Source organism: Pseudomonas sp. GT1P32 (genome assembly GCF_054897805.1).
The window spans coordinates 1-56,233 of sequence record NZ_CM142704.1 but is presented as its reverse complement, the minus strand read 5'-3'; the positions used below and the strand labels follow the sequence as shown (position 1 = coordinate 56,233).

The 56,233-nt window shown below is 57.7% G+C and carries 55 protein-coding genes and 3 pseudogenes (1 of these 58 cut by a window edge); 24 read left to right on the top strand and 34 right to left on the bottom strand.

Annotated elements, in window-relative coordinates; translation table 11 throughout:
* The 4 genes from ACYZUC_RS00290 to ACYZUC_RS00275 all read right to left on the bottom strand — a co-directional run.
* A protein-coding gene (locus tag ACYZUC_RS00290) for an OprD family porin (protein WP_461992603.1) crosses the window boundary here: on the bottom strand, positions 1-311 show its 5' end (the start). It extends 1,015 nt beyond the left edge of the window; 311 of the gene's 1,326 nt are visible here — the first part of the coding sequence; the start codon lies at positions 309-311; the stop codon falls past the left edge of the window.
* A gap of 143 nt (positions 312-454) precedes the next feature.
* Positions 455-1,804 (bottom strand): GntT/GntP/DsdX family permease, encoded by a 1,350-nt coding sequence (locus tag ACYZUC_RS00285; protein ID WP_461989327.1) that lies wholly within the window; start codon positions 1,802-1,804, stop codon positions 455-457.
* A 259-nt stretch (positions 1,805-2,063) separates the two neighbouring features.
* Complete coding sequence (locus ACYZUC_RS00280; protein ID WP_461992601.1) at positions 2,064-2,309, bottom strand: hypothetical protein; 246 nt, start codon at positions 2,307-2,309, stop codon at positions 2,064-2,066.
* A gap of 121 nt (positions 2,310-2,430) precedes the next feature.
* On the bottom strand, positions 2,431-2,907 hold the full coding sequence (locus ACYZUC_RS00275) for a hypothetical protein (RefSeq protein ID WP_461992599.1): 477 nt from the start codon (positions 2,905-2,907) through the stop codon (positions 2,431-2,433).
* Positions 2,908-3,188: 281 nt separating this feature from the next.
* Here ACYZUC_RS00275 and ACYZUC_RS00270 point away from each other — a divergent pair, with 281 nt between their 5' ends.
* Positions 3,189-3,947: a hypothetical protein gene (locus ACYZUC_RS00270; RefSeq protein WP_461992597.1), complete on the top strand. Its 759-nt coding sequence runs from the start codon at positions 3,189-3,191 to the stop codon at positions 3,945-3,947.
* A gap of 9 nt (positions 3,948-3,956) precedes the next feature.
* Here the strand turns inward: ACYZUC_RS00270 and ACYZUC_RS00265 are convergent, their stop codons facing one another.
* The 3 genes from ACYZUC_RS00265 to ACYZUC_RS00255 all read right to left on the bottom strand — a co-directional run bounded on the left by ACYZUC_RS00265 (position 3,957) and on the right by ACYZUC_RS00255 (position 7,098).
* Positions 3,957-5,006, bottom strand: coding sequence for an NAD(P)H-dependent flavin oxidoreductase (locus ACYZUC_RS00265; protein ID WP_461992596.1), 1,050 nt, complete (start codon positions 5,004-5,006; stop codon positions 3,957-3,959).
* Positions 5,007-5,069: 63 nt separating this feature from the next.
* Positions 5,070-5,459, bottom strand: a complete 390-nt coding sequence (locus ACYZUC_RS00260) for a tautomerase family protein (RefSeq protein ID WP_461992594.1) — start codon at positions 5,457-5,459, stop codon at positions 5,070-5,072.
* Between the two features lie 121 nt (positions 5,460-5,580).
* The gene (locus ACYZUC_RS00255; RefSeq protein ID WP_008029395.1) at positions 5,581-7,098 is read right to left on the bottom strand and encodes a CoA-acylating methylmalonate-semialdehyde dehydrogenase; all 1,518 of its coding nucleotides are present in this window, start codon (positions 7,096-7,098) and stop codon (positions 5,581-5,583) included.
* Positions 7,099-7,628: 530 nt separating this feature from the next.
* Here ACYZUC_RS00255 and ACYZUC_RS00250 point away from each other — a divergent pair.
* Positions 7,629-7,988 carry a DUF6124 family protein gene (locus tag ACYZUC_RS00250; RefSeq protein ID WP_461992592.1) on the top strand — a complete coding sequence of 120 codons (360 nt, stop codon included), beginning with the start codon at positions 7,629-7,631 and terminating at the stop codon, positions 7,986-7,988.
* A gap of 151 nt (positions 7,989-8,139) precedes the next feature.
* Here ACYZUC_RS00250 and ACYZUC_RS00245 read toward each other — a convergent pair whose 3' ends face one another.
* Positions 8,140-8,811: an MOSC domain-containing protein gene (locus ACYZUC_RS00245; protein ID WP_461992590.1), complete on the bottom strand. Its 672-nt coding sequence runs from the start codon at positions 8,809-8,811 to the stop codon at positions 8,140-8,142.
* Between the two features lie 114 nt (positions 8,812-8,925).
* Between ACYZUC_RS00245 and ACYZUC_RS00240 the strand changes: the two genes are divergently transcribed.
* Entirely contained in the window at positions 8,926-9,810 is an 885-nt protein-coding gene (locus tag ACYZUC_RS00240) for a LysR family transcriptional regulator (protein ID WP_461992588.1), read from the top strand.
* A 145-nt stretch (positions 9,811-9,955) separates the two neighbouring features.
* Here ACYZUC_RS00240 and ACYZUC_RS00235 read toward each other — a convergent pair whose 3' ends face one another.
* The 4 genes from ACYZUC_RS00235 to ACYZUC_RS00220 form a co-directional block, all read right to left on the bottom strand.
* Entirely contained in the window at positions 9,956-10,885 is a 930-nt protein-coding gene (locus tag ACYZUC_RS00235; RefSeq protein ID WP_461992587.1) for an NAD(P)H-dependent flavin oxidoreductase, read from the bottom strand.
* A 3-nt stretch (positions 10,886-10,888) separates the two neighbouring features.
* Complete coding sequence (locus ACYZUC_RS00230) at positions 10,889-11,443, bottom strand: cytochrome b (protein WP_461992586.1); 555 nt, start codon at positions 11,441-11,443, stop codon at positions 10,889-10,891.
* Between the two features lie 82 nt (positions 11,444-11,525).
* Positions 11,526-13,199, bottom strand: a complete 1,674-nt coding sequence (locus ACYZUC_RS00225; protein ID WP_461992584.1) for a cation acetate symporter — start codon at positions 13,197-13,199, stop codon at positions 11,526-11,528.
* On the bottom strand, positions 13,196-13,510 hold the full coding sequence (locus ACYZUC_RS00220; protein ID WP_223449227.1) for a DUF485 domain-containing protein: 315 nt from the start codon (positions 13,508-13,510) through the stop codon (positions 13,196-13,198). Before ACYZUC_RS00220 ends, ACYZUC_RS00225 begins: the two co-directional genes overlap by 4 nt.
* Before the next feature lie 271 nt (positions 13,511-13,781).
* Between ACYZUC_RS00220 and ACYZUC_RS00215 the strand changes: the two genes are divergently transcribed.
* Positions 13,782-14,693 (top strand): LysR family transcriptional regulator, encoded by a 912-nt coding sequence (locus ACYZUC_RS00215; protein ID WP_461992582.1) that lies wholly within the window; start codon positions 13,782-13,784, stop codon positions 14,691-14,693.
* Here the strand turns inward: ACYZUC_RS00215 and ACYZUC_RS00210 are convergent.
* The 3 genes and pseudogenes from ACYZUC_RS00210 to ACYZUC_RS00200 form a co-directional block, all read right to left on the bottom strand.
* Positions 14,610-15,857, bottom strand: a complete 1,248-nt coding sequence (locus ACYZUC_RS00210; RefSeq protein ID WP_461992580.1) for an MFS transporter — start codon at positions 15,855-15,857, stop codon at positions 14,610-14,612. The two genes, ACYZUC_RS00215 and ACYZUC_RS00210, sit on opposite strands and share 84 nt — an antisense overlap.
* A gap of 43 nt (positions 15,858-15,900) precedes the next feature.
* Positions 15,901-16,077: pseudogene (locus ACYZUC_RS00205) on the bottom strand (YbfB/YjiJ family MFS transporter); the annotation flags it as partial.
* Positions 16,078-16,212: 135 nt separating this feature from the next.
* Positions 16,213-16,542, bottom strand: coding sequence for a DHCW motif cupin fold protein (locus ACYZUC_RS00200; RefSeq protein ID WP_192229011.1), 330 nt, complete (start codon positions 16,540-16,542; stop codon positions 16,213-16,215).
* Between the two features lie 191 nt (positions 16,543-16,733).
* Between ACYZUC_RS00200 and ACYZUC_RS00195 the strand changes: the two genes are divergently transcribed.
* A complete protein-coding gene (locus ACYZUC_RS00195) occupies positions 16,734-17,048 on the top strand; it encodes an NIPSNAP family protein (RefSeq protein WP_461992578.1) in 315 nt (104 codons plus the stop codon).
* A gap of 40 nt (positions 17,049-17,088) precedes the next feature.
* Here ACYZUC_RS00195 and ACYZUC_RS00190 read toward each other — a convergent pair whose 3' ends face one another.
* Entirely contained in the window at positions 17,089-18,207 is a 1,119-nt protein-coding gene (locus ACYZUC_RS00190; RefSeq protein WP_461992576.1) for a glycosyltransferase 61 family protein, read from the bottom strand.
* Between the two features lie 71 nt (positions 18,208-18,278).
* On the bottom strand, positions 18,279-19,433 hold the full coding sequence (locus ACYZUC_RS00185; RefSeq protein ID WP_461992574.1) for a hypothetical protein: 1,155 nt from the start codon (positions 19,431-19,433) through the stop codon (positions 18,279-18,281).
* A gap of 346 nt (positions 19,434-19,779) precedes the next feature.
* On the opposite strand from ACYZUC_RS00185, the gene ACYZUC_RS00180 reads away from it, so the two are divergent.
* Both ACYZUC_RS00180 and ACYZUC_RS00175 read left to right on the top strand, forming a co-directional pair.
* On the top strand, positions 19,780-20,079 hold the full coding sequence (locus ACYZUC_RS00180; RefSeq protein ID WP_461992572.1) for a hypothetical protein: 300 nt from the start codon (positions 19,780-19,782) through the stop codon (positions 20,077-20,079).
* A 77-nt stretch (positions 20,080-20,156) separates the two neighbouring features.
* Entirely contained in the window at positions 20,157-20,828 is a 672-nt protein-coding gene (locus ACYZUC_RS00175) for a class I SAM-dependent methyltransferase (RefSeq protein ID WP_461992570.1), read from the top strand.
* Positions 20,829-21,009: 181 nt separating this feature from the next.
* Here the strand turns inward: ACYZUC_RS00175 and ACYZUC_RS00170 are convergent, their stop codons facing one another.
* Genes ACYZUC_RS00170 through ACYZUC_RS00155 form a run of 4 tightly spaced genes read right to left on the bottom strand, consistent with a single transcriptional unit; the run spans position 21,010 to position 24,797 of the window.
* Positions 21,010-22,620 carry an AAA family ATPase gene (locus ACYZUC_RS00170; protein ID WP_461992568.1) on the bottom strand — a complete coding sequence of 537 codons (1,611 nt, stop codon included), beginning with the start codon at positions 22,618-22,620 and terminating at the stop codon, positions 21,010-21,012.
* Between the two features lie 27 nt (positions 22,621-22,647).
* Positions 22,648-23,169: a 4Fe-4S single cluster domain-containing protein gene (locus ACYZUC_RS00165; protein ID WP_461992566.1), complete on the bottom strand. Its 522-nt coding sequence runs from the start codon at positions 23,167-23,169 to the stop codon at positions 22,648-22,650.
* On the bottom strand, positions 23,170-23,802 hold the full coding sequence (locus ACYZUC_RS00160; protein ID WP_461992564.1) for a DUF2997 domain-containing protein: 633 nt from the start codon (positions 23,800-23,802) through the stop codon (positions 23,170-23,172).
* A gap of 2 nt (positions 23,803-23,804) precedes the next feature.
* Positions 23,805-24,797: a hypothetical protein gene (locus ACYZUC_RS00155; RefSeq protein ID WP_461992562.1), complete on the bottom strand. Its 993-nt coding sequence runs from the start codon at positions 24,795-24,797 to the stop codon at positions 23,805-23,807.
* 971 nt (positions 24,798-25,768) lie between these two features.
* Here ACYZUC_RS00155 and ACYZUC_RS00150 point away from each other — a divergent pair.
* Entirely contained in the window at positions 25,769-26,902 is a 1,134-nt protein-coding gene (locus tag ACYZUC_RS00150; RefSeq protein WP_461992560.1) for an alanine--glyoxylate aminotransferase family protein, read from the top strand.
* Between the two features lie 149 nt (positions 26,903-27,051).
* On the opposite strand, the gene ACYZUC_RS00145 is transcribed toward ACYZUC_RS00150, so the two are convergent.
* Entirely contained in the window at positions 27,052-27,606 is a 555-nt protein-coding gene (locus ACYZUC_RS00145; RefSeq protein ID WP_461992558.1) for a TetR/AcrR family transcriptional regulator, read from the bottom strand.
* A 126-nt stretch (positions 27,607-27,732) separates the two neighbouring features.
* Between ACYZUC_RS00145 and ACYZUC_RS00140 the strand changes: the two genes are divergently transcribed.
* Both ACYZUC_RS00140 and ACYZUC_RS00135 read left to right on the top strand, forming a co-directional pair.
* Positions 27,733-28,383, top strand: a complete 651-nt coding sequence (locus ACYZUC_RS00140) for a DJ-1/PfpI family protein (protein WP_461992556.1) — start codon at positions 27,733-27,735, stop codon at positions 28,381-28,383.
* Between the two features lie 23 nt (positions 28,384-28,406).
* On the top strand, positions 28,407-28,943 hold the full coding sequence (locus tag ACYZUC_RS00135; RefSeq protein WP_461992554.1) for a DUF2867 domain-containing protein: 537 nt from the start codon (positions 28,407-28,409) through the stop codon (positions 28,941-28,943).
* A 104-nt stretch (positions 28,944-29,047) separates the two neighbouring features.
* Here the strand turns inward: ACYZUC_RS00135 and ACYZUC_RS00130 are convergent.
* Positions 29,048-29,456 (bottom strand): annotated as a pseudogene (locus ACYZUC_RS00130) (EamA family transporter); the annotation flags it as partial.
* A gap of 307 nt (positions 29,457-29,763) precedes the next feature.
* Between ACYZUC_RS00130 and ACYZUC_RS00125 the strand changes: the two are divergent.
* The 9 genes from ACYZUC_RS00125 to ACYZUC_RS00085 all read left to right on the top strand — a co-directional run bounded on the left by ACYZUC_RS00125 (position 29,764) and on the right by ACYZUC_RS00085 (position 40,333).
* Complete coding sequence (locus ACYZUC_RS00125; RefSeq protein WP_461992552.1) at positions 29,764-31,500, top strand: serine/threonine protein kinase; 1,737 nt, start codon at positions 29,764-29,766, stop codon at positions 31,498-31,500.
* Entirely contained in the window at positions 31,497-32,333 is an 837-nt protein-coding gene (locus tag ACYZUC_RS00120; protein ID WP_461992550.1) for a hypothetical protein, read from the top strand. The genes ACYZUC_RS00125 and ACYZUC_RS00120 overlap by 4 nt, the downstream gene beginning before the upstream one ends.
* Before the next feature lie 4 nt (positions 32,334-32,337).
* Positions 32,338-33,258 (top strand): hypothetical protein, encoded by a 921-nt coding sequence (locus tag ACYZUC_RS00115; protein ID WP_461992548.1) that lies wholly within the window; start codon positions 32,338-32,340, stop codon positions 33,256-33,258.
* Complete coding sequence (locus tag ACYZUC_RS00110; protein ID WP_461992546.1) at positions 33,258-34,178, top strand: hypothetical protein; 921 nt, start codon at positions 33,258-33,260, stop codon at positions 34,176-34,178. Before ACYZUC_RS00115 ends, ACYZUC_RS00110 begins: the two co-directional genes overlap by 1 nt.
* A 12-nt stretch (positions 34,179-34,190) precedes the next feature.
* Positions 34,191-35,087, top strand: a complete 897-nt coding sequence (locus tag ACYZUC_RS00105) for a hypothetical protein (RefSeq protein WP_461992544.1) — start codon at positions 34,191-34,193, stop codon at positions 35,085-35,087.
* 9 nt (positions 35,088-35,096) lie between these two features.
* On the top strand, positions 35,097-36,533 hold the full coding sequence (locus ACYZUC_RS00100; RefSeq protein ID WP_461992542.1) for a PP2C family protein-serine/threonine phosphatase: 1,437 nt from the start codon (positions 35,097-35,099) through the stop codon (positions 36,531-36,533).
* 59 nt (positions 36,534-36,592) lie between these two features.
* The gene (locus ACYZUC_RS00095) at positions 36,593-38,101 is read left to right on the top strand and encodes a hypothetical protein (protein WP_461992540.1); all 1,509 of its coding nucleotides are present in this window, start codon (positions 36,593-36,595) and stop codon (positions 38,099-38,101) included.
* Positions 38,098-39,345 carry a hypothetical protein gene (locus ACYZUC_RS00090; protein WP_461992538.1) on the top strand — a complete coding sequence of 416 codons (1,248 nt, stop codon included), beginning with the start codon at positions 38,098-38,100 and terminating at the stop codon, positions 39,343-39,345. Before ACYZUC_RS00095 ends, ACYZUC_RS00090 begins: the two co-directional genes overlap by 4 nt.
* 181 nt (positions 39,346-39,526) lie before the next feature.
* Positions 39,527-40,333, top strand: a complete 807-nt coding sequence (locus ACYZUC_RS00085; RefSeq protein ID WP_461992536.1) for a lytic transglycosylase domain-containing protein — start codon at positions 39,527-39,529, stop codon at positions 40,331-40,333.
* A gap of 284 nt (positions 40,334-40,617) precedes the next feature.
* On the opposite strand, the gene ACYZUC_RS00080 is transcribed toward ACYZUC_RS00085, so the two are convergent.
* Positions 40,618-41,448 carry an alpha/beta fold hydrolase gene (locus ACYZUC_RS00080; protein ID WP_461992534.1) on the bottom strand — a complete coding sequence of 277 codons (831 nt, stop codon included), beginning with the start codon at positions 41,446-41,448 and terminating at the stop codon, positions 40,618-40,620.
* Between the two features lie 231 nt (positions 41,449-41,679).
* Between ACYZUC_RS00080 and ACYZUC_RS00075 the strand changes: the two genes are divergently transcribed.
* Positions 41,680-42,129, top strand: a complete 450-nt coding sequence (locus ACYZUC_RS00075) for a MerR family transcriptional regulator (protein ID WP_461996788.1) — start codon at positions 41,680-41,682, stop codon at positions 42,127-42,129.
* Positions 42,130-42,182: 53 nt separating this feature from the next.
* On the opposite strand, the pseudogene ACYZUC_RS00070 reads toward ACYZUC_RS00075, so the two are convergent.
* From ACYZUC_RS00070 to ACYZUC_RS00060, 3 genes and pseudogenes are all read right to left on the bottom strand, one after another.
* Positions 42,183-42,403, bottom strand: a pseudogene (locus ACYZUC_RS00070) (acetoacetate decarboxylase (ADC)); the annotation flags it as partial.
* Positions 42,404-42,464: 61 nt separating this feature from the next.
* Entirely contained in the window at positions 42,465-43,229 is a 765-nt protein-coding gene (locus tag ACYZUC_RS00065) for a tetratricopeptide repeat protein (protein ID WP_461992532.1), read from the bottom strand.
* Between the two features lie 719 nt (positions 43,230-43,948).
* Entirely contained in the window at positions 43,949-46,771 is a 2,823-nt protein-coding gene (locus ACYZUC_RS00060; RefSeq protein ID WP_461992530.1) for an amino acid adenylation domain-containing protein, read from the bottom strand.
* Positions 46,772-46,906: 135 nt separating this feature from the next.
* On the opposite strand from ACYZUC_RS00060, the gene ACYZUC_RS00055 reads away from it, so the two are divergent.
* The gene (locus ACYZUC_RS00055; RefSeq protein ID WP_461992528.1) at positions 46,907-48,343 is read left to right on the top strand and encodes a M15 family metallopeptidase; all 1,437 of its coding nucleotides are present in this window, start codon (positions 46,907-46,909) and stop codon (positions 48,341-48,343) included.
* Between the two features lie 4 nt (positions 48,344-48,347).
* Here ACYZUC_RS00055 and ACYZUC_RS00050 read toward each other — a convergent pair whose 3' ends face one another.
* From ACYZUC_RS00050 to ACYZUC_RS00040, 3 genes are read right to left on the bottom strand one after another with little or no spacing between them, the layout of a single operon-like run.
* On the bottom strand, positions 48,348-48,806 hold the full coding sequence (locus ACYZUC_RS00050) for a GNAT family N-acetyltransferase (RefSeq protein WP_461992526.1): 459 nt from the start codon (positions 48,804-48,806) through the stop codon (positions 48,348-48,350).
* Between the two features lie 20 nt (positions 48,807-48,826).
* Positions 48,827-49,201 carry a nuclear transport factor 2 family protein gene (locus ACYZUC_RS00045; RefSeq protein WP_461992524.1) on the bottom strand — a complete coding sequence of 125 codons (375 nt, stop codon included), beginning with the start codon at positions 49,199-49,201 and terminating at the stop codon, positions 48,827-48,829.
* Positions 49,191-50,261, bottom strand: coding sequence for a sterol desaturase family protein (locus ACYZUC_RS00040; protein WP_461992522.1), 1,071 nt, complete (start codon positions 50,259-50,261; stop codon positions 49,191-49,193). Before ACYZUC_RS00040 ends, ACYZUC_RS00045 begins: the two co-directional genes overlap by 11 nt.
* A 176-nt stretch (positions 50,262-50,437) precedes the next feature.
* Between ACYZUC_RS00040 and ACYZUC_RS00035 the strand changes: the two genes are divergently transcribed.
* Positions 50,438-50,752, top strand: coding sequence for a DUF3630 family protein (locus tag ACYZUC_RS00035; protein WP_461992520.1), 315 nt, complete (start codon positions 50,438-50,440; stop codon positions 50,750-50,752).
* 408 nt (positions 50,753-51,160) lie between these two features.
* Here the strand turns inward: ACYZUC_RS00035 and ACYZUC_RS00030 are convergent, their stop codons facing one another.
* Positions 51,161-51,694 carry a cysteine hydrolase family protein gene (locus ACYZUC_RS00030; RefSeq protein WP_461992518.1) on the bottom strand — a complete coding sequence of 178 codons (534 nt, stop codon included), beginning with the start codon at positions 51,692-51,694 and terminating at the stop codon, positions 51,161-51,163.
* Positions 51,695-51,763: 69 nt separating this feature from the next.
* On the bottom strand, positions 51,764-53,491 hold the full coding sequence (ggt, locus tag ACYZUC_RS00025; RefSeq protein WP_461992516.1) for a gamma-glutamyltransferase: 1,728 nt from the start codon (positions 53,489-53,491) through the stop codon (positions 51,764-51,766).
* A 149-nt stretch (positions 53,492-53,640) separates the two neighbouring features.
* Between ggt and ACYZUC_RS00020 the strand changes: the two genes are divergently transcribed.
* A complete protein-coding gene (locus ACYZUC_RS00020; protein ID WP_461992514.1) occupies positions 53,641-54,153 on the top strand; it encodes a methylated-DNA--[protein]-cysteine S-methyltransferase in 513 nt (170 codons plus the stop codon).
* Between the two features lie 337 nt (positions 54,154-54,490).
* Here the strand turns inward: ACYZUC_RS00020 and ACYZUC_RS00015 are convergent, their stop codons facing one another.
* Together ACYZUC_RS00015 and ACYZUC_RS00010 are read right to left on the bottom strand one after the other, a co-directional pair.
* Complete coding sequence (locus tag ACYZUC_RS00015) at positions 54,491-55,084, bottom strand: NUDIX domain-containing protein (RefSeq protein WP_461992512.1); 594 nt, start codon at positions 55,082-55,084, stop codon at positions 54,491-54,493.
* 50 nt (positions 55,085-55,134) lie between these two features.
* On the bottom strand, positions 55,135-55,572 hold the full coding sequence (locus ACYZUC_RS00010; RefSeq protein WP_461992510.1) for a hemerythrin domain-containing protein: 438 nt from the start codon (positions 55,570-55,572) through the stop codon (positions 55,135-55,137).
* 146 nt (positions 55,573-55,718) lie between these two features.
* On the opposite strand from ACYZUC_RS00010, the gene ACYZUC_RS00005 reads away from it, so the two are divergent.
* On the top strand, positions 55,719-56,138 hold the full coding sequence (locus ACYZUC_RS00005) for a GNAT family N-acetyltransferase (protein WP_461992508.1): 420 nt from the start codon (positions 55,719-55,721) through the stop codon (positions 56,136-56,138).
* The last annotated feature ends 95 nt before the right edge of the window (positions 56,139-56,233 follow it).

The following is a 56,233-nucleotide window of genomic DNA, read 5'->3' as shown; positions in this document are numbered from 1 at the left end:
ATGCCGCTGCCCACGTGGCGACCTGCGCCGCTGTCCAGCGTCACACCGAGCAACGCTTGTGCATCCAGCCCGAACCCTACCGTGCCCTGGGTAAAACCGGACTCATAACGCAGCACAAAACCCTGCGCGGCCTCCTCGGTTTTCGACGGGGCCGCCGTGCCATCGCGGTTATCGCTGTTGAAATACAAAGTGCGCATCGACAGCGTGGCTTTGCTGTCTTCCAGAAAACCGTGCGCGGCAGAATCGGCTGCCTGTGCGCACATCGAACCGGTGGCCAGCAAAAGTGCGGTGGGGATTGCTCGCTTGAACATACGGTGCTCCTGGGTCATTTTTTTATGTTTTTTTTGAGTTTTTGCCGACCGCTGTCCGCCACGGGCACTCAACCGCGGCGCGCACAATGGCCGCGCTCGATGAGTGACCATGAGCCTTGAGGAAAGCGATCGGAGTGTTCGAGCTAGATCAGGTAAGAAAGACCCACGGTCAGCGCGAAGGCGACCAGCGAAATAATGGTCTCCAGCACGGTCCAGGTCTTGAACGTCTGGGCAACGGTCATGTTGAAGTATTCCTTGATCAACCAGAAGCCGCCGTCGTTGACGTGGGAAAAGATAACCGACCCGGCGCCGGTCGCCAGCACCAGCAACTCTGGGTGCGGATAACCCAGACCAATGGCCACCGGCGCGACGATGCCCGAGGCGGTGGTCATGGCCACGGTGGCGGAGCCGGTGGCGATGCGCATCAACGCGGCGAACAGCCAGCCCATCAGCAGCGGCGACAAGTGAAATTCGTGGGCCAGGCTGACGATCTGGTCGGTGACCCCGGCGTCCACCAGAATCCGGTTCAAGCCGCCGCCGGCGCCCACCAGCAAGGTGATGCTGGCGGTCGGCGCCAGGCATTCGTTGGTGAACTTGAGGATCGATTCGCGGTTGAAGCCCTGGGCGAGACCGAGGGTCCAAAAGCTCAGCAGGGTCGCCAGCAGCAGCGCGATCACCGAGTTGCCGATGAACAGCAAAAACTGGTTGAAACCGCTGCCCGGCGTGGAAATCAGGTTGGCCCAGCCGCCGATCAGCATCAACAGCACCGGCAACAGAATGGTCGCCATGGTGATGCCGAAACCCGGCAGGCTGTCGCGCGGTTCGCGGTCGAGGAACTGCCGTTCCAGCGGGTTTTCCGCCGGCAGTTGAATGCGCGGCACGATGAACTTGGCGTACAGCGGGCCGGCAATGATCGCCGTCGGAATGCCGATCAGAATCGCGTACATCAACGTCTGCCCCACCGACGCCTGATACACCTGCACTGCCAGCATCGCCGCCGGGTGCGGCGGCACCAGCGCATGCACCACCGACAGCCCGGCGACCATCGGCAAACCGACCATCAGAATCGACACGCCGACCCGGCGCGCCACAGTAAAGGCGATCGGCACCAGCAACACGAAACCGACTTCGAAGAACAGCGGCAGCCCGACCAGAAACGCGATGCACACCATCGCCCAATGCGCGTTCTTCTCGCCGAAACGGTCGATCAAGGTCCGCGCCACCTGCTCGGCGCCGCCGGACTCGGCCATCATCTTGCCGAGCATCGTGCCCAGCGCCACCACCAGCGCAATGTGCCCCAGGGTCTTGCCGACACCGGCCTCGTAGGCGCCAACCACGCCAGACGGCGGCATGCCGGCGAGCAATGCCAGGCCGATGGAGACCAGGGTGATGACGATGAAGGGATTAAGTCGATAACGGGCGATCAAAACGATCAGCGCGATGATGGCGATGGCGGCATACACCAGCAGCCAATAGCCGAAGGACAGGGTCATGCGGTACTCCTCGAAAGGGTCACGTCGAATGGGTTGTGAAACTCATAAAACATTTCGAGAGGTGATTTTCAAACGAGGCGAAAGTAATTTTCGTAGAGGGATAAGGGTTGTCGTGCAGAGGCATGGGGGGTCGTGTTTTTTGAAACTGGGCCAGGCGGATTTTCATCGCGCCTGGCCTGTTTGTGTGCGGTTTTGAGGCAGGAAATGTGTGAGTCGGGTGAACTTGGCCGGGGTCGCTCAAACACATTCAGAAGGTGTATTAAATGCACAACTTCTTATAGACCGCGATGGTCCCTGCGTGGCGGACGAATACCAATCCGTAATACTCAAGATCTGCGCGAACGGACTTGCCGAAGCTTTTGCGAGTCTGATCTTCCAGAGGCTCCCAGAGCGTTTCACCAATAATTTCACTTATTTTTCGCTCCTCACCTGGCGACAGCTTTGCCGCATTGGCCTTGAGCGCTTCAGATGCCTTATCCCGAGCCAAAGTTTGCATAGCGTTCATTTTTTGCTTCCCTGAAATATTGATGTTCAAACGCTAAGGCGAAGGCATTTCTTGCCGTTCGCAATCAGCGCTTTGATTAAAATGGTGGGTACCGATGTCCTGACCGTTCAAGCCTGCGAAATCATCGCACCACTATTTCCAGCCGGTGGCCATCGGTGCCGGCTTCCATCTTGATCAAGGTGCAAACGAGCGAATCGGGGAAGCCGAGGCGTGCCTGCAGCGCCTCTTGAATAACCTTCTCCAACTGCGCGGGGCTGCACAGACGCAGACTGTCAGCCACGCTGGCACTCGGAAGAATCGCCGTTTCGTTTTTTGTGTCGGTCACTTGCAGGCGTTGCTCGCAATAGCTCATGAGCTTTTCACAATGTTTCTTGCTGCCGTAGCCGTTGTTCCGCCAGCGATCAAGACCGGCCACGGAAACCCCCGCGATATCAGCAATCTTGCGCAGCGACAGACCGCAGTCTTCTTTCAAGGACTCAACGAGATCCCCCATCCCCAGCACGACGTCACCAATAGTGTTTTTCCCTGGAAAGCGGCGATTGAATTCCCCCTGGGAAACGACTTCGAGCGAGCTGTAGGTGTCTATTAGTTTGCTCATGAAATCAATCCTTGCTGTGTGTGTTTTCGCAAGATACAGAACCAACTAATAGGCGTCAACACCTACAGCAAGCAACAAGTAGTATTTGTTTCCAGGCCGTTGGTGGGAGATCGTCACTGCACATCAGGCGATACCACGCTTTACCTGCCACACCGTTACTGGATAATGGCAACCTGCCATAACTGGCGATCTTCCCTCGGCCTCCCGCGGTTTTCTTTTGCAACAGCCCGACATTTGCCTTCAAGCACGGACGGCTACACGACAAGGAGTTGGCAGCATTGATGCCAAATCAAGATTCCCTTACAGCACCTACCCGCACCCAGAAAATCGCCTCAATGATCACCCGTGGCATGGCAGGCCTCGGTGTCTTGCTGGGTGCCATGTGGGCGTTGATCACTTATGCCGTGCCGGATCCCAGCGTGTTCGGCTTCAGTTTCATCAGTTGGAAAAATGTGGTGTTGCTGGTCAGCACCTTCCTTTTCCTGGGGGTGGTTTCCATCGGTTGGCAGATCCGTAACCTCACGCCGATGCTCAGGGGTGCGCTGCAGTTCTTGATGGTGGCGGGCCTGTCTTTCGGCTTTTTCATTTTGGGCACCGAGTACGCCAAGCCCTCGTTCGAATTCGCCAAACTGCAATCCAAGGTCGTCGAAAACGAAGGCAGTAATCTGCTCGGCAAACGCATGGAAGTGCTGGATAACGTGCGCATTGAATTGGAAGGTTGCGAAAACATCGGTCGCTTGCCGACCTGCACCTTTGAACTGACCAACCTGAACGTCGACCGCAGCTTCCGCTTCAACGATGACACGGTGCTGTTCGACGAATCTGGCGGTCCGCTCAAAGGCCAATCGGCCCGGGTGGGCCAGGTCGAGGACAACATCTGGCTGCAGTTTCAGCTGATCCGCAACGTACCGACCCGGGTCACGCTGACTTTCCAGCAGAGCAACAGCAAGTTGAGTAAAACGCCGGCGATCAAGCTCGCGTTTCGTGACGGAAACAATGACCCGCTGATGCTCAAGTTCAGTGAGGTTGCACTGCACTAAACGTCTGGCTCAGTCGTTCATTTCCGCAGCGAGCACATTTACCAGCACAGCGGCCGGCATCTCACGAATCAGGGGCGCCCCCTGCCCCGCCCACTGCACGGCAAATTCCGTGTTTGCCTGGGCGGTAGCCGCGGCGTTGAGCGCTTTGTTGGCGTCATAGGCACGCGGATAGTCTGGCAGCGCCATGCCAGCCGCCTCGAGGTCGGTGAAGTTGCGGTTGACCATGCCTCGGGCAGGACGCCCGGAAATGACGCTGGTGACGGCAGTCTGGTGCGCGCGCGGCCCCTTCAAGGCCTCACGATAGGCGCTGTTGGCGGAGGATTCCGGGCAGAGGATAAACGCCGTTCCCAACTGCGCGGCACTGGCGCCCAACTGCATGACCGCCTTGATCCCCGCGCCGTCCATGATGCCGCCCGCCGCGATCACCGGTAGTTGGCAAGCAGTCGCCAGCACACGCACCAACGCAAACGTCCCCATCTGCGTATCCTGTTTTGGATCGAATACCCCGCGATGCCCCCCGGCTTCGTAACCTTGTGCGACCAGCGCATGCACGCCGGCGTGTTCCGCGCTCTGCGCTTCGGCCAGGTTGGTCACGGAACACAACAGGATGATGCCGGCGGCTTTGAGCGCATCGATTGTCGGTTGTGGCGGCAGCCCGAAATGGAAGCTGACCACCGCCGGCCGTTCTTCCAGCAGCATCTGCAGCATGTCCAGGTCTTCGACGAATGAGGTATAGATCTCACGCAGCGCTGTCGGTGCAGCGGCCCCAAACTGCGCAAAGAACGGCGCCAGAAATGTCAGCCACTGCGTCTCGCGAGCGCTGTCGTGGACAGCTGGCTGGTGGCAAAAAACATTCACATTGAACGGCTTGTCCGTCAGCGCGGCCGTCTCGCGGATCATGTTCCGCGCCTGCTCGACGTTGCTCGCCCCGATGCCAATCGCACCGAGGCCGCCGGCGTTGGACACTGCTGCCGCCAGTTGGGGCGTGGAAATGCCTGCCATCGGCGATTGAAGGACGGGCAGTCGAATGTTCAAAAGGGACAGCAGCGGAGTGGACATGGCATCACCTGAAAGAGAGTTGCACAGAGGTAAAAACGGACCCTTTGGCCCACGCGGCAAACCCTAAAGTTCACCGGTCAGAAATTGCGCCCTTCCACGGCCGAAGGACCAGTCCGCATCGGCGTTCTCCACCAGCGAAACAATCAGGTCATCGGGTGACAGGCCACACTCGGCTTGCAGCCTCTCGGCCAGCAAGCGATAGAACGCAGTTTTCTGCGTCTGTAAACGCGGTCGCGAAATCACCGTCAGCAACACCACGTTGGCCGAACGTGTGTAACCCAACCCCGTGTCGTGCAGCACCAACTCACCCGGACGATGTTGCGTGACGCATTGGTAGCGATCACTGGCGGGCACTTCAAAGGCCTCGACCATCGCCTGGTGGGTCACGTCCAGAAGGGTCTTGAGTTGTTGGTCATTGCGCCCCTGGATGATGTCGAACTTGAGCAGCGGCATAGCGGTTCACCTGTACGGAAAAAACCGGGAGCGAGCGTTCGCTCCCCCTGGGAAAAACGATGCCGTGCAAGCCCGCGCCAACACGTCATCCACCCCAAACCTGTGGAGCAGAAAGCGGTGCTTACTTGGAGGTCGGCATGGCAAATTCCGCGCCCTTGGCGATGCTGTTCGGCCAGCGCTGCATGATCGACTTTTGCTTGGTGTAGAAGCGCACGCCCTCTTCGCCGTAGGCGTGTGTGTCACCGAACAGCGAGCGCTTCCAGCCACCAAATCCGTGCCACGCCATCGGCACCGGAATCGGCACGTTGATGCCGACCATCCCCACCTGAATGCGGCTGGCGAATTCACGTGCGATGTGACCGTCGCGGGTATAGCAAGCGGTGCCGTTGCCGAACTCGTGTGAGTTGACCAGATCGACCGCCTCGGCGAAGTCCTTCACGCGCATGCACGCCAACACCGGACCGAAGATTTCCTCTTTGTAGATTTTCATCTCGGGGGTGACATGGTCGAACACCGTGCCGCCGAGCCAGAACCCTTCGGCGCAATTCGCGCCAGCCTGGGCGCCGTCAAAACCACGGCCGTCGACCAGCAGCTCTGCGCCCTCCTCAATGCCTTGTTCGATGTAGCCGGTGATGCGTTGCAGTGCGACTTGCGACACGATCGGGCCCATCTCGGCGGCCAGGTTCATGCCTTCGAGGACTTTGAGCGTGCGGGTGCGCTCCACCAGTTTCGGCATCACTTTATCGGCGACATCGCCGACAAACACCGCCACCGAGATCGCCATGCAGCGCTCGCCGGCAGAGCCGAACGCCGCGCCGATCAGCGCGTCGACCACCTGATCGATGTCGGCATCGGGCATCACCACCATATGGTTCTTCGCGCCGCCCAACGCCTGGACACGCTTGCCGTGGCGGGCTCCGGTCTCGTAGATGTAATTGGCAATCGGCGTCGATCCGACAAAGCTCACGGCTTTGACGTCCGGGTGATCGATCAGCGCATCCACGGCTTCTTTATCGCCCTGCACCACATTGAACACGCCATCCGGCAGCCCGGCTTCCTTGAACAATTCGGCGATCAGCAGCGAAGGCGACGGGTCGATCGGGCTCGGCTTGAGCACGAAGGTGTTGCCGCAGGCGATGGCCACCGGGAACATCCACATCGGTACCATCACCGGGAAGTTGAACGGGGTGATGCCGGCCACCACGCCCAGCGGCTGGCGCATGGTCCAGTTGTCGATGTTGGTGGAGACCTGTTCGGTGTAGTCACCCTTGAGCAGTTGCGGAATGCCGCAGGCGAACTCGACGACCTCGATGCCGCGCGTCACTTCGCCCTGGGCGTCGGTGAAAACTTTGCCGTGCTCGGCGGTGATCATGCGCGCCAGTGTGTCGCGGTGTTCATTGAGCAACGCCAGGAACTTGAACAGGATGCGGGCGCGACGCAGCGGCGGCAGCGCCGACCAGGCGGGAAACGCGGCCGCTGCCGACTTCACTGCCGCGTCGACTTCAGCGGCATTGGCGAGGGCCACTTTGCCGATGACGGAGCCAATGGCAGGGTTGGTGACGTTCTGCGTTCGGCCGGAAGTACCGTGCGTCACGCGGCCGTGAATGTAGTGTGCGATGTCTGCTGGCTGGTTGCTCATGGCGGGTGTCCCCTGGTGGTGGATAAGAGCCATCTCTTGTTGTTGTCGGGAGAGCGCCAGGCGGCCGGTGGCGCGCCTGCCAGGGTCAAAGTAGGCCAGCCAAAGGATCATGTAAAATGATGATTAATGATCTTATGGATCATAAATGGTGAAGGTGTTTTAGGAGTTAAACAGCGCTGGTGAATGCTTGTTTAAGCGCGCTCGTGGTTACGAGATGAAAGCTACAAAACCTTGCGCCGTTGCCTACGGGTACGCCAGAATCCGCCGGCTTGTGCGCTTTGGGGGTGCCCGGTAACTTGATTCGTGCCACTGCTCATCAGTGGTCGGGTTTAGTCGCTCGGGGGTGATTCAAAGCGTATTGGCATCCAGACAGTCAGGTCATTTCATGCCTGAACTTTATGGTAGCTGTGCGCAGGGCGCCTTCGGGTGCGCCGGTTTTGAGTCTCCCCCGGTCGACTAACCTGCGTACAGCTGCCACCCCTTGTTTAGTCGCAAGTCGGTGATGGCTCCACGTTTTTGGAGACAGCATCATGATCAAACCTTCACCCAATCCGCCAAACACCGATCCAGCCTCCCCGTACGAACCCGATTCAAACAAACTCAACGAGGCCGCCGAGCGTGCCCTCGACTACCACTTCCCGTCGACTGCCGACATCAAAGCCACGCCGCGCACACCCAGCACTTTGTTTACCGTGGACCCAGAGCTCACCACCGAAACCCTGATGGTTTATCTGGTCGAGACGCTGGCCTCGGTCGATGTGATGGTCCACCACTTGGTGGACCTTCTGGACGGTGGGTCGCGCAATGCCCTGCTCGGCATTTCCAACAGCATCATGCTGGCGGAGATCACGGCGAACCGGGTGCTGGATCAGATTGATCCGCGAGACTAAACACCGCTAAGCGGGTGATCCATTGTAGGAGCGAGCCTGCTCGCGAAGAGCGTTAACGATAACGCGTGAAGCCTGGAAATACGCGGTGTCTATGGGCTCTTCGCGAGCAGGCTCGCTCCTACAAAAAGCCGTACAAGTGCGTGTACAACTATCAATCCTGAAGCGCTTTCTGCAGCCACTTCGCCCGCTCCGACAGGCGCCGCTTCCAGTCTTCGGCCAACCCACGGCTTGCCGCCAGCGCCAGCAGGTCGTCGATCACCGGCCGGTGCGACAACTGCACCTGCCAGAATTCATCGATGGAAAAACGCTCCGTTTGCCTTTCCAGCAGCTCGATCCTGTCGCCCGCTTCAATGAAGCCCGGTTGAAGCACCCGGTAATACCATCCGGTGATTCGCTCCTTGGCGACATGCATCGACATACGCTCGGCGTCGAAACGATGATTGATTTTCCAGCACGGGCTGCGCGGTTGAGAGACCTGCAACACCGCACTGCCCATCTGGAATACATCGCCGATGTGCACGTTGCGCTCAGAGAGTTCGAACGCAGAAATGTTCTCCCCCAGGCTGCCCGGAAGCAGCTCATGGGCGCAGTGCGCAAAGGCCTGCGCCAGGTGCTGATAATTTTCGGCCGCATAGTGATGAACAGCCTTTTCCGGGCCGCCGTGAACCCTGGTGTCGCCATGCTGGTCACCGACAATCCCGTGAAGCTCGACGCGAACGGGGCCTGAACGGCGCTGTTTGAAGATGCCCGTACGCTGCCCTTCGGGCTTCAAGACCCCCAGGCCGCCGGCGAAGACGTGATCAATTTTCGAAGTCAGTGTCATGGGTCGATCCGCATCTTTTACCGGGTTTCGGCCACTTTACTAACCACCGACAATGACCGTAAAGTGATCGTTAAATATGTCCATAATCACTTTTTATGATGGATGGTGACGATCATGGAAATGCGCCAACTGAAGATTTTCTGCGCGGTTGCCGAACTCGGCAGCTTCACCGCAGCCGCCGTCAACGTGAATACGGTGCAGTCCAACGTCACCATGCGGGTGAAGGAGCTGGAAGCCGAACTGAATCGGGAGCTGTTCATCCGCAAGAAATCCGGGGTGGTGCTCACGTCGGCGGGCGAGACCTTCCTCGGTTATGCGCGGCGCATCCTGCAGCTCACAGAAGAGAGCCGCAGCGCGTTGACGGACACCGGTGTTCCGACCGGCCTGCTGCGGCTGGGCTCGATGGAAACCACGGCGGCCATTCGCTTGCCGCAGGTGCTGACGAAGTACCGCGAGCAATACCCCGAGGTACAACTGTCGCTGCTGACCGGCACGACGGTCGAGCTGATCAAGGCGATTGAAGCCCATCGACTCGACGGCGCGTTTGTCGGCGGATTTCACCAGAACCCGGCGTTGGCGCAGGAAGAGGTTTTTCAGGAGGAACTGGTGCTGGTCAGTAGCAGCCACTTCGAGACACTGCCCGCGCTGATCGAGAAAATCCCCCAGCAAACCGTGCTGGTCTTCCGCACCGGATGCTTCTATCGCTCCACCCTGGAAAACTGGTTCTACCAAGTCGGGCTGGTGCCCAACCAGATCATGGAACTGGGCACCCTCGACGGCATCCTCTCATGTGTCGCGGCGGGCATGGGCGTGACCTTGCTGCCCAAGGCCATCGCAGAGAATTGCAGCGTGCGGCATGCGATTCGCTGCCACACGCTACCGGCCGAATTCGCCAACGTCTCGACCGTGTTCATCCGCCGAAACGACTCGATGATCACCTCGGCGATGAGCGCGTTCATCGGTCTGGCGCAGGAGCAGATTGCCCGGCCGGCGGCGTAAAACACACAGCTCGACACTGTAGTTGCGAGCGGTGCGGCGTTCCGATTTGCCCGCGTAAGCGTCAGGGCATTCAATATTGAAATTGAATGCACTACCGCCTTCGCGAGCAAGCTTCGCTCCTACAGGTTAAACGAGGAGAGGCTTACTACAAGCCAAGGGCAAGCTCGGCCACACGCTCGGCAGCGGGGACGACGCTGTGGATTTTGCCAACGCCCTGCCCCGCGTACAGCGAAAGCTTCTTGGCCATGCGCGGTTTGTCGATTGCGCGAGCGCCACCGCCGATGAAGCGCAGCAGGTTCCACTTGTCACGATTGGGAATCACCCGGTGCGGCGTGCCGTAGGTCCAGCCGAACGAATAGCCGGTCCGGTACTCGGTGTCATCCGTCGTCGCCTCGACAATTTTTTGCTTGTAGAGCGGGTGCGCATTCGACTCGTCGGTGGCAATAAACGCGGTGCCCACCACCACCCCAGACGCGCCGAGCGACATCAGCGCCCGGACATCGTCACCGTTGGTGATGCCACCCGCCGCCAGCACCGGTCGCCCCTCGGATACCGCAAGGATTGACGTCAGCAACGGCATGATGCCGATGGTGCCTCGATTCAAATGTCCGCCACTTTCACTGCCTTGCGCCACGATGATGTCAGCGCCTTGGGCGATGGCGATTCTCGCCAGCTCCACCGAGCCCGCTTGCACCATGACCACCAACCCCGCGTCTTTCGCCCGGGGAATCATGTCGGCGGAATAGGCCTCGGCGTAAAACAAGGAGAGCAGGCGCGGTTTTTCTTCGAGGACCACCTGGAATTGCGCTTCAAACACGTCAGGCCCGCCGAACTGCGGCACCAGGTTCACACCAAAGGGTTTGTCGGTCAGCGCTCGGGTTTCCTGTATCCATCGGCGCAAGGTCAATGGTGGCAGGCGTAAACCGCCCACCACGCCCAGGCCACCGGCGTTGGCGACGGCCGCAACGAGCGGAGGGCCGGAAATCGCCGCCATCCCGCCGAGAAAAATCGGGTATTTCACGCCGCACAGTTGAGTGATGGCGTTACCTGCAAAATCAAATCTGGCTTCGTTCATGACTCACAGCTCCACATGTTTTCCAAGCATCCGCTTGAGCGTGTTGTTCTTCAGGAGAAAGTGATTCTTGAGCGCACCGAAGACATGCAAGGCCAGGCCGGCCAGGAACGCCGAGGCCCCAATATCAAAGAGCACATCGACCACCTGTTTCAGCGCTGCACTGGTGGGCAAGAGCGCCGGAATCGAAAAACCTCCGGGCAACCCCACCCCCTCGCCGGCCGCCGACCGCGAGGCCCACACCGCGACCGGCAGCAGCACCATCGCCAGGGCGAGCGCCACCGCAACAGAACGACTGATGATTACTTCAATAGGATTGGGCGTGCCCACCGGCAGTGGGTGGTAAGCGGTGATCCTGGCCCAGAACCGATAGATCGATACGAGAAACAGGATCAGCCCCATGAGGTTTTGCAGGTGGACCAACGACATCCGCCCGGCCTCACTGGACGCCTGGCCGATCATCACTTGCAAGCCGAGGATGGCGAGCAGCGACAACGCCACGACCCAGTGCAGCAGGACCGTGATGGGTGAAAACCTTAAGCCATTGTCTCGAAGTTGCATGGCTGACTCCTTTTGCAGAGAGCACAAATCAGTGTGTGGAAATGACTGGCACACCTTCATCGCGATGAAGGTGTGCCGCGGCTCAGTGGCTGACCGCTTGCGATGCGCCAAGGCCCGTGCGGGCGCGAATGAGCTGATCATCGAAACGCTCGCGTTCAAGCGCTGCCCCGCGACTGCGGTCGGTGACCGAGCCGAGCCAGGTAAACAAAAACGCCACGTTCATCGAGATGATGGCCGGGTAGTCGAAGGGAAAGATCGCGTCGGGATTGCCCAGCACTTTGACCCACACCGCCGGCGAGAGAATCACCAGGCTGACCGAGCTCACAAGCCCGGCGATGCCACCAATCAATGCCCCGCGTGTGGTCAGCCCTTTCCAGTACATCGAGAGCACGAGGATCGGGAAGTTGACCGAGGCCGCCACACCAAAGGTCAGCGCGACGAGGAAGGCGATGTTCTGGTCCTTGAACAAAATGCCCAGCACCACTGCAACGATGCCGATACCGACCGAGGCGATCTTCGACACACGCCGCTCGTCCTTCGCATCCGCACGGTTTTTGCGGAAGACCCGGACATAGAGGTCATGTGAAATCGCCGAGGTCCCCGCCATGGTGAGCCCCGAGACCACGGCCAGGATCGTGGCAAACGCGACGGCCGAGATGAAGCCCAATAGCAGGTCGCCGCCGACGGCTTTTGCCAGATGCATCACCGGCATGTTCCCGCCGCCGATGAGCTTTCCACCGACAATGCCGGACTCGTAGAAGGCCGGGTCTTGCCCGACGATCACGATGGCTGCCAGCCCCAACACCGCAACGATCAGGTAGAAGAAACCGATGAAGCCCGTCGCGACGAATACCGATTTGCGCGCTTGCTTGGCGTCCGGCACGGTAAAAAAGCGCATGAGGATATGGGGCAATCCTGCGGTACCGAAGACCAGCCCCAGCGACAACGAGATCAGCGCCAATGGGTCGGCCACCAGCTTGCTGGGCAGCAGGATCCGCTCGCCATCGTGATGGGCGGCAACCGCTTTTTCGAACAGCAGCTCGAAAGAAAAACCGAACTTGCTCAATGCCAACACGGCGAGCAATGTCCCGCCCACCAGCAGCAAGCCTGCCTTGATGATCTGCACCCAGGTGGTGGCGACCATCCCGCCAAACGTGACGTAGATCGCCATCAGCAGACCGACAGCGATCACCGCGTAGTTATAGGGAAGACCGAACAGCAGCTGGATCAGTTGCCCTGCTCCGACCATCTGCACCACCAGATAAAAGCAGACCACGGTCAACGAACCGAACGCGGTCATGGTGCGAATCCGGTTTTGATCGAGCCGGAACGAGGCGATGTCCGAGATGGTGATGCGCCCCAGATTGCGGATGCGCTCGGCAAACAGGAACAACAGCAACGGCCATGCGACGAAGAAGCTGATCGAGTACAGCACGCCATCAAAACCGTTGAAGAAAATCATGCTGGTGACGCCCAGTAACGCCGCCGCCGACATGTAGTCCCCCGCCAGTGCCAAACCGTTCTGGAAACCGGTGATGCCGCCGCCGGCGTTGTAGAAATCGTCCATCGATTTGGTCTTGGAGGCAGCCCAGTAAGTGATGCCTAGGGTCGTCAGCACGAAGACCAGAAACATCGCGATAGCGGTGATGTTCAGCGGCTGTTTTTCCACCGCCTGCAAGACGTCGGCGGCCGAGGCGCACGTCGCGACCGCGCCCAACAGAGAAGGCGCAATGAGGTACCGAAGAATGGGTTTCATACGATGGCCCCCTCGCGAATTTCTGCGGTGAGGTCATCGAACTCGCCGTTGGCGCGCAGGATGTACAGGCCGGTAAACAACCAGGCCCCGACGATGAAGGCGACGCCCAGCGGCCAACCGATATTGATGATGCTGGTCGCGGAGAGTTTCTGCGCTAGAAGGTGGGGCGCGAACGCCGCGACGAGGATGAACGTGAAGTACGGGACAAGGGTGGCGGCAGTAAGACAAGCGACGAATCTTCGCTGCCGTGATACCAAATCCTGGTACCGGGGATGGTTGCGAATTCTGGCTGACTCGGATGCATGGTTCACGTTGACTCCGTGTAGCAGTGGACAGTTATTGTTGTTCCACAGCCTCAAATTCGAAGACTCGATTTGCCACTGGCTGCGGTGTATTTGCACCCTCAACCTATGCCCGGCCAAAGATCATGTAAAACGATCATTAATGATGCGTATGATCTTTTTTGATGAATTCAATCACTCCCTATGTCGGCCATTGCTTGCCTTTGCCGCACACGAAAACTAATCTGCTGAACGCTGTTTATTTACAGTTGGTTATTGGTTTTCGAGATAGGTGAATTCGATGGATGTCACGGATCTGAAGGTGGTCGATGCGGTTGCGCGCCACGGCAGCATGAACAAGGCTGCGAGCGAGCTGAACACCGTGCAGTCCAACGTTTCCGCCAGAATTCGGTCGCTGGAAGACGAGCTCGGGGTGGCGCTGTTTCAACGCAGCGCCAGAGGTGTCCAGGTCACGCCGGCCGGGCGCCGGATCCTGCCCTACGCCGCCCGCCTCTCCAGACTTTTGTCCGATGCGTCCAGCGCTGCGCGCGATGATGGGCATCCAAGAGGTGTCTTCGAGATCGGTACACTCGAGACGACGCTGGCGCTGCGCCTTCCACGGCTGATCGCAAAGTTTGCCAAGGCCTACCCTGAAGTTCGCCCGGTGATTCGCACCGGCACCACCTGCAGCCTGATCCAGGGCGTCATCGACTGTAAGCTCGAAGGGGCGTTTGTCGTGGGCCCGGTCAATCACCCGGAGTTGCTCAGTGAACAAGCCTTCCGCGAAGAACTCGTGCTGGTCACGTCCTGTGCCATTGACACGCTGGACGCCGTCGCCGCGGTCGACAATCTGAAGACAGTAGTCTTTCGAATCGGCTGCTCCTACCGCCAGCGCCTGGATTCCCTGTTGGCCAACCTGGGCATCCTGGCGCCTGAGCCACTGGAGTTTGGCTCGATTGAAGCGATCATTGCCTGTGTGTCCGCTGGCGTCGGGGTCACGCTGTTGCCCCGAGGCGTTGTGGCGAACGCTTTGCGCGAGGGGTTGGTCAACGTGCATGAGCTCGCGCCAGACATCGCCGACGTTGAGACCGTGTTTGTCAGGCGCCTGGATGGTTACTTTTCCAGCGCGTTATCCACCTTTCTCGACAGCGTTCGTCTGGACGGTGTCACCCAGGTAGCGATTCCTCACCCAGCCGTTCATCCCCGCGCATAACACCAGCAATGCCGCCGTCACCAGGAACACATGATGCAAGCCGAAATGGGCACCAATCTGGCCGCCAATCAATGGACCTATCACCTGCCCTGAGAACTGCGCCGATTGCAGGTAACCGAGGATTTTGCCGGTGTTGTGCTCTTCGACCGAATGCCGGATCAGCTTGGCAATCGCGGGCAGGAGCCCGGCAATGGTCATGCCCATGACGCCGCGCAGTACCGCCAGTTGCCACCATTGCGTGACGAACGCCTGGGGCACCATGACGACGGCCGTCAGCAACAGACAACCGACAATTACGCTCCAGCCGCCCACCCGGTCGGCCAGCGCCCCCAGTCTGGCTGCGGTCAGGATACTGCCCAACGCGGAACAGGCCATGACCACGCCGGCTATCCGCGCCTGATGATCAACCGGTACGCCGAGGTCGCCGATGTAGACGGTGATGATCGGCTCGATCGACATGTTGGCCAACAACACCATCATTGCGGTCATGAGCAGTGCAGCGATGACCGGCCATTTCGAACCGGCACCCTCAGGCCGGTTTTTCCTGTCCCGTTGTCTGGCGTCCGACGCTCGGTCGAAATCCTCACGAACAAACAGGATGGTGGTCAGGGCGGCGACCGCAATCATTGCTCCACCGACGAAAAAGGTGCCGCGAATACCGACAAGCTCAGGTAAAAAACCGCCAACCAGTGGCCCGATCAAGTTGCCGGACAAGGCTCCCGTGGACAAGACGCCGAGTGCCCAACCCGCCCTTTCGCGCGGGACCTGCGACCCGATCATGACGATGGACGCCGATGCGTAGCCACCGATGAGCCCGGCGATTAGGCGCAGTGCAACCAGGTCGGTAACGTCCCGGGCCAGCCCGATCAACGACATGACAATGGCCATCCCGATGGCCGCTCTGACCAGCATCGGTTTTCGGCCATAGCGGTCAGCCAGGCGCCCCCACAACGGCGCGGTGATCGCCGTGCCGAAAAAAGTCGCGCCGAATGCCACGGCCGACCATTGCACCACGTCCGCCTGCGACGTCACGCCCAGTTGTTGAACGTACAACGGCAAAAAGGGCAACAACATGCTCAGGCTGACCAGTGTCGTGAACGAGCCGAACACACAAACGGTCAGGTTGCGGCGCCAATACATCGCGTTTCTATCGGAGTAATTCACGGTGTCAAAGGCTCCGGGAATCGCTGGAGCTTTTCGCCGCCATGGACGGATCAAACCAGTGGGCGCCGATAATCGCCGGAAGCAACGGCGTATAAGCGAACCGCGCAAGGCCGATGCCGACCAGGCTTGCAGCAAAACCTGCCACCGTTGCCCAGCCTGCGCTGACTGGCCGCAACGCGGGCTTCGCATTGGCAATCGTTGTGTTCAACCTGTTCATCATCCGCCCTTCTCTACTTCAGACAGGGCAGACACTACGCGCGCGGGATATATCTCAAGAAGCGAATTAATCTGATCACGGTTATCTCCTGTAGAGATAACCAGCGCCATGGCCAGTGACGAAACTCAATCCGACGCCTTAATCCACAATGAACAGTTTCGCGCCGGTGGTGGTGAACGAGCGATGCCCTTCAGCATTGTTGCCCACCTGATAACTCATGCCGGCAGTCAGCGTGAATTGTCGACCGTCCTCCAGTTCCGTGTGCAACTCGCCCTCCAGGCACAACAGGATATGACCTCTCCAACACCAATGATCGGCGAGGTATCCAGGACTGTATTCAACCATTCGCACACGCGTCGAACCGAACTGGCAGGTTCGCCAATAGGCGTTTCCTGTCTGGCCGGCATGGGTGACAGGTTCGATCGTCGACCAGTCGGTCGTCCCGAACGGGATGGCGGTGAGATCCATTTTTACCTCATCGAATACGGTAGAGGCGCAAACGTAACAACCTCGCGATGTGGCCGATAGACACAGATGGCCCGCATTTACGGGATACAGGGTTCAGTGAAGACTCCCATGCAGCCAGGTGATCTGCGAAACTGCCGAATGGCTGAACAGCCTTTGAATGGTTTAACCCTCCCGTAGAAGAGAGCGAAAACATGGTCACTTGTTACCTGAAGTACGTGCTGGATCCGTACCAGATCAGCGCATTCGAACACTACGCAAAGTTGTGGATTCCACTGGTGGAAAAATTCGGCGGCCAGCACCACGGCTATTTCCTGCCGTCAGAGGGCGCGAACAACATCGCGTTGGCGATGTTCACTTTTGCGAGCCTTGCCGAGTACGAGCGCTATCGGCAGGACTCTATGAGCGACGCGGACTGCATCGCGGCGTTCAAGTATGCCGAGGATAAAAAATTCATCCTCAGCTATGAGCGGAGTTTTTTCCGGCCGGTGTTTGGGGATCAGGTGTAAACCCGTTCGGAAAGTCTTCTGCCGAGGTTCCCTCAGGCCGTCATGACGGGAACAGGTCCAGTGTGCGCTCGACCTCTTGAATGTCGATTTTGAAGCCGTCGCCCTCTGGCGTTCCGACCACGAAGCCGAAATTCTGCCTGTCGCGATCCGTCAGGAACTTGTAGTAGCTGACGAAACGGTTCGGTGGCTGCAGTGCCAGCAACGAACCGCCCGGCTGGAGCACATTGACGCCGTGCACCAGCTGACTGCCTTCGACCCCCACCACCGTCCGCGCCCCGGCACAGGTCGCCACGATGGTCGGCACATCGGTTTTCAAAGGATCGAGAACGCGGAACCCCCTGCTCTTGCGCAGGTGTTCGGCGACCTCGAGTTCATTGCGCAAAAAGCGCAAGTCACCGTCGCCACCGCGCAGAATGAACACACCAGGGTGAGTCTCATGCTTGACGTGCGACAGCAGTTTTTCCCCCATGGCCCGGTAACGCAGATGCCTGTTTCGATTGTTGCTCATGTCGTCGAACAGCACGAGTTCACGAAAAAACGCACTGTGCAGGCGCACCGGTTTCATGCCAAACCAGTCTTCGTAAGGGGGAGCCTGGGTAAACAACGGAAACCTGGCGGAGGGCGCAGTGGTCACCGGCACGCCTTCATCGCAGGCCAGGGAATAGGTCGGGCAGTCTTCCATCAACCAGGTTCCAAACCAGGTATTGCCGTTTTGCGTGCAGTAGACGGCGGCGCGATCGATCTCGGTGTCCACGGTAATGCGCGGGAACATGCCTGGCTTGAGCGACAGCCACAGACTGGCGTTGTCCTTGTAGAGCGCGCCATCGATCATCCAGACGTCCTTGAGCAGGTAGCCTCGGGTCGGGCCTTGCTCTACGTCGCCCAGCCCTTGCATGGTGCGCGCGGGATGCTCGAAAGGATAAAAACGCTTCGCCTCCCACCCTGTCACGCGGTCCATTTGACCGGGCAGGAAGAACGCCGACGGAGAATGAGTCGTCTCGCCCGGCGCAATATCCCAACTTTTCAGCGCGATGCTTTTCAAGTTGATATCGGCTTGGCGGGCGAATCTTTTCCTCGCCATGTGCTTGTAGGCGGCCAGGGTCCATTTTTTTTGATTGCCAGCGGTCGACGTGCTGATTGGCGAGAGATCGCTTTCCATGAAGAGTCCTCCCTGCGGGCAGGGTCAAAAGTCAGGTGCGAGCGCTGTAATTTTTCAGTCCTGGAAATGGCTCAGCTGGATGGAATCCGTTCCATGACGGGTGGTGTCTGCAAATTGGCGTAGCGACTGCGCAAGGTGTCGAGAAACTGTTCGCCCGAGCTCTTGGCACAATACAGGTAAATTTTGTGCAGCCCGCCAAATACCATTTCGTGATAACGGCTGGCGACTTCCTCATCGCTTGGCCCGTCCGGCAGGCCAAGGTGCAAGGTTATTTCCTTGCCTTCGACAGCAAACAGCGGCGTGTCCCAGAGGAATCTGGCCCTCCCGGTCTTGGGCAGCCGGACGAACATGTACGCGTGGTTTCCCAGGGAATCGATATCACCGCCGCGCCGTCTTTTCCATTTCAGCAGCCCGTCATCCGGGCGGGCCACGCAAAGACCGATGTCGTAATAATCGAAGCCATTGTCGATCGCCCATTCAAGTGCCATGAAGGTGGTAATCGAGTTGACCTCGCGCAGTTTTTTCGCATCTGAAAAAATCGCCTCGACGTACCCGAAACGCAGTGTGCTCCAGTAGCGCTTGCCGCCGCGAGTGACGACGCAACCCAGGTGGCAGGCGACCACCTCGTCTTCCAGCATGATCAGGTCGAGCCGGCCGACGGTCTTGGCGATTCTCAAGACTTCCTGAGAGGGAAACTGCGCAGCGTGGATACCTTGCCGTGCTTCGGCATAAGGTCGAAGCATTTCCCTGTCGGCCTTTTCGATTTCGTCATCCAGCAGTGTCTGGACCATCCGGTAGCGAGGTCGGTTCTTGCGGATACTTCGACGCAACTCGCTATCGTATTTGGCGGTGATGTCTTCGATGGGGCGCCCCAGCGGTACGACGGCACTCAGGTAGAGGGGCACATTCAAGGCCCCCGGGGACGGCGCTTCACTGACCACCACCACATGATTCGACGCGGCAGGTGCCGGTTCGCCGTCGACCGTATCGGACGGCTCCTGGGACTTGCCGCCGATGAGCAGCTTGGCCATTTCCCGCTGTTTTTTCCTGCCGATGTAGAGGAATTCGTAAGGACTGTCCTTCTGCAGCCTGAAGCGGGCAATCTCCCACTTCCAGAAACACGCACGCCCCAGGATGTCCCGCAGCCAGGTTGCCGCGTTCCTGATTTCATAGCGTAATGAAGGAGAAATCAGTTTTCGGATAACGGCCGCCAGCTTCTCTTTCATTTCTTCGTCATCCTTTGAGTAATCTGTCGTGAGATCAGAGAAAGATCCGGGCGGGACTTGGTACTTGCGCTTAACCATTGATATTCAAGACATATTTGACGGGGTTACGCGCCCCTGTCAGTAACTATTAAAGATCAAGGCAGGGACTTTGCAAGCGGCGCACGGGCAGCGTCAACCGTATATTTCATGACGCCAGAATTTCTTCTCTTCCGGACAGGCACGGGTTCAAAAATGCCCTCCCGGCAACTGCACCCAAATGCGCCAAACCGGGCAAAGGATAGGCGCAACAGCGTCTAAACTGCAGGATACAAACACGCCTCCAGCCTCTTGATACAGGGAACACGGGATGACCGGAAAAACCGCGCGCCCATGCGGGTCATGGGTCTTGCCCGCCCTGCTCGCCATCAACCTGGCGCTGACAGCGGGCTGCGCACGCAACACTGCCACGCCTCGCACTTGGGCCTCAAACCAAGGCTCATCTTGCTACGCCAAAGCGTTGCCCACTGTCGGCGAGGGTGGCCTGGCCTGGGGTTCCACCCTCGACATGGCACGCCAGAAATCCATGGACAATTGCATTCGCTACGCCGGACGCTCCGGTGGCGCGCCGGATACCTGCCAGGTGGTGTTGGCAGAGTGCAGAAAATAATGCAGCGTCACTGACAGCGTCCGCTGCACGCGCACTTGCCCTATCCTTCTCTCCAACCCACAACTCCGGACATCGACATGCCCGCCCCCGAATCGACCCTTCTCGACAGCTGGCACCACAACGCCCAATCCTGGATCGACGCGATCCGCACCGGCGCCATCGAAAGCCGCCTCAAGGTCACCGACCAGGCGATCCTGCTGGCAGTGGCAAGCCGTCAGCCCGAACGTGTGCTCGACCTGGGCTGCGGCGAGGGCTGGCTGTTGCGGGCGCTGGCTGAACGGGCGATCAATGGGGTCGGCGTGGATGGCGATGCGACGCTGGTCGAGGCGGCGCGGGCGGCGGGCTCTTCGCCGGTGCATCTGGCGAACTATGAACAGTTGGCGCAAGCCACAGTGGACATCGGCAGCGACTACGACCTGATCTGCGCCAACTTCGCCCTGCTGCACCAGGACATCATCCCCCTGCTCGCCGCCATGAACGCCCTGCTCGCCCCCGGCGGCGCGCTGGTGATCCAGACGCTGCATCCGTGGGGCGCAGCGGCAGGCGACTATCAGGATGGCTGGCGGCAAGAGACTTTCACCGGGTTCAAGGGACAGTGGCAACCCATGCCGTGGTACTTCCGCACCTTGTCCAGCTGGCTCAATGCGCTGGACATGGCCGGCTTTCAACTGACCGGCCTGCAGGAGCCACAGCACCCGCAAAGCCCTGTGCCGCAGTCGTTGTTGTTGGTGGCTGAACCGCGAAGGTGAGTTCGTTTGATGGATGTCGGCTGGGGGTTGTTTGGTTGAAGACTCACTAGCGGATCTCAGGCGATTGCTGCCCTTCACGGAAGGCGGCAATCGGCCAGAAGCTCATGCAGTCATCTTACCGGCCAGACCATCAGCCGCGATTTGTGCAACAAAGCCTTACCCACTGAAAAATCACCGCAGATTAAAAATCAATTTGCCTGCCGCCGATTTGAGTTTCCGTATCACTCTGACCGGCAACCATAGCTGAAGCACTAATTGCATTTTGATTCGCCCAATCACGAAGTTTTGTAAACTCGTCTTTACGCATTTTGCTCATTGGTACTAAACGCGAAATAGTAGTTTCAAAATCAACCATAGTCAGGTCGCTTACATCACCAGAGCCATTCATCCGCCGTGAGAACGCTTCAATCAGCGAGTCCCCAACCCAAGCTTCGATTTCAGCACCAGAAAGCACAATGTCTTTACCAAAATTCGACTCGCCTCCTAGAGCAGCCAATCGATCCAAATCAAATTTTTCCGGGTCACGTTTCAATTTCTTCAGATGTATTTCAAGAATCTTTTTTCTTTCTAATGTCGACGGGAAGTCAACGAAAAATATTTCGTCGAATCGCCCCTTTCTCAACAACTCCGGAGGTAAGCTGTTGATGTTGTTAGCGGTAGCAAACACAAAAACAGGCGCCGTTTTTTCTTGCATCCAAGTCAACAGCGTGCCGAATACGCGTGTAGCCGTGCCACCATCAGATGCTCCTCCGGAAGAGCCGGAAAGTCCTTTTTCAATTTCATCGATCCATAGGATACAGGGCGAAATAGCTTCGGCAGTACGTAGTGCCGAACGAATATTGGATTCTGAAGAACCAACCACCCCTTGGAAGATTTTTCCCATGTCCAAACGCAATAAGGGCATGTTCCAAGACGACGATACGCATTTCGCCGTTAGAGACTTACCGCAACCAGGAACTCCAGTTAAGAGTAAACCCTTCGGGGTTCCGACACCGAACTCCTGAGCAATCTGCCCAAAACACTGGCTACGCAAATGGAGCCACTTCTTAAGAGTTGCCAGCCCTCCAACATCCTCAAGATTTACCTTTGAGTCGATGTATTCCAAGATACCTGTTTTCCGTATAATTTGTTTTTTTTCGGAAAGCAGATCTTTTACGGTATCTTCATTTAAACTAAGACTGGATACCAATGAACGAGACAAGCTATTGTCAATTTCTAATCCCGTGAGGCCCAAAGCGGCGTCAATGAGCTTATCTTTTGTTTCGCTAGAAAGATCAATCTTAACGCTGCTGTTGCCTTGCCAGGAATTAACAAAGTTATTTATCTGAGCCTTAACTTCATCTCTTGATGGCAAAGGAAAATCAATCAACGTGATTTCCTTTTGAAGATCATTGGCAATTTCAAAGCTGGGTGCCACGACAATGCAATTGCTTCGATATCCACGCGAGCGGATATTTATGGCTAAATCTCGAAGTCGACGACGATAGACAGGATTTGAGCTTGAGGAAAGGTAGTTATGAGCATCACAAAAAACAAAAATATTTTTGCTGCCCTCCTCCTTCGCCTTTTCTTCGCAAAAGTCCAAGGCCATTTTCAAATCAAAGGTTTTATCCCCAGCCACGACGCCATTTATCTGGACTCCTAGCGTCGAGTTCCAAACGAACAAACGATGGCCAAGCGCCTTGGCGATTTCAGAAACTTCAATGAGTGCACGCTCTTCCTCGAAAGTTTCAATGACCAAAATCGCATAACGCGCTTTGAGGTAATCTGTTATCTGCTTGGTACGGCTCATGCCTATTATCCCTGCGCTTGAACTGAGTTATACATGCATCGGAAGACCGGTTTTGGTAACGCCAGATTTTGAAACAACAAACTCGACAACTCTTCTAGTACGGAAAAAGTCAATGTCGACTCTGTCGCTGGTTTTGATAATCTGCTTGTGCTGATAGGGATGTTTTGCGTTATGCCGATACCGACCAGCCAGCGTCAAGTCTACGGCTTTAACAACACGAATCATGGCTTCATTCTGGAATATCTCTTTTGGCGTATAGCCTGTATAAAGTACCCAGTTTTTCTCGCCATTGACGGCATGTATTAATTGCTCCAAGGCTGGCGCCTGGTCGAGCGGCTCCCCCCCAGAGAGGGTAACCCCAACGATGTCCAGTGCATTTATCTTCTGTGCCAATTCATAAATAGGCATCAGCGTACTCGCTTCGCGAGCGTGGGTCTTCTGATTGAAGCACCCCTTACAATTCAGCGCACAACCCTGCACCCATAATGTCAAGCGCAACCCGGGGCCGTTAACGCGGCTCAACTCCATATGGTGTACATTGATTTCCATTTAGAAATTCGCGCTGAGAATTTGAAGGGTTTGCTCTTCATGGACTACGGTATATTCCGGCTTCCACTCAGTCACAAGTTCCGCAGTAGGGCTAGAAAGTAGAGACTCAAGCTCTTCAGTAAGTTTTGTGCAAATATCGCCTTTCACGCCATGCACTTCCTCAGTAATTTCATCGCCCGTAAAGGTGACACGAATGCTGTATTCGTAGTTAGGTCCAAATTCAACCTCGAACCCTTGAAGAGTTTCTTTCACTCTTGCTGGAACACCTGATGCGTCTATGCGCTTGATGGTTTCATCGATGGCTACGCTGATGTACGCTTTCTGAAAGCTTAAAGCCAAATCAGCCATTATCGCTTCGTCGTCGGACGAAATAGTTCCCCGTTCGATGAGGAGTTTGTAGGAGCCCTCCTCAATTTGGCAAACAAATAGATTGAATTTATCAGCCGTTTGGCCACAAATAGCCCTAAATTGCTGCTTGCCCATATAGCCTATTTTGCTCAATACCTTTTTACTGAAGTCGCTGGCAAATACGGAAACCAGACCAGTCGTTGGGCTTAGGCCCATCTTGCCGAACGCTTTGGCAATGGCTTCTTCATTAACATAAGAAAATTCAAACTTTGTACAATGAGACATTGTTAAAGCTCCAGCCTGCGACCGGGAACAACTTCTTCGGCGTTCTGGATAGCAATTATTACGTCAGGGGCTACCTCAATGTTGCGCATAGGCGCCATGGATGCAAGCGCAGCCTCAGGCGCAACAATTTCTGAAACCGATGTTGGAGTTCCAGAGTTTACAACTACCCGACGTCTTTGTGCTGCCTGTGATGCACCACTACCACAAAGAAGACTTGCATCAATCGCTTCCAGCAGCCTTCTTATTACCAGAATGGGATTTGATGTGAGCTTTTCATATAGCCCAATACGCAACAAAGCATCGGCTCCATCATTGAATTGCAATTTAACGAAGTAATTTTGATTTTCATCGCCAGCGATCCCAATGCGCGAGACCTGATTCAGATCCCGCGACAGCTTTCTCCAAAGATACCCATCAAACGACGCTACAATGAATTTTGTCGCTGTTGCGGCAAAAGCATTGCTACCAACTTCAACCTCGTCAGCATCAAAATTCTGGTAGCTGACCAGAATTTTCTCCCCCACAGGAAATCCCAGAGCGGTTGCCAAATATTCATTTGTCGAAAAATCGATATCTGCGTGAAATTTTAAGCTTTTTGACAGAACATAAAGGCTAAAGATGCCTACTAATCCATAGCCTATTGCTCTCAGCGCGTCTTCCGGTGCAAGAGCCACAAAAACTGCGAAAATAAAAACAATGATTCCGTAACCGTAATTTATGGCCGTCTTTGTACTGGGCTTTTTATTTCTATAAGCCTGAAATGTTTTGCCGGGAATATATTTTTTTGAAGGTGCAAATAGCAGGAGGCACACACCAAAAAAAATCAGACCAATAAGCCCCATTGCAGCTTGGCGCTTTTGCCCATTTTGCAACCCTTCAAGAAACATCCACGCACCGGTAACGATGAAAACAGGTAAGCATGCCAGTATTGCAAGTCCCGTTTTCTTACCTTTGGTGGCCATCATCATTTTCCACATCGGGATAGTCTTTATCATTCACAAACCTTCTAGAGTTGGTGCAGAAGCGCGTAGTGAGGGGCTGACTGTAGAACTACTCATTGATCTATGCTACATGACAATCTTTGCTTTATCACGCGCTAGGGATGGTCTGAAGTAGCCATACGTTTCGGGCTAACTTCGACCACTGCCGATTTTGAAAGTGGCGAGTCGATCCAAAACGCTCAGATCACTCACTCATTTCTGGTTTTTCAGCCGCAGCGAGCACCTCGCAGCGGCCATTCCCCGTATTACAGGCGCACCTCTCCTGCGTTGCTCTATAAATGTCGGCGGGCCATCCACAGATTTCCGATTTTGTAGTGGCCTGGGCTGTTGCAGTTACACATGCAGCAAGCACGAACGATTAAACATAAGACTTCAAGGTAATTCCCTTACGCTCAATACCTAACGCTTTGGCATCATCAATAGAGAGCATCACGGGTAGTTGGCTCCGCTACAGATTGTAGCTGCTGTGCACATTACACTCGAGCGGTAGCTCCGGCAAGGCGCCAAGCACTCGTTTGCGAATGCCAAGATCGGACTTCAAAAAACGCCTCCAGTTATTGAAACTGAACGGGGAACACTATCGGCATAGTTGTTGCCACACAAATCAGCCAACCCTGAAAAAGGCTATCGGTGCTAAAGCTCCGTGCGGAAACGATGATTCGGCAAGAGCCCCTGTTTCGATTATCGTTTCCAGGTCTTACTTCAACCCGAAGTTACGCTTTAGTTCGACGATACGGGCCCACGATGCTGGTGGGCCTCCGGAGTGGTTGGTCGGCCACAGCCGTTAGCTGCCCTCCGCGAAGGGCAGCTTCGGGTCGGCTGCTGCCCTTCGTAACTGGTCGTTATCGACCTGATGATGCCAACCGCTCGACATAAGTCGCAATTCAATTCCGAGCAATCTTGTCATTTCCCAAGGCTTAAGGCAGGGTCGATACCACTGACATCTCTGCCAAAGGAGTCACTCCATGTCAAAGCTATATCCCAGTATCGATCCTGAGGGGCTGGTCGAGTACTCAGTGGTCTACACCGACCGCTCGCTCAACCACATGTCGCAGTCATTTCAAGGCGTGATGAAGAACATTTCCAGGACCCTGAAACAGGTCTACAACGCCCAGGCTGTTGCGGTGGTCCCGGGCAGCGGCACATTCGGCATGGAAGCGGTGGCGCGACAGTTTGCCACCGGCCAGCAATGCCTGGTGATACGCAACGGCTGGTTCAGTTATCGCTGGAGCCAGATCCTTGAGATGGGCAACATCCCGGCGGCCACCACGGTGCTGAAAGCCCGACCGGTCGACACGGGTCGCCAGGCTGCCTACGCCCCACCCCCTCTGGACGAAGTGCTGGCAGCCATTGCGGCGCAGAAGCCGCAGATTGTCTTCGCCCCCCACGTTGAAACCTCATCAGGGATTATCCTGCCCGACGAGTACCTGCGGGCCGTCGGCGACGCCGTGCATGCGGTGGGTGGCCTGTTTGTGCTGGACTGCATCGCCTCAGGCACGCTTTGGGTTGATATGCACAAATGCGCCGTCGACCTGCTGATCAGCGCACCGCAGAAAGGCTGGAGCGCTTCCCCTTGCTGCGCCCTGGTGATGTTCAGTTCCTTGGCCCTCGAGCGCATCGAACAGACGCAGAGCAGCAGCTTCGCCTGCGACCTGAAAAAGTGGCTTCAGATCATGCAGGCCTACGAACAGGGCGGATATGCCTACCATACGACCATGCCCAGCGATTCCCTCGCGCGATTCAACGAAGTGATGAAAGAGACGCAAGCCTACGGTTTCGACAAGGTCCGCAACGAACAACAGGCGCTGGGCGATCGGGTGCGCGCCATGTTGACCGGAAAAGGCATCAAAAGCGTGGCCGCAGCCGGCTTTCAGGCCCCTGGCGTCGTGGTGAGCTACACCGATGATGCCGACATCAAGAACGGCAAGAAATTTGCCAGCCACGGCCTACAGATTGCCGCCGGAGTGCCGTTGCAATGCGACGAGCCGGCCGACTTCCAGACCTTTCGCATCGGTCTGTTCGGACTCGAAAAGCTGCAAAATATCGAGCGCACGGTCAGCACCCTTGAGCAGGCACTGGATGAGGTGATGGAGAACTAAGCACTCATCTTGCCTGGGCACTGCCGGCCCATGGCGTTGATCTACGAATATGACGCTGGTCGTCCGGACGTCATGTCAGAACCACAAGGGAAAGCCCGTGCACGCGTCTTACTGACGCGTGCGCTCTTCAGCGCTATCCAGCTCATGACTTAGGCCCTCCAAGGCGGAAGAGCCCCTTCGAAAAGTGAAAAGGCTCGACTCAGGAAACTGTTGAAACGAACGGCATCACGACGCAGCCCTGCCTGTTGACCACCAATCAGGCACAGATGGGCCACCCGACCAATCACTTCTGCTTCGCCTGGCATAGGGACCAAGCGGCGGCACGTCCGTATCGCGAAGTCCAGTCGTCTTGTGTCAACACGCTGCTGAAACTCGCCTACCAACGGATCGTGCAGCGACCAGGCGCGGATGGAAACTTCCCGCCCAGGTTGTTTCTCAGCGGCAATACTCAAGTAGCGTTTCAAGATTTCGCCCGCGCTACGACCCTGCGCCGCATAAGCGAGCATGCGCTCCGTGTAGTCTTCTTCCCAAGCGGCCAGCAAGGTGCGGACAAAGTCTTCGCGATTGCGGAAATGGTGATAGAACGATCCACGGGTCACATTCAATCGGCGCGATAGACTCTCGGCCGAAACACCACTATGTCCTACTTGGTCGAGGGCCTCAAAACCAGCCGCGATCCAATGGTTGCGAGTTAATTTTCCCACCCGTTATTTCGCTCCATTTTTAGCGCCATACAGACTGTGTATGGCGCGCAACCGATTGATACGCTGCGAACACCAGCAAAGATAGCCGTTGCGTTTTGCACGCTAGCACTTTTCATGGAGCTCGCCTTGAAGAAAATCGTACTGGTTGCTTTCGACCAATTCACTGATATCGACCTATTCCTGATGTGGGACATTTTGGGTCGCAACACTGAGGACTGGCACGTCCGGATATTGGGTTCCAGCGCTATCGTGCGATCGGCGCATGGCCTGCCTGTTTCGGTGCACGGCCCGCTTTCCGAGGCCAATAGTGCCGACGCGGTATTGTTCGTCAGCGGCAAGGAAGGGATACCCGCTGCACTTGCCGCCCCGGATTTCCTGCCGTCGTTTGAACTTGACTCCAGACGCCAGCGGATCGGCTCCATATGCGCCGGAGCGTTCATTCTCGAACGGCTTGGGCTGCTCAGCGGCCAGGCAACTACACACCCGGATGCACGATCGAGCTTGCAAGCTCTGGGACTTGAGTCCGTGGACCAGCCTCTTGTTTGCCAGGGGAACGTTGCAACTGCTGGCGGATGCCTTTCGGCGCTCTATCTGGTGGGATGGTTGGTTGAATCCTGGTTCGATGTCGGCAAGCGCCGTGCGACGTTGCTCCCTGTTTTGCCAGCTGGGCAGCAAGAGCTCTATGATGCGTTGATCGGGCTCAGCATCCGACAAGGAGCGTTATACGACAGACCATCGCAACAAGAAACGCGACATGGCATGTCATCTAATTGGTAGTTGGAACTCAGGAGAGATCCCCGATGCCCCGAGAATTTGAGCTCATTATGTCCGTGCCAGTACCTTCGAGGTCCGGCATCACCCACCTTTACAAGTCGATGAACCTGGCGGACGCTTTTGCGATTCGGCTCCCGGCGGGCACCTCCAGCAATCCAGATGTGCTGGCTCGATTCATCCTTTCCCACCAGCCATCCTGGATCGGATGGCTCATGAAAGTCCGAGACACTATCGTTGCCTGTTTTGGTATCAAGACAGCCAAACATTTGGCAACGCTTGCTGATCGGATTCAAATCTTCAAGGTCTACAGCTCGAACCAGACTGAAATCGTGTTGGGAGAGGACGACAAGCACCTCGACTTCCGGATATCGATCCTGTGTTCTGGAGAGGCAGAGCCAGAAGGCAGTCGCCAACTCGTTTTTTCAACCGTGGTCCATTGCCACAACCGTCTAGGCCGGGCCTACATATTCGTTATTGCCCCATTCCACCGCTTGGTTGTTAAGGCCAGCCTCCTCCGTGCAGCGCGCATCGGTTGGCCTCTGGCTACCAGCTACGAAGGCTGAGAGCCATTGCTGATCCATTAGGCACGAGATCGCGTCACTTTGACGGTGCCACGCGGGTGCTGGATTTCAACGCAGATGCGCGATGAAGGAGCCAGGGGATGCCCTTAAATCTTCCTTATCCTCGCCACATTTTGTCTACCTGCTAACCGCCGCGAGCGCCACAAATAGCGGCCACCGTCGAAAACAAGCAAGCCCACCGCCATCCAGATTGGAAGGTACGTCATCCACTGCTCTGCCCTGATCTGTTCACCCAGGGCCAAGGCCACTGCGACCATCAATATCGGTTCAACATAACCCGGCAAACCGAACAGGCTGAACGGCAGGAGCTTGCCTGCAACGGTGTAGGCCATGAATGCGGCCGAACTGATGACCACCAACAAAACAGACGGCAACCGGAAACGTAAGAAGTATGTCAAACCAAAGGCCGCCGAGGTGTGCCGTGGCGAGTTTATGTCGCAACACGAAATACAAGGGAAACCCCAAGGCTACCAAGAGCGTCGACCATGAAATCGATGATCAGATGCAGAGCTGATCATCACATCCAACCCGACCACCACAGCCGCCAGCAAAACGCTGCACGCTGCATATCCTTTTCAGAAATGTCGCTCACTCTTCTAAATTGTCCCCCCCCAACGCGCCCCGTTTGCAACCTGCTTGCCCAAACCACACAAATTGTTGCGCCGGTCTACACTCACGCTTGAATTGGTGAAGACCAAGCGGTTTTTTGCCTACCTCAGTCAGTGAGAGCCGAGTAGACCGAAGATGGTCGGCTTTACATACAAGCCTTGGCAGTACCACTGCGATTTTTGGAGTCCCGCGTATGGATTACGTTGACGCTCTGCCAGTTGGCGCAAAGGTAGGCCTGTACACCATCGAGTCAGTGCTCGGCCAGGGGGGCTTCGGTATCGTGTACCGGGCGCAACATCCGGATCACGGTCGAGTTGCGCTGAAGGAGTTTTTTCCGAAGAGCCAAGCGAGCCGTGTGGCCGACGGCACGATTGTGCCCTCCACACCACGTTCGCAGGAAGCCTTCGCCAAGGGTGTGGAGCGACTGCTATCCGAAGGCGCTAAGCTCAAGACTTTCAGGCATCGCAATATCGTTAGGGTCATCGAAGTCTTTGAGCTGAACCGCACCGCCTACCTCGTGATGGAAGAGGTAGACGGCCAGACATTGCAGGCTGCGGTAGAAAGCGGATCGCTGGTTCCGGACAAGGCGATGGTTGAGGACTTCGCCAAACAGATGCTTGATGCCCTCGCCCTAGTCCATTCCAGTGGCCTCATCCACCGCGACCTTGCGCCAGATAACATCTTGGTAGACCTGAAGAGCGGAACGCCGTGCTTCGTGCTGATCGATTTCGGCGGCGCCAAGCGGATCGTCACCGACATCTCCGAAAGCTCGTCACGTCAGCTGACCAAGACCGGTTTCTCGGCGCCCGAGCAATACGGCTCGGAAAGCGTGGGCGGCGTTAAGGCGACACCGGCAACGGATATCTACGGTCTTGCCGCGATCCTCTATTGGCTGGTTAGTGGCAACAAGCCCATCGACGCGCCGAATCGTAGCATCGAGGACACGCTGGTTAAGTTGATCACCAACCGCTCTTGGGTGAAGGCCTACGGACGCAACTTTGTGTCTGGTGTTGACCATGGCCTGACACTACGTCCCGGCGGACGTCCAGCCAGCGCTGATGCTTTCCGAAAGGTACTCCAGGACGGCGTGAAAACAGGGAAGGAAAAAGGGATTTCTAAATGGTTGGTAGTCGCCAGCTTGCTGGTTTTAGTTAGTGCCGGTGCATGGGTCTATGTGGAACAGGATGCTGCGCGGGTAGCTGCTGAAGTGAGAGCCCAAAAAGAGAAGGCAGCTGCTGACCTGCTCGCCGAAAAAGAGAGAGTCAAAAAAGCGAAGGCAGATGCTGACCTGCTCGCTGAGCAAGAGAGAGTCAAAAAAGCGAAAGACGATGCTGACCGGCTCGCTGAGCAAGAGAGAATCAAAAAAGCGAAGGACGATGCTGACCGGCTCGCCGAGCAAGAGAGAATCAAAAAAGCGAAGGACGATGCTGACCGGCTCGCCGAGCAAGAGAGAATCAAAAAAGCGAAAGAAGAAGCTGACCGGCTCGCCGATGAAGAGAGGATGAAGGCACCAGTGTGCCGAACCATCAACGAGCAAAAGGAGAAGTGCGAAACGACTTACCGCACTCAAAAGATTTGCGAGCCAGAGTCCAGCACCGATACGGTCACAGCCAGCGGCATCGACTCGCTCTATGGATTCTTCCCCTCGAAGCAGGCTGCCGACAATGCGTGCAGTAGAGAGGCAAGGCAACGCCTCAGACATGAGCTTAGGCAGCAATGTAATAAAGGAACCCTGGGCAGCATTGATGCTTCCTGCGACTGCAACTACGATCGCTCATCACCTAGCGGTGCATCCTGCGACTACGAAGCTAGTGCCGACTGCGAAAGGACCAAGGACGTCTGCAGAAATAAACAAGTCCCTGAGGAGAAATGCTGGAAGGAAGATGTCCCTCGCGAAATTTGCGAACCGCGCGTACCGGAGCGTACATGAGCGAACCCGCCGAAATTTCCGCCACGATTGAGGGCTTCAACCGCCTACTGTCGGACAACCTGGGGCCAGAACTCCAGCGCCAGGAGATGGCCATCGAGGAGTTCCTGCGTGAGGCCCGGCAGGTCCGCGAAAGGCTGCATGCCACGATGGAGCACGTTGACGCGGAACTGACGGCACCCTTTGATGTAGCAGACGAGAACCTGAATCAGATTGAGGCGCTGCTCGACAGTCTCGTCATTCCCGCGCTCGAACAGGCAACGTCGCCGACGGCGGCACTATTCCAGACCGAGTCCGGCAAAGCTAGCAAGGGCGTCAATGACGTCAGGCATAGCTTTGGAGGGATACAACAGGCCCTATCGCAAGCGCATAAATCTAGCAAAGACGCTACAGCCGAGGCCGAGCGAGGTATAGGGGAAATAGTGCGTCAGCTCGAGATCGCCTGGCAGGCTCTGGACCAGGCGGTGCAGGTTGCGGTCAGCCTGCTCAATGAGGCCGGGGAGCGGATCGGAACAGAGGAGACAAGACTTGGGGACAGCCTCGGCGTATTGCAGCAGTTGGTCGAGCAGCGCCTCGACGTACTGCAGAGCCATGCCAACGAGTCCATGCAGCACGCCGATGCAGGCATCACGAAAATGAGCAACGACGCTAGCCGCGCAATAGACGACTTCTGCGGTAACGCAGGGGAAATCCTGGACAGCTTGTCTGCCACGGCGGAGAAAGTCTCGGAACTGTTCGACGGCGAAGCCGGTGAGTTGCTGGATAAGGTTCAAGATCTGCAGCAGGTGATCGAACAGATCAGACCTCTGCTCGAAGCGGTGAAACAATGGACGTAGCGCCATGAGCGAGATTATCGAGAGGGTCGAAGCTGCCGCCGCGAGACTCGCAGCCGAACAGCAGCGCATTGCTGCTTCCCTCACGGCGTTGGGCGAAATAACCCATCGCTTCGACGGTGATAGTTTGCAGGACGCCCAGGAGGCCCTTCCTGCGCTCGAAAGTGCGGTGCGCAATTTCGCCACCGAGGTGGGGAACCTGCCCGGTCATGCCGAGGACACCATCGAGCGAGAAATCAGTGCGATCAATACGGCAGCCTCGAACGCGCTCGGGGATCTATCGGCGCACTGGGCTGTTCTGGAAAAGGCACTGACGCAGTTGATCGAAGAACTGGACCGACTCCTGGAACCGGTCACCGGACAACTGAGTGCCTTTCCCGAGTTGCTCGAAATCCATCAGGGGCAGTTACTGGCCGGCAACAACGAACTGGTCGCGGCGACCGAAGGCACTCGCGGCGCCTTGGAAGGCACAGTCGCCAACCACGTCAATCAATCGGTCCAGGACCTGGAAAGGGTTCTCCAGCAGATGCAGCAGTATGCGCGAGAGGGCCTCAGCACCCGTTTGGAGAGCCTTGTCGGCAATGCTCAGGACCAGTTGCAGAGGTCTTTCGCCGACCTGTCTCAGCTCGCCGACCGCGGTGGCCAGGACTTGCAGCACGTAGCGCAGGCCGCCTTCAACGCTTTCGGAGACGAGATCCTGCGAGCGCTTGAGCAGAAGCTGCCGGACGCGCAGCGAGAGTTGATTGAGCACGCGGCCCATGCACTTGGTGTGGAAATCATCGAGGGCATCACGATGTCTACTCTCGGTGCCGAGATCTCGACCGCGTTGTCGCCCTACCTGGCGTACATGATCGCGGTGAAGGAAGCGCTGGAATTGCTGCTCGAAGCGATCCGCATCTTCAAGAATCCGCTCGGGGATATTATTTGATGTCAGAGCATTCAGGTGCAACAGAGGCCGGCGAAACCCTAGTGACCGAGCTCGAGAGGCTCGTGCTCCAAACGGCGTCCCTCGCCGACTTGGTCGAGGAGATCCGGACCACCACCTTGGACTTTGAGCAGATGGTGCACGCCTCCCTCCGCGAACTGGACAGCGAAGTGAGCCATGCGGTGCAGCAAGCCACCGGCTGGGCACACAGCGCGCAGACAGCTGTCATCGAGCTGTCCAAGGGGCTCGACACCCTATCCCACGACATTCGTGCCCAAGCAGTGCAACTGACCCGCTCAGTGGCTGATGAAATTAGCCAGGCCATCGACCAGCAGGCCAGGTCTGTGAACGACAACGAAAAGCTTGCGGGAGATGCCGTCAAAGCGCTGGACGGCGAGCTCCAGACGCTGATCTCCACACTGCGCACCCGGCTCAGCGAAATCACCCAACTGTGGGTGGAGGCGCACGGCGCCAACCAGGCTTTCCACCAGCAGGCCATGCAGATGTCGCAGGAGTTCGCCGACCAGCTCGCCGGCGCCATGGACGAGGCCCGGACTGCGGGTGACGCCTTCGCTGCCGGCCTGGAGCAGGAAGTTTTCGTTCCGGTCGAGCAAGCCCTTGCCGAGCTCGACGAGCTGATGCGGTCACTGGGCACAAGGCTTTTCGACGAAGGGCTCTTGTCCCTCGGCGGCACGGTGGAAGACGCGGTACGCAATGAGGTCAGCGAGCTCATCAATCAGGCGATCGATACCATCAAGCAGGTGGTCAAGGAGAAGATCGATGAAATCCTCGAGCAACGTGACCGCTCGGACCCCGAGCGCAAGGCCCTAGAGGCTATCTTCAACACCTTGCAGAGCCTGCTCGGCACACTCGAGGAAAAGTTGGATGCGGTGAAAGAAATTAGGGCGATCGTTGGAACCTGAGGTGGAAGCACGATGAGTACCAATGTGATGGCTGTCCTTGAGAATGCGCGCGCTCGTCTGGTCGCCACGCAGCAGCGCGCACAGGAAGTCGAAGCACACGCGCGACGTATCCTGGAGCTCTTGGAGCACGAGGCCGCTGCCTGGCACGAGGCCATCGAATATGACCGGGAGCATACCGAAGGTGTGACCGACCGTCTCTCCGGGAGATGGGGACATCTCGAACAACGGATCGCCTCCCTGGCCGGGCGCGCGAAACAAGACTGGAACGCACTGGAGCAAGGCTTCGGCGAGCACTGGCAGACGATGCACGAGCACTGGGCGGCCTGCGCCGGCAATCTCCTTGCAGTGCAGGAGGCGCTTGCGGAACATCAGCAGCATTGCCAGGCGAGCGCAGCGGACCATCGTCAGTTCACCGAATCGCACGACAAGACCCTGCAAGGCGCGGGCACGACGGTCGTGGAAACCGCGATCAGAGGAAGCCCAGTCCTGGGCGCCATGGTGTCAACCAAGGCAACTGAAAGCCAACAGGCAATCGACGAATCGATCAGGCACTACGCGGAGCATAGCCGGGCTACCGCAGAAAACGCCCGTGCACGGCAGCAGGCAGCTATCCAGCAGGTGGCCGATCGCTGGTCCGATTTCGATTCCCGGACCACTCGGGATCAGGGTGATTTGGAGACCGGCATCGGCGTGCAGATCGATAGACTCAAGCAGGCCGCAGGCGCGGCGCGGGACGGCCTGGAGCGGGCGACAGAGACGATCGGCAACGTGACCTCTACGCTGGTGAAGGGCGCGGATGATGTCGTTGACGCGCTCAATGTGACCAACGTCGGTCTGAAAACCGCCGTCGGTATAGTCCAGTCCAGCGTCGACATCTGCGAAGAGGTAATCGACACATGGAACAACTGAGGGCCTGTCGTGACCCGTAGCCCCCAGACCGGCATTATCGGCTCGGGCGGCCATCACTGGGCTGCTTTTTCGGAGCTCGGCGCGCGCCAGCGCAATGAAGACCGATGGGACTTACGCCAGGGCCCCGGGGGCATCACTCTCTGGGTGTTGGCCGACGGTGTGGGCGGGCACGACGATGGTGACGTGGCTGCAGAGGCTGGCGTAAAAGCCTTCCTGGATACAGCGTCTGCCCACGGAGACCCCGAAATTGCCGTGCTCAAGGGAATCGCCGCTGCGAGGGTGGCCGTCGGTGCCCTGCGCGGCGAGGGAGTCGGTGACCGAGCACCTTCCTCGACGCTCGTCGGCTTAGCCATGCTGGGGCGCACAGGCTTTGTCTGCCATGCGGGCGACAGCGTGCTGTTCCAGTTCCGCAATGGCCGACTGATCCATCGCACTCGTGACCATAACGTGCGAGAGTTGAAGCGCGCCGTCAGCGGCCTCGTCCCGCTGTCCGCGGCGGACGATCCCGATGCCTCGAAGCTGACGCGATCCCTCGGTGATCCGCTGGAAGAAAACATGGAGGATACCGTCAGCCGGCTGAAGCTCCGCCAGAACGACCTTCTGCTGCTCTGCTCGGACGGCATCTCACAGCAGATTCCGGAGGACGACCCTGGTGCTTGGGCGGCCGGGGCCCGGGACGAGGTTACCCTACTCGATCTCGCCCGGCAGACCGTTGTGGCCGCCAACAACCCACGGCAGGACAACTACACAGCGGTCGCGATTCGTGTTGGCCAAATAGACTTGGGAGCCAGCGGTGCTTGGTTCCAGAGCTACTGGCCACTACTTACTGCCGCGCTCGCCTTCGTCGTGCTGGTCGCCGCCCTGACTATTCAGGGCGTACTGAAGGATGACAATTCGCGGCCTGCTCAATACTCGCCTGATCCTGACCCCACCAGGAATGCTCCTGCCCCGTTAATAGGCGACGCAGGGAAGACGACGGATAGAAGCGTAGACCAGACGGGACCTGCACCGGTCGAATCGGTCCCCCTCCCCCCACTTGTAGTGTCCCCAAAACAGCCCTGTCGAACGGTCTACGAAACCCATAAGGAATGCACTGTGGAGCAGCGGACAACTTCGCGCTGCCGTCGCGATACTGGAGTAGAACTGAAGTACGAGAACTCCTGGCCGATCAACGACAGTGCCACGACGCAATCCGAAGCCGAAAGAATCTGCCGGGCAAAGGCGCATGACTTCGTCCGTCCCAGGTTCCGTGAGGAATGCGACAGCACACTCGGCGACGTCACGATTCGCTGCGATTGTGCATGGGGGGACGGGGCGGCCGCCATCCATCGCTGCCTTGTTGCGGCACGTGCCCAATGCCATTCCATCCGCGAAGTATGCGAGGAAGTCACTTTTCCGCTTGAGCAATGCCATCCAGTGCAAATAAAAAGGGAGGTTTGCGACTGATCATGCAGAAGGGACTATCGGCTGTCAGCACCCCGTCGGTCTCCAGCGCCTGGAAAGGTGTGGACGACACTCTGAAATTACTCGAGAAGATGGCGAATCTCCTCAAACCGCTGCACCGGGACGCCGAGGTGGCTGGCCTCGCAAGGCAATTAAGGCTCCGGCGTCAGCAGCCGCTCTATGTCTTCCACGCTGATGCGGCGGATGCATCAGCCGACTTGGAGGAAGTCGAACTGCCCGGCGCCGCAGGCCCCGTAATGGCGCACCGGGTCCGGCCTGGCGTCTTGTTGCTCGACGACCGTTCCGGTCTCGGCTTGCGGCGTCATTTCTGCGACGTTAGCTTGCGCGACACCGCGGCCCCCATGACGGAGCATCGTGCGACGACGCCCCTGCTCTGCGACACCTTGCCCGACAGTGACGCGGATGCCGCTCTGGCAGCATTCGGCGCTGCACGCCAAGCCTGGTTTTCCCTGGACGAACTGCAGCGTATCGTTAGCCGCGAGCTGGAAGCTCTCGATCGCCTGATCGATAAACTCAAGGTCAGCACGCCCTCGCCCACTGATCCAGACGAGGACTCCAACTACCTCGCCCGCCTTGGCATGCTAGTGGCCGATCTACTCCAGGAAGAGCGAGACCGGTCGCGCGATCGCGAGACCGCGCAACGGAACTTCCAGCTTATCGTCCATCAGGTCGTGGAGCAGATCGGCACCGACGCTTTTACACAGGAGATCAAGGCGAGCGCAATCGACCGTTTCCGCCCGCGCTGGCTGCGCGACGTGTTCGGCAAGACCTCTGTCGAAGTGCGGCTCAACGACGAGGCAATCAACCACTTGGTCGTAACCATTGACCAGGCAGCGCACCGCGCTGCGGACGAGAGAATCCGCGGAATTGCCCGTCGCATCAACAAGCTTGATTCCGGCCGATTCTCTCGGCGCTTCGGCCAAGACGCCGAACACTGGCTGCAGCCGTCTGCGTCTCGCTCCGGACCGTCGCAAACCATACACGAAGCGATCGCCACGGCGGGCCGGGGGTTCCACTTCAAGTTCGAGCGGCTGGGCATAGTCAACCGCCTCATGCGTGCTCGCATGGAAATCGCCGGGTTGTTCATGCTCGTATTCCTCGGCCTATCGGTTTTCACGGAGCAAGCTACCGCCTTGCGCAAGCCGGTCACCTTGGGGGCCCTTGTTCTGGCGCTGATTATTACTGTCGTCTCGTACTTCACCTCGAGGGCCCTGGAGGAGGAACGCCTGCAGGAGGAAATGGAGAGCCTGCGTGAGCTGCTTTCGAAGGCGGGTATGGAGGCGGCAGCCCGCTGCTATGGCGACGTGCTGGAGGACACTATGTCCCGAGTAGAGGAGATCGCCAACGAGATCAAGTCGCACCAGGGCGCACAGTCTAGTGGGCGTAGCAGCAGGACAGTTAGCGCACCGAGCGTCATCGCGATCTTGTCCAACCTGAAGACTGAGCTCTCACGGGAACTTAACAATCCCACTGGCGGCTCGACATATATCAAGCAACAACTCGAACAACTAATCGGCCCCGGCGGCAGCTTGAGGACGGCACTTCGATGATCGATCTACACATACATTTTGGCAAAAAGGCGGAAGCGAGCCTGCTGTTCGAAAGTACCACTGCCGTTCGAATGAAGCTTTCTCTCCCGTTAGCCCCCTGGGATCCCGCACTGGACATCCACGATGTAATCAGCGCCTTGGAAACCCTAAAGGGACACGTGCTGGAATTCACCGGCCGTCTTCCGGACCGTCTCACCGTCCATCGTCCGCCGAGACTCCCATTGCCGTTGCTGGAGCGCTTGGAGGCGGCTTCCTTTGCTGCGGGCTTCAATCAGTTCGAGCCAGTCGATCTCGGCGATTTAGCTAAGGTACTTTCCTCCTCGGAACCCAGCACTCTGCTACTGATCCACGCATCTCGGGAGATGATCTCTGGAGTGACATTGTCGACTGATGCACGCGGTGCGACCTTCGTCCGCGAGGCAGTCGCCGCCGTAGATGAAGTCACTTTAGAGAATAGGATGCTTACGGCACTGAAACGGGAATCCGCCTCGCCGGCGGCCTGCCCCCTCCCCCCGCTACACGAACTGATAGGGCGCTACTGGGGGGCGTGTGAGCCCCAGTGGTCGTTCGATATGCGGGAATGGACTTCGCTCGGCTGGGCCACCGCGACATTTGGCAGCGCCGATGCAACAGCAATCGACGAAGTGACGGCAGACGCTTTGCGCAAACTGCTCGGTGAATTGGCGCCAGCATCTGGGGCGGAAGTCGCCCTGATCGGAGAAGGGGCGCCACGCCTGTCCGAACTCATCAAAGACTTATCGCCGGGACTGCGGATCGTCTCGCCATCTGTCACCGGCATCGTCGACGCCATGATCGCGCGCAGCCGGTCATTTAATTCGGCCGCCGCACGCCAAGGCACCGTTGCGGAGAAACCAGGAATACGCTTGGTGTTTGATCCGCACACAGATCTTGAATCCAAGGCGATGCCCACGAAGCGCGACAGCACTGCCGTTCGTGTTGCTTGCGAGGCGGGCAAGCACTATCGCCTGAATCATATCCCGGCGAAATGGCACCGCATCGGTTTTGGCCTCGAAATCCAGCTAGCCGAGCCGGCTGAGCATTTGCAGGTGTTTAAGGATCAGATCAGCGTGGAACTGCGAACCTTCTCCGTTCTGATCTGCTCTCGTTGGCCTTCCGCCTCCAGCCTATTGCTCTCGATAGTGATACCGGAAATCGGATCTTCGGCACTCATCGTTTTTCGCGCAGGACGAGAACCAGAGGTTACGTACTATCCAGTCAAATAAACAGTGCGCGAACGATGCAGTGCGACTCAGAACATGGTTCAGCGCGCGCGGATGCATGCAATAGTTACAAGGGGTATAACTAACAGAACAAAAGGCGGGGCACCCAGAATAGGCCCTCCAAAGGCAGCGCCCGGACCAAGCGTCCCAGGCCTGATCGGCGCCTGCGGCGCGGAGCGATGTGATGAGTTCCAGAGCATGGCGATGGGCTCGCAAGAGCCTTCTTGGCTGCATCGAGCTGGCCTTGCTGGTCGCTCCACTGTGCGCCAGCGCCATGTTCAAGTGCCAAGCCAGGGACGGAGCCATCAGCTACACCAGCCAAGCCATCGCCAGCGCCCGCTGCACTCGCCTGAATGGCATGGCGGGCGCCGGTGTCGGCGCCAAGGCAAAGGCACTGGCACAGCTTGTGCGGGACGACAACTCAGGTGCGGTGCGGATTCGGGTGTGGACCTTCATCCACAAGGGTATTCGTCAATATGTGAGCCGGCGCCCCGTCGGGATCTCCGCACGGGTCGATGTCCTTGAGCTCTATTACATCAAGGGCTGCTATCTGTGCATGGCACCGAAGGATTTCAAGATCGCCTCACTGCGCCTGGACACCCATTCCTATCGGCGGGAGATCGAAGCCGCTTCGGGTCATTATGGTGTCGACAGGGCGCTGATCCGCGCAGTGATACATGCCGAATCAGCGTTTCGCCCCAACGCCATTTCCGAAGCCGGCGCCCAAGGGTTGATGCAGTTGATGCCCGCCACCGCCGAGCGCTTCGCCGTGGACGATCCGTTCGATGCACGACAGAACATTCGTGGCGGCGTGCGCTACCTGGCCTGGCTGCTCAAGCGCTTCAACGGCAACCAGGTGCTGGCGTTGGCAGGTTACAACGCCGGCGAAGCGTCCGTGGTCGAGTACAACGGGGTGCCTCCCTATGCCGAGACGCATTCCTACGTCACCCTCGTGCAGTCCTTGACCGAACGCTATCGCAACCATCGCTAGTACCGTAGGGCGCATAACCCGGAATAGGTAATTCACCGGCCCCTCCACGGCGGATAACGCTGGCGCGCTCGATCAATACGCAGAGCGGAGAATGGCTTAACCGAACTTCCACGCTAACCGGTTGAATCCACGGCCGATTGCAGTCCTTGCTGGCTATCAGCAATCAACCAAAAATAGACACTTGGTTAGCACAACTTTCGCGCATTCAGCCGAATCTGAAACGCGTCGATTCAGTGACTTCGGAGAAGGTAAGGGCAGGATTTAACCCGCCCTCCCCCGGTTGCCTAACCTCGCAGGAAAGCGAGCAAATCGGCGTTGATCGTATCGGCGTTCGTTGTAGGCATTCCGTGTGGGTAGCCCAAGTAGGTTTTCAACGTGCTGTTCTGCAAGAGTCTGGCTGACAAGAGTCCGGAGTTTTCATAAGGCACGATCTGATCATCATCACCATGCATCACCAGCACGGGGATCTTGATGCTCTTCAGATCGTCGGTAAAGTCGGTCTGGGAAAAGGCTACGATCCCGTCGTAATGTGCCTTTGCACAGCCCATCATGCCTTGGCGCCACCAGTTCAGGATGATGCCTTCAGACGGTTTGGCGCCTGGGCGGTTGTAACCGTAGAAAGGTCCCGCTGGAACGTCGTGGTAGAACTGTGCACGGTTGGCTTTGAGCTGTGCCTGCAAGTCATCGAAAACCGACTTCGGCAAGCCACCTGGATTAGCCGGTGTCTGAACCATCAGCGGAGGCACGGCGCTGATGATGGCGGCCTTGGACACTCGGTCTTCGCCGTGGCGAGCAATGTAATGAATGACTTCACCACCGCCGGTGGAGTGCCCCACGTGGGCTGCTCCCTGCACGCCAAGATGGTCGACTACGGCCGCGACGTCATCAGCATAGTGATCCATGTCGTGCCCGTCCCAGACCTGGCTGGATCGCCCATGACCGCGTCGGTCGTGTGCAACCACCCGGTAGCCGTTCGCCAGGAAAAATAGCATTTGCGCATCCCAGTCGTCCGCGCTGAGCGGCCATCCGTGATGGAAAAAGACCACTGGGGCATCGCGTGGTCCCCAGTCTTTATAAAAGATCTCAACACCGTCCTGCGTAGTGACATAACCCATGTTCGCATCTCCCGAATGAAATGGAGGCCAAGACCGGAATCGTGTCCTGATCGTGCCCCTTGTTGAACAAGTGCAGCTCACCCCATAGGCGGTTCTGAGACGGGTCCTGGTCCGGCTTTCGCCTATCCCTGCATTCCATGGCGTTTGAGCAACGCATGACATCCGCGCTGCTTGGCCACCAAATCACTTAGGTTTAAAGTCAACTTTAAGGTCAATGGTTTTGGGGGGAATATGAGAATAGGCGAACTGGCGAAAATCAGCGGATTGCCGCCTTCACGTATTCGTTTCTACGAAACGAGCGGCCTGATTAAATCTGTCGTGCGCAAAGCCAATGGGTATCGGGACTACGCACCTGACACGGAGTGGGTTCTGGAGATCATCACGGGCGCTCAGGCGGCGGGTTTTTCATTGGAAGAAATCCGACAATTACTGCCGATGAATGCGAACGATTGGCAGCATGAAGAGTTGCTCAGCGGGCTCAAACGCAAGGTTGAGGAAATCGAAGTCCTGCAGCAACGGCTGGCCCAGAATAAAGCACAACTTCTTCTGGTTATCGAGGGCATTGAAAGCAAGCCTGAAGGCATGGGTTGCGTGGACAACACGCAGTTGTTATTGCATCGTCTGCGCGAGGAAGGTGTGGCGGCAGCAACACGCGGCCGTGATTCTGCATCGTCCAAGTAAAGCGTCCCCTGTCAGGCTTATGAGGCCTGACAGATTTTTGCCGGCAGGTTTAGTCAGTGCGTGTTAGCCAGTGCCGCTAACGGCTTCGGCGCGTAGAGCGCACTTTGGAACGCTGGCACGTATTCGTACTTCATCATTTTCCCCTGCTTCAAGGAGCGGATGCAGTTCGACAGGCTGCCGTCGCCCAGCGTGAGGGTTGCCGAATCCGCGCTTTGAAGGACACGTCCACTTTGCCGGTCTCGCTATCGGTAATGTCATAGATTACCGATTGGCTCACCCGCCTGACCTCAAGGAAGAAGGGAACCTGATGAGTCCATATCCGGACATCCAGAAGCTCAACCGCGTACCAAATAGGCCCCTGGCGGAACCCGATGTCGCAGCTTCTTGCATTTGCCGGGTCCGGGCTGATGCCCCGGCGGGCGATCCGGGAACCAGATTCGGCATTTGCCCGGCGGCGGCCAATGGCCGCGGGGAATCTCGACCGCATCGTACGTACCCGCAGGCTCGGTGGAAGCCATTTGCATATTTCCTTCGGGCCCCGACCTGCCAACCATAGGCGAGTCCACTACCGGCGCTGCCTCTGCGCGAGCGAAGCTGCCAGCGTCGCGCCCAGTGTTCAGTGCGGGTTGTTCAGCAATGCTGATTTCTTCTTCGCTGCGCCTTTGGGTCTCCACTTCCGGTTTGTTCAGTACTGCGACCCTGTCTGCGTTGGCACTGGGTGGGATACCGGAAGCCTGGGCCTGCTGCGCAGCCTGTATCAGTTGCAAGTTGCGGTTACGTAACTCGACGTTACGACCCACCCGAATGTTCGAGCGCATCGCCAAGGTTTCAGCCTGCTGGTACTGCCCCTGCTGAAGACGCAACACACCGAGGTAATGCAGCGTCGCGGGATTGTTCGGCTGGATATGCAGGGCTCGCTCCAGCGTGGCAGCAGCCTGGTCCAACTGGCCATTTTCATACTGCCGCGAGGCCGTTTCGATCAAGGTGGTTGATGCACTGTTACTTTGCGCTGTAACTCTTCGCTCAGCAGCCACCGAATAAAGCGACGCGCTGGCGCATAACGCCAGAATGAAACCGGTCAGAAAACGTTTGGTTGGCATCAGTGGGCGAACTCGATTGATCTCTCGTGGCACGATCGTACAACCGACCACAGCACTCGATACAGGGCTCCAACTGACCTGCCCGGCACGTTGAAGTTCCCGCTGCAACGGCCACTGTAACCCGTGTTTTTTTGCCACCCCATCACTAAGCGTGAAGGTTGATGCAACTCAAAAGCGCTGGTGATATCGATCTTGAACTGCGCACCGATCCCGGGGGGCGGCACCTCAAGCGGACTGGTTACTTAGACATGACACCAATCCCTTGTAGGAGCTGGCTTGCCGGCGATGGACGTCAACGATAACGCGGGCTGTCTGAAAGAACGCGTCGTCCAGACGCTTTTCGCCGGCAAGCCGGCTCCTACAGGGAATCCCATACGCTTTTGATTCTCACCACTCATCAGGCCGAGCGTTAGCTCGCCTTCAGCTTTTGATTTTGAGGTACACGCCCCCTCGAGAGGCCGAGCGCAGGTTCTGCGCAGTGGGCAACCCGGCATGGATGCCGGGTTAGCCGCGCACGGCCATGGATGGCCGATCGCGGCGGGCCCACGGAGCAGGACCGGAGCGAGGGCATGCCGAGCATTAGCGAGGCACCGAACGAAAGGGGCAAGAGCGCTTGGTTACTTGGCGCTCTTCCAAGTGACTCGCCGTAAGGGCGAAACCATTAGCCGCCATCACCGCAGCAACGGATATGCCCCCCATCCAATAAACAAAGCTCACCATCAAGCCACACGCTCTACCGTATCCGAACCGCTCTTCTTGCCTGCGCCACTCCAACGCACCAAAACGATTCGAACAACTTTGTTCCACCCATACGCGACCCCGATGCCACCTACGACGGCAAAGACCACCGCGAACACGGGCAGGTCAACAATATGCCGGGCCAGGGACTGAAACTGAAAATGCGTCAGATAAATAAACAGCGTTGACGACGCAACCAACGCAAGCCCCCGGGCGATAAGACCTGGCATCGGGATTGACCTGACCCAAATCAGTGAGAGAACTGCAGGGATGGCGATATCAACATAGTCCTTCGCAATGTCCTGTGTCCCCGGCCCAAAGAATGCCAGAAGATCCTGTCCACCCATCACACCCACAGCAACCGCACTGACGATCCACTTCTGGGCACTTGAATGAGCGTAGTGAACGGCCATTCCAAGCACCATGACCGCAAGGTAGTGCTGTGGCACGCGGTTATAGAGCGCTGACGCGTCAAACAGAAACGCACTGATCACAATGTCGGCCACGGCCAATGCACATGCCGCCAGAACAAGGCACCGAAACGGGTTCGCAACAATGATGTTCCTGACGCGTTCGAACGACAGAACAAACCCGATGATGACGATCATCTGCAGGAGCACTTCAACATACCAGTAGGCAAAACCGCCCATCAGATTCGGAGGGAACCAGTTGGAGATCAGCAACATCGTTTGCCAATGAACCCGGTCGAACAGTATCTGATTCAAAAGTGTGTAAAGGAGGGTCGGCACCGCAATACAGACCACTGACCTGACCAGCGTACGCACATTGCCGCGTTCATTGATGGCTTGAAACTGGAACCTCGCCAAACTGATGCCCGAGATCAAAAACAATACCGTCGTCTCGCCTGTCACTGACCAGGTCGAGAACAGATGAAGATGCCCAATGACAATCAGGATTATCGAGATAACACGTAAAAAGACAGGGACTTCCATTGCCCTGATGGACAGCTTTGAACTGCTGGTTTTACCGGCCAACCCACACAGTTCATGTACCGGTGTCATTTCCCATTGATCGGGCAGATGGCCGATCAGTTCTTCAAGCACCATTGAGGCCTGAACGAACGACAGCGAATCCCCACCCAGCTCTACAAACGTCAGGTTTGCGTCGATGCGCGGGACCTGGAGTATTTCGGCCCAGGCCTGCGTCAGTTTTAACCCAAGCGGCGATAGATCCTGATCGGAATGGATGGACGCCGCCTCAGTGTTGGCGGCTATCCGCGGCAGCGCCCGCCTATCGATCTTTCCGTTCGGCGTCAGTGGAATCGCATCCAGAAAGACGAACAACGCCGGCACCATGTATTCCGGGAGCCGAGTGTTGAGGTGCTCACGCAGTTCCCCCGTTGAAACAGCGTTGATTGAAACGTAATAGGCCACCAACCTGACCAGCGCGTTGTCATTGACGGCGAGCACAACGCACTGCTTGATCAGCGGATGTTGCGAAAGTGCGCCTTCGATTTCAGCCAGCTCAATGCGATGTCCGCGAATCTTGACCTGACTATCGCCCCGCCCCAGAAAGCTGACTCTGCCATCTGAAAGATAGGTCCCAAGGTCGCCGGTTTTATAACAAATGTCGTTCTCGACATTCGTAAACGGATTCACCACAAACTTTTCCCGGGTTTGCGCGATGTCCTCCCAGTATCCCTTCGCCAAGTAAGGGCTGCGTATCAGGATTTCTCCGACCTCGCCTTCATGCACCAATTGACGGGTGTCATTCACGACCAGCAATTGTGCGTTTTTAATGCCTTTGCCCAGTGGAATCCTGGAATTGTCGGCTTCAGGGTCGACGTGGTGGTACGCCATTGCCTGAGGCGTTTCCGTCGTACCGTAAAAATTGACACTGACGGCATTGGGGGCGATCACGCACATTTGTTCGAACAGCGAAATGCCTAATGTATCGCCACCCCAGAACAAGTATCGAAGCGCGTTGAATCTTGCACCCTGAAGTGTTGCGCCGGTTTCTATCAGCTTTCCCAACGGCGGCGTCAGATGAATAATCGAAATGGCATTTTTATGTATCCACGCCGCCAATGCCACAGGGTCTATGACGGTCGACTGTGCGGGAACGATAACTTTTGCGCCAATCGACAGCGGGGTAAATACATCCCGGTACACAGGGTCATGCCCCAGCCCGGACAGCAGCGAAAAGCAATCGTCTTTTGACAAGGAATGTTGCTGGGTATGCCACTCAATGAAATGCACCAACGGCGCATGAGTGGCCACGATGCCCTTCGGTTCGCCGGTGCTGCCCGATGTGAAGGTGATATAGGCCGGCTGTGCAGGGTCGACTTGCGGCAAGGCATGCTGATGAAAGGCGAACTCACGCAATGAGTCGGCGGGATCTTCCGCAATGCTGACGATCCGTGGAGCCGAACGCCCTGCCTCCAGGTGTTCGGAACTGAGATCGACGGTGGCCCCACCGCAAAGCAGGACAAAGGAAGGCTTCAGCGTTCGGATGATTTGCCCGATGCGCGCAGGCGGATACGCGACATCGGCAACGGTGAACGTCAACCCGGCACGCAAGGCGCCGAGCATTGCATAGACCAACCCCGCACAGCGATTGGAAACAATAACCACCCGGTCGGATTCGGTCGCGCCATTGACTTTCAGGAAGGACGCAATGCCATGGCTTATCTGTTCAAGCTGACGATAACTGCACGTCGCGTCTTGGGAGACGACCGCAATGGCGTCAGGCGAGCGCTGTGCCTGTTGCAAGAAGTCCATGAATATCGGGCGATCGGCACAATACTCCAGATTAAGCGTCGGATTTGGGCGATGATCCTGCATCTTGTATTTATGCTCCGCATGATCTGTACGAGGTTAACGTCGTGATCCGCAAATGTAGACTGAGGTTAGTCGGCCTCACCCCAGTCTGCTACCTTTCCCCCGTTCATTGGGTACCCGGCATTCTGGAGGCATCGCATGCGCCCTCTTCGCACCATCGCCCGCCCCTGGCTGCAATCACTGCTGTTGCTGTGCAGCGTCATAGCGGGCATGTCCAGTGCCGAGCCACGGCCGGGGCACATGGTCTATCTGCGCACGATTGATCCGAGCATCGAGCAAGACATTCGCTACGCCAGCGCCCACAATTTCACCGGTCACCCACTCGACGGTTATGCCGCCGCCGAATGCCTGTTGACGCTGGACGCCGCGAGGGCGCTCGCCCGAGTGCAAGCGTCGTTGCGCACGCAAGGCTACGGTTTGAAGGTATTTGATTGTTATCGACCGAATCGGGCGGTGGCCGATATGGGCCGCTTTGCCACCGAACCGGGCGACCCACGCAAGGCCGAGTTCTACCCGCGCGTGGACAAGCAGGACTTCTGGCGCCTGGGGTATGTGGCGCGGGTGTCGAATCACTCCAGAGGCTCGACCGTGGACCTGACACTCACCGGTCCCAAGGCGTTGCCCGACAGCGAATGGACGCCCTCGGCCACGCAGGTTGATTGCACCGCCCCCTACGATCAGCGCTGGCATGACGGCGCACTCGACATGGGCACCGGCTTCGATTGCTTCGATGAGCGGGCGCATACCGCCAACCCGACGATCAATGCGACCGCGCAGGACAATCGCCAGCGGCTCGGCAGTGCCATGGCAAAAGAGGGTTTCTCCGGGTACTCGAAAGAATGGTGGCACTTCACTTATGGCAGCGCACAGGCACCGAACAACGTGATGGATTTCCCCATTACGCCGCTCGACGCCAATGCAGCACTCGACACCAGCCATCAGCTGATTGTGGTCACCACAAAAAACTGGGATGACCTGCAAGGCAGCGCCCAGCGCTATGAACGCGACGGGAACAGCTTCCGCAAATATGGCGAGGCGTTTGCGGTGGTGGTCGGCAAAAACGGCATGGCCTGGGGCAAAGGGTTGGACAACGATGAGCCAGGTGCAGAACCCGTCAAACACGAAGGCGATGGAAAAGCGCCTGCCGGGATTTTCAAGCTGGGAACAGCGTTCGGTTACGAGACCAGCGCCGACACGAAACTGCCCTACCTCGCACTGACAGCGACCACCGAATGCGTGGACGACAGCCATTCCGAACACTACAACACCCTGGTCGACGGCGCGGCGATGCCCAAGGACTGGAACAGTTCCGAACGCATGCGCAGCGAAGAAGGCTATCGCAAAGGCATTGTCATCGAGCACAACACACCGGCATCCCCCGCCTCGGGCTCGTGCATCTTTTTCCACATCTGGCGTAGCCCGACATCGCCGACGGCGGGTTGCACGGCCATGGATCAAGCGGACATCAGCCGATTGTTCGACTGGCTCGATCCGCAGCAGTCTCCCCTGCTGGTGCAAATGCCCGAGGCGCAATACGAGCACGTTCGCGAGCGCTGGAACCTGCCGGAACGGTGATCGGTTAGCCCTGCTTCAAATCCAGGCAATAGGTGTAGTAACCCGTATCGCGCTCATAGCCCAAGGCTTCATACAACCGCTGCGCACCGTAATTGTCCGTGGCGGTTTCCAGCACCAGGCCTTTGGCGCCGCTCAACACCGCGAAGTCGCGCGCGGTGTTCATCAGCCGCGTTGCGACCCCGCGTCCTCGGGCGGCAGGCGCGGTGAACAGGTCGCCGAGCAGCCAGGTGCGATGCGCGTCGATAGACGAAAAAGTCGGGAACAACTGGACGAAACCCAGTGCTTCGCCATCGGTGTCCCGGGCGAAGAAGATCACGGACTCATCCCGGGCAATGCGCTCGGCGATAAAGTGGCGGGACTGATTCAGGTTCGAGGGCTGGCCATAGAAACCCCGATAGGCGTCGAAGAGGCTGGCGACTTGATCGATGTGCGTTGCGTCTGCGCGATGTACCTGAACATCCATCTCAATGGTCTCCGTGCGGTTCACGACTCATGGTAGTAGTACAGCTTGTTGATGATGACCCAGCGATCATCGATTTTCAGTAGCGACAGGTAATCGGTAAATCTCATCCCCGCATAATCATCGATGATTTTTACGGCGGCAGCGTCGCCTGTTATATCCAGGTCAATCACTTCCCAAAAAGGCTTCACCTCTTTTGCCGCCGGGCCTTCGTTTTTGATCGCGTCGACAAACTCATCAAGGGACAGCCATTCAAGCGCTTTTTGGTAGTGACCGATGATGCGACAAGACGGATGAAATGCCTTTCGCAACGAGGCTTCGTCAGCGAAGACCATACCCTCGACATAGTGTTTGACGGCTTCTTTGACAGACTCTTTTTCTGCGGAATCAGTTGTCATGTCTCACCTCCACTTCTGCTAACGCATTCTGGATTGTTCGCAAGGGCGCCCGCGAACGATCGGGTCGTTTGGTCAAACGGATCCTGCGGGCAATGTCCACAAACGGCGTGACGATCAGGCTGTAAACCGTCAGGTAACGCTCAGAATCCTGATCACCGGTGCCGAACCGCAGGACTTCGGGTTTCGACGTAGTGACGTACAGCGTGCCGAACATCCAGTCCCACAGTGACAGGTTGATGCTGAAGTTCTTGTTGAAATGGCGCGGCGCGTCGCTGTGATGAATCTGGTGCTGGGCCGGGCTGTTCAGCACATGTTCGAACACCGGGCCGAACGACAGCCAGACATGACTGTGACGCAGGTTTCCCACCAGCCCGTTGAGGATGAACACCAGCCAGGTCACGCCGAACAAAGTATAGCGGCTGATCTCGCCGCCGCAGGCGTACCAGAAGACGCCGGCATAGGCGCCGATGCCGATGATCGTCGAGAGCTTTTCGACAATCTTTTCCACGAAATGAACCCGGCTGGCGGTCGCTGGAACCAGCACCGGCGCCGAATGGTGGACTTTGTGGAATGCCCACAACCATTTGGAATGGAAGGCGCGGTGCGCCCAGTAGGCCATGAAGTCTTTCACCAGGAAAACGCCCAGCCCGTAGAGCAAGGACAGTGAAAGATTCTGCTCCACTTGCACCCGCGCACCCCACAAGTTGGTGAAAAAGGCGATGTAGTCTCCGGAGCGCAGGACGAGCGGGTCCACCAGTCCGACAATCGGCAACACCAACGCCACTTTCAGAATCGCCCGCACGAAGTAGTAGCGGTAATCGAGCAACGCCGAACGATGGAAATACACCCGACGCCCGCCGATGAACTGCCCGAACGACTGCGCGTCGGTGAGACCTCGATGTTTCCTGAAACGGAACAGGGCGTAAGCGATGCTGTAAGACGAGAACAGAAACAGTAAACCCATGCGCCCATTCAGATCGAAAAGGCCCAGGAACTGGCGAGTGACGGGCTCGATCACCCACTCGGTCAGGCCGTTAAAAAGCAGCACAAGGGCATCCACCAGGAGCTTGCCTCCCTCAAAGAAAAGGTATTGAAATTTAACCGCAATAGAGAACGGTTCTTAAGTGTAGTGCGAGTTCAAGCCTCTGCACATCCCGTTCACTCAGAGATTGGGTCTGCTTCTTCGTCACAGGGTTTGCGGCTGACGTAAAGTCGCGGGATTTTCCGGAGACCAACATGAGCGAACCCACCCCCACGATCTACCTGTCCAATACATCCGACCGGGTGCTGTTCGACCGGATCGCCGATGAATTGAGGCAAGCTCTCGACGGGACGTGGGTATTACAGGCTAGCGGGCTGGACCAGCGTTATTGGGACCTGGAGGTCGAGGGGCAGCTCATTACGCTGCATCTGGAACATTACCTGGGGATCATGCTGCTGGTGGACGACGCGGATCCGGCCTGGGTGGCGTCGGAACGCTTTCAGGCGTTGGTGCAGCGGTTGCAGGTTTTCGATCAGGAGCAATCGATGGGTTCGCACCCGAATCCGTAGGAGCCAGGCTTGCCGGCGAAGGCGTCCGGGAAATCGCCATCGCCAGCAAGCCGGCTCCTACAGGTGTGGTGTGAACCTACAATCCCCAACACGCCCGAATCCGTAGGAGCCAGGCTTGCCGGCGAGGCGTCCGTGAAATCGCCATCGCCAGCAAGCCGGCTCCTACAGGTGTGGCGTGAACCTACAATCCCCAACACGCCCGAATCCGTAGGAGCCAGGCTTGCCGGCGAAGGCGTCCATGAAATCGCCATCGCCAGCAAGCCGGCTCCTACAGGTGTGGTGTGAACCTACATTCCCAAACACGCCCGAATCCGTAGGAGCCTGGCTTGCCGGCGATGGCGTCCGGGAAATCGCCATCGCCAGCAAGCCGGCTCCTACAGGGTTGGGGGGAGCCTGTGATCATGGGTGCTAGAAGGTGATGTACGCCGCTGGCGTCACATCGATCCGTGCCACTGAACCGGTCAAATGCGCCAGGTCCTTGTTGTGCTCGGCGATGATGTCTTCAGCGGGGATGTTGCCGTTGTCGACCGTGGAGTGAGCGTCAGCCGCCAGCACCACGTCGTACCCCAGTTGCAGCGCCTGACGCACCGTGGCGTTGACGCAATAGTCGGTTTGCAGGCCGCAGATGACCAGGCGTTCGAAATCCTGCACCGGCAACAGCTTTTGCAGGTTGGTCTGGTAGAACGAATCCGGTGTGGTCTTGCGTACGTGCCAATCCTTGGGCGAGGTTTCCAGCCCTTCGGCCAGTTGCCAGCCGTCAGCGTTATACGCCAGCGGACTGCCGTCTTCCTCATGCTGGATCAGCACCACCGGAATGCCGGCCGTTCGGGCACGGGTGCTGAGCCCGTTAACGGTGTCGATGACGCGCGAGATTTCGAAGCACTCGTACTCGCCCGTGCAAAGTGCTTGCTGGACATCGATGATCAACATTGCGGTGGTCATGGTTCCATCCTTGATCTGTCGTTGGATCTGGGGACAGAAACTAAATCCGTCCCCCTCCAAACACAACCCTCAATAACCGAGCGATAACCCGGTGTTACGACGCGGATCGTTCGCTCCGTAGAAACGGTTTTTGCCCACTGGTTTACCTTCCAGCGACGGCGCGCCGACCAGGATCGCCGCGATATGGTTGGCATCCTGCGGCCCGGCAAACTTGTGACCCCAGCTTTCAAGCAGCTTCACCGTGTCCGGACTGGTGGTGAACGCCTCCAGGTTGGTCTCTTCCGGCAACCACTGCTGGTGGAAACGCGGCGCATCCACCGCCTCCTGAATGTTCATGCCGTAGTCGATCACGTTGAGGATGGTCAACAAGGTCGCGGTGATGATGCGGCTGCCCCCAGGCGTGCCGACGACCATCACGACTTTGCCGTCCTTGGTGACGATGGTCGGGCTCATGGACGACAGCGGCGCCTTGCCCGGCGCGATGGCGTTGGCCTCCCCTTGCACCAGGCCGTACATGTTCGGCACGCCGATTTTCGAGGTGAAGTCGTCCATCTCGTCGTTGAGGATGACCCCGGTTTTGCTGGCCATGACCCCGGCGCCGAACCAGTCGTTCAAGGTGTAGGTCACCGACACCGCGTTGCCCCATTTATCGACGATGGAGTAATGGGTGGTGTTGCTGCCTTCGTGCGGCGCGACGCCGGGTTTGAGCTCGCGGGACACGCCGGCCTTTTGCGGATTGATGGCAGCGCGGATTTTGCTCGCGTAGTTTTTATCCAGCAGATGGGCGATCGGATTTTTCACGAAGTCCGGGTCGCCGAGGTAGCTGTTGCGGTCGACATACGCGTGGCGCATGGCTTCGATCTGATAGTGCATGCCCTGCGCCGAGCGGTAACCCAGGTCTTTCATCGGGTAGCCGTCGAGGATGTTCATGATCTCGCAGATCACTACGCCGCCGGAGCTTGGAGGTGGTGCCGAGACCACGTGGTAGCCACGGTAATCGCACTCGATGGGGGCCAGTTCGCGGGTCTTGTATTTGTCGAGGTCGGCTTGGGTGATGATGCCTTTGTTGGCCTGACTGGAGGTGACGATCGCGTCAGCGACCCAGCCCTTATAGAAACCGTCGGTGCCCTTCTCGGAGATTTCCCGCAGGGTTTTGCCCAGGTCTTTTTGCACCAGTTTCTGGCCGACCTGCATCGGCTCGCCGTTGCTCAGGAAGATCGAGCCGGAATCTTTCATATCCTTTTTGAAGACGTCGGTGGCGTACTCCAGCAAATCGACATCGCCCTGCTCCAGCACAAAGCCCTCTTCAGCGAGTTTGATCGCCGGGGCGATCACTTCCTTGCGCGGTTTGGTGCCGTAGGTTTTCAGCGCCAGTTCCATACCAGACACGGTGCCCGGCACGCCGACCGCCAGATGACCACGGGTGCTGAGGTCCGGGACGACGTTGCCCTCTTTGTCGAGGTACATGTCGGCAGTGGCGGCCAGTGGCGCTTTTTCGCGGAAGTCGAGGAAGGTCTTGCGCCCGTCCGCCAGTTGAATGGTCATGAAACCACCGCCGCCCAGGTTACCTGCAGCGGGATACACCACCGCCAGCGCATACCCGACCGCGACGGCGGCATCGACGGCGTTACCACCGTTCTTGAGCACATCGACGCCCACATGACTGGCCAGATGCTGGGCCGTGACCACCATGCCGTTTTCGGCGGCGACGGGGGCGACGGAAGCGGCGTGAGCCGCCAGGCAACTGAGTGCCAATGAAGTCGCGATGAGCGATTTGGCAAAAGGTTCGAACTTCATGAGTCGGTCTCTTTTTGTTTTTAGGGTCGGTAAAAAAACAGAGAAAACGTTTCAAGAGCAGTACGCAGTATGGCCGGGATTGCGTATTGCGCCTCCCCGTCGAGGCAGTATGCTTGCCGCCTGCTCACCTGTTTTCGGAGTCCGCCCGCATGAGTTACACCTTCACCACCATGGCGTCCCCGGTCGGCGAGTTGAAGCTGGTCGCGAACGGTTCGAGACTGGCGGCCATCCTCTGGGAAAACGACAAACCGAACCGCGTACGGCTCGGGCCGATGAGTGAGGCAGTGGACAACCCGATCCTGGTGCGTGCGGTTCAACAGTTGCAGGAATACTTCGCCGGCACACGAAACCGCTTCGACCTGGAACTGGATTTTGCCGGCACGGATTTTCAGAAAAAGGTCTGGCAAGCCCTGCTGACCATTCCGTTCGGCGAAACGCGCAGCTATAGGCAGATTGCCGAGCAGATCGGCAACCCGAGCGCGGTGCGTGCGGTGGGCGCAGCGAATGGCAAGAACCCGATCTCGATTATTGCACCGTGCCATCGGGTGATCGGCGCGTCGGGGAAATTGACCGGGTTTGCAGGTGGGCTTGAAGCGAAGGAATTATTGCTGACGCTGGAAGGCGGGCAATGGGGTGGAACCGGGCGACTGGAAGGCTTTTGATTTTTGTAGGAGCGGCTTGCCAGCGATGGCGGCCTCAACGGCAATGCAAGCTTCAAGGCCGCTATCGCCGGCAAGCCGGCTCCTACAGGGTTTGCGTTAATCCCGGATTGCGCGACTCACACAACATTGTAGGGGCTGGCTTGCCAGCGATGGCGGCCTCAACGGCAGTGCAAGCTTCAAGGTTGCTATCGCCAGCAAGCCGGCTCCTACAGGGTTTGCGTTAATCCAGGATTGCGCGACTCACGCAACATTGTAGGAGCCGGCTTGCTGGCGATGATGGCCTTGGCAGCACTGCAAGCCTTAAGGCCGAATCGCCAGCAAGCCGGCTCCTACAGGTTCAGGGGGTAGTGAAAAGGTTTTTCATGGCGGCGTACTGCAGCAGCATGATGGTCTTCGCGTCGCAGATCTCCCCGCGATAAAACGCTTCCAGTGCGGCCTCGAACGGCCACTCCAGCACTTCCAGTTCTTCGGTCTCTTCTTCGAGCCCGCCGCCCTCGCCGACTTTCGATGAAGCATCGTATTCGGCGATGAAGAAATGCAGTTTTTCAGTCACCGAGCCGGGGCTCATGTAGGCCTCGAACACCTTCTGCACATGGTGCACGCGATAACCGGTTTCTTCCTCCGCTTCATCGCGGATGCGTTCTTCGGGCGCGGCGCCTTCGAGCAATCCCGCAGCCACCTCGATCAACAGACCGTCGTGGCCATTAACGAACACCGGCAAGCGGAATTGCCGGGTCAGTACGACGGTTTTCTTCTCCCGGTTGAACAGCAGAATCGCCGCACCATTGCCACGGTCGTAGACCTCCCGGGTCTGGCGCTGCCATTCGCCGTTGTTGCGCTGGTAGTCGAAGGTGATTTTCTTCAGCAGATACCAGTCGTGGGACAACACCTGGGACTCGATGATGTTGACCCGTTCGGCTGTGTTCGGCATGACAACGCATCCTGATTTCGTCAGAAAACGCCCATCTTAAACGAAGGTCCTCACGAAAGTTGAGCCTTGTATTCCTTCTCGTATTGCCCGGCGAGCGTTTCTTTCTGCTTGTCGTCGAGCAGCTTGCCGGCCATCTGGAAGAACTTCTGCTCTTCCTCCTTCAGATGGTGATGGACCTTCTCGGAGAGCTTCTTCGCGGTCGCCAGCCAGGCCGGGCTGGACATCTCGGTCTCGTCGAGTTCTTCCATCATTTCGTCCATCTCGTGATGTTCGGAAATCGCATGGCGACTGAGGTCGACACCGTTGTCGAATTCCATCAGCGGGATGTAGAAATGCCGCTCTTCTGCGGTTTCGTGCGCCTGGAGTTCAGACTTGAGCTGCTTGTAGGCTTCAACGCGTTCCGGGGTGTCGCCGCTGGTCTTGACCAATGCGTCGGCGTAGGTGCGTTGGCGGTCGTGGCTTTCGCGCAAGGCTTCGAAAATGTTCATTGGCAATCCTCATCGGCCGCGTTCTGGAATGACGCTGTAAAGGCTAGACACCTGCGCGCTGGCGACGGTTCCTCTGATTAACGAGGGATAGAACAATCTTCGCGACCCGGATACCCTCGTGCATCACCGCCATAAGGATGTAGCCGATGACACTCAGCATCGAACAGTCGCACAACCCGACACCGGAAGATCGCGAGGCGATCCTCGCACCGTTGCGGGCCTACAACGTCGCCCAAGCGGGGGACGGCAAAGCGCAGCCGCTGGCCTTGCTGGTGCGCAATGACCAGGGCGAGATTATCGGCGGGCTGTACGGCCGGTTTTTCTATCAATGGCTGTTTATCGAATTGCTGTCGGTGCCGGAACAGGGCCGGGGACAAGGCATCGGCTCCAGACTGATGCAGATGGCCGAAGACCTGGCGCGGGAGAAGGAATGCGTGGGGATCTGGCTGGACACCTTCGATTTTCAGGCGCCGGAGTTCTACAAGAAGCTGGGGTTCAGCGAGTTGGGGCAGATCGTTGACTACCCGCCGGGGCACAAGCGCTTCTTTTTCCAGAAGCGCCTCTGACTGACTACACACGACCCTGTAGGAGCCGGCTTGCCGGCGATGGCGTTTTCAAAGACGCCATAGCCGGCAAGCCGGCTCCTACAGGTTATGCGTCA

Bases quoted from the DNA above. Each gene is read 5' to 3' on its own strand.
- ACYZUC_RS00285 (WP_461989327.1), bottom strand. From the start codon at position 1,804: ATGACCCTGTCCTTCGGCTATTGGCTGCTGGTGTATGCCGCCATCGCC.
- ACYZUC_RS00280 (WP_461992601.1), bottom strand. From the start codon at position 2,309: ATGAACGCTATGCAAACTTTGGCTCGGGATAAGGCATCTGAAGCGCTC.
- ACYZUC_RS00275 (WP_461992599.1), bottom strand. From the start codon at position 2,907: ATGAGCAAACTAATAGACACCTACAGCTCGCTCGAAGTCGTTTCCCAG.
- ACYZUC_RS00270 (WP_461992597.1), top strand. From the start codon at position 3,189: ATGCCAAATCAAGATTCCCTTACAGCACCTACCCGCACCCAGAAAATC.
- ACYZUC_RS00265 (WP_461992596.1), bottom strand. From the start codon at position 5,006: ATGTCCACTCCGCTGCTGTCCCTTTTGAACATTCGACTGCCCGTCCTT.
- ACYZUC_RS00260 (WP_461992594.1), bottom strand. From the start codon at position 5,459: ATGCCGCTGCTCAAGTTCGACATCATCCAGGGGCGCAATGACCAACAA.
- ACYZUC_RS00255 (WP_008029395.1), bottom strand. From the start codon at position 7,098: ATGAGCAACCAGCCAGCAGACATCGCACACTACATTCACGGCCGCGTG.
- ACYZUC_RS00250 (WP_461992592.1), top strand. From the start codon at position 7,629: ATGATCAAACCTTCACCCAATCCGCCAAACACCGATCCAGCCTCCCCG.
- ACYZUC_RS00245 (WP_461992590.1), bottom strand. From the start codon at position 8,811: ATGACACTGACTTCGAAAATTGATCACGTCTTCGCCGGCGGCCTGGGG.
- ACYZUC_RS00240 (WP_461992588.1), top strand. From the start codon at position 8,926: ATGGAAATGCGCCAACTGAAGATTTTCTGCGCGGTTGCCGAACTCGGC.
- ACYZUC_RS00235 (WP_461992587.1), bottom strand. From the start codon at position 10,885: ATGAACGAAGCCAGATTTGATTTTGCAGGTAACGCCATCACTCAACTG.
- ACYZUC_RS00230 (WP_461992586.1), bottom strand. From the start codon at position 11,443: ATGCAACTTCGAGACAATGGCTTAAGGTTTTCACCCATCACGGTCCTG.
- ACYZUC_RS00225 (WP_461992584.1), bottom strand. From the start codon at position 13,199: ATGAAACCCATTCTTCGGTACCTCATTGCGCCTTCTCTGTTGGGCGCG.
- ACYZUC_RS00215 (WP_461992582.1), top strand. From the start codon at position 13,782: ATGGATGTCACGGATCTGAAGGTGGTCGATGCGGTTGCGCGCCACGGC.
- ACYZUC_RS00200 (WP_192229011.1), bottom strand. From the start codon at position 16,542: ATGGATCTCACCGCCATCCCGTTCGGGACGACCGACTGGTCGACGATC.
- ACYZUC_RS00195 (WP_461992578.1), top strand. From the start codon at position 16,734: ATGGTCACTTGTTACCTGAAGTACGTGCTGGATCCGTACCAGATCAGC.
- ACYZUC_RS00190 (WP_461992576.1), bottom strand. From the start codon at position 18,207: ATGGAAAGCGATCTCTCGCCAATCAGCACGTCGACCGCTGGCAATCAA.
- ACYZUC_RS00185 (WP_461992574.1), bottom strand. From the start codon at position 19,433: ATGAAAGAGAAGCTGGCGGCCGTTATCCGAAAACTGATTTCTCCTTCA.
- ACYZUC_RS00180 (WP_461992572.1), top strand. From the start codon at position 19,780: ATGACCGGAAAAACCGCGCGCCCATGCGGGTCATGGGTCTTGCCCGCC.
- ACYZUC_RS00175 (WP_461992570.1), top strand. From the start codon at position 20,157: ATGCCCGCCCCCGAATCGACCCTTCTCGACAGCTGGCACCACAACGCC.
- ACYZUC_RS00170 (WP_461992568.1), bottom strand. From the start codon at position 22,620: ATGAGCCGTACCAAGCAGATAACAGATTACCTCAAAGCGCGTTATGCG.
- ACYZUC_RS00165 (WP_461992566.1), bottom strand. From the start codon at position 23,169: ATGGAAATCAATGTACACCATATGGAGTTGAGCCGCGTTAACGGCCCC.
- ACYZUC_RS00160 (WP_461992564.1), bottom strand. From the start codon at position 23,802: ATGTCTCATTGTACAAAGTTTGAATTTTCTTATGTTAATGAAGAAGCC.
- ACYZUC_RS00155 (WP_461992562.1), bottom strand. From the start codon at position 24,797: ATGATAAAGACTATCCCGATGTGGAAAATGATGATGGCCACCAAAGGT.
- ACYZUC_RS00150 (WP_461992560.1), top strand. From the start codon at position 25,769: ATGTCAAAGCTATATCCCAGTATCGATCCTGAGGGGCTGGTCGAGTAC.
- ACYZUC_RS00135 (WP_461992554.1), top strand. From the start codon at position 28,407: ATGCCCCGAGAATTTGAGCTCATTATGTCCGTGCCAGTACCTTCGAGG.
- ACYZUC_RS00125 (WP_461992552.1), top strand. From the start codon at position 29,764: ATGGATTACGTTGACGCTCTGCCAGTTGGCGCAAAGGTAGGCCTGTAC.
- ACYZUC_RS00120 (WP_461992550.1), top strand. From the start codon at position 31,497: ATGAGCGAACCCGCCGAAATTTCCGCCACGATTGAGGGCTTCAACCGC.
- ACYZUC_RS00115 (WP_461992548.1), top strand. From the start codon at position 32,338: ATGAGCGAGATTATCGAGAGGGTCGAAGCTGCCGCCGCGAGACTCGCA.
- ACYZUC_RS00110 (WP_461992546.1), top strand. From the start codon at position 33,258: ATGTCAGAGCATTCAGGTGCAACAGAGGCCGGCGAAACCCTAGTGACC.
- ACYZUC_RS00105 (WP_461992544.1), top strand. From the start codon at position 34,191: ATGAGTACCAATGTGATGGCTGTCCTTGAGAATGCGCGCGCTCGTCTG.
- ACYZUC_RS00090 (WP_461992538.1), top strand. From the start codon at position 38,098: ATGATCGATCTACACATACATTTTGGCAAAAAGGCGGAAGCGAGCCTG.
- ACYZUC_RS00085 (WP_461992536.1), top strand. From the start codon at position 39,527: ATGAGTTCCAGAGCATGGCGATGGGCTCGCAAGAGCCTTCTTGGCTGC.
- ACYZUC_RS00080 (WP_461992534.1), bottom strand. From the start codon at position 41,448: ATGGGTTATGTCACTACGCAGGACGGTGTTGAGATCTTTTATAAAGAC.
- ACYZUC_RS00075 (WP_461996788.1), top strand. From the start codon at position 41,680: ATGAGAATAGGCGAACTGGCGAAAATCAGCGGATTGCCGCCTTCACGT.
- ACYZUC_RS00065 (WP_461992532.1), bottom strand. From the start codon at position 43,229: ATGCCAACCAAACGTTTTCTGACCGGTTTCATTCTGGCGTTATGCGCC.
- ACYZUC_RS00060 (WP_461992530.1), bottom strand. From the start codon at position 46,771: ATGCAGGATCATCGCCCAAATCCGACGCTTAATCTGGAGTATTGTGCC.
- ACYZUC_RS00055 (WP_461992528.1), top strand. From the start codon at position 46,907: ATGCGCCCTCTTCGCACCATCGCCCGCCCCTGGCTGCAATCACTGCTG.
- ACYZUC_RS00050 (WP_461992526.1), bottom strand. From the start codon at position 48,806: ATGGATGTTCAGGTACATCGCGCAGACGCAACGCACATCGATCAAGTC.
- ACYZUC_RS00045 (WP_461992524.1), bottom strand. From the start codon at position 49,201: ATGACAACTGATTCCGCAGAAAAAGAGTCTGTCAAAGAAGCCGTCAAA.
- ACYZUC_RS00035 (WP_461992520.1), top strand. From the start codon at position 50,438: ATGAGCGAACCCACCCCCACGATCTACCTGTCCAATACATCCGACCGG.
- ACYZUC_RS00030 (WP_461992518.1), bottom strand. From the start codon at position 51,694: ATGACCACCGCAATGTTGATCATCGATGTCCAGCAAGCACTTTGCACG.
- ggt (WP_461992516.1), bottom strand. From the start codon at position 53,491: ATGAAGTTCGAACCTTTTGCCAAATCGCTCATCGCGACTTCATTGGCA.
- ACYZUC_RS00020 (WP_461992514.1), top strand. From the start codon at position 53,641: ATGAGTTACACCTTCACCACCATGGCGTCCCCGGTCGGCGAGTTGAAG.
- ACYZUC_RS00015 (WP_461992512.1), bottom strand. From the start codon at position 55,084: ATGCCGAACACAGCCGAACGGGTCAACATCATCGAGTCCCAGGTGTTG.
- ACYZUC_RS00010 (WP_461992510.1), bottom strand. From the start codon at position 55,572: ATGAACATTTTCGAAGCCTTGCGCGAAAGCCACGACCGCCAACGCACC.
- ACYZUC_RS00005 (WP_461992508.1), top strand. From the start codon at position 55,719: ATGACACTCAGCATCGAACAGTCGCACAACCCGACACCGGAAGATCGC.